The organism is Pseudomonas sp. GW821-FHT10C09 (assembly GCF_059415465.1).
Map to the genome: position 1 here is coordinate 1 of NZ_JBWKNG010000022.1, position 54,898 is coordinate 54,898.

Genomic DNA, 54,898 nt, shown 5'->3' on the forward strand with positions numbered 1-54,898 from the left:
CAAGGACGGTGAAGATCTCAAAGACCCGGTTTCCAGTGGACCGTAAGGCTGCTCCGCTTAAGTGAACAGCATTACGCATTGCGCGGGCCTTTTTTGTTGCGCGTCATTCTTGACACTGTCCGGTCAGCTTCTCTAGGATGTTGCCCATGCGCCGATTTAAACAGCTACTTGCGGGGCGCCAGGTAACTCATCCAGTTGCCGATAGAAGCTTGAAACAGGCTTCGAAATACCGCTAAAGCGCTGGTTCGGTGTTGCCTCTCACCTGCCATGCAGAATTTTGAGGCAGAGACACGACTTGATGAACGCACTTAGCCCCGTAGTACGTCCCGCGCCGATCACGGCACATCTCACCCAGCGCAATCCAAAAATCCTGCTTGGCGGTAAACATCAGCCGACGCTGCTGCGTTACCTCGATGGCTGGCCACGTCGTACCGGCGGGCCTGCAGCGTTCCTGATCCAGTTTGTCGAAGACGGCGAATCACTGGCTCGATTTGCCAGCGATAGTTTTGACCTTGCGGTGATTCAATCACCGAGCCTCGAAGACGCGCCGGAAGTGATCAAACAACTGACCCGCGTTGCCCGACAAGGCCTGATTACTCGCCGCTAAGGTTTACGGATACTCAATCGCCACGATGTACACGCATTGCTCACCGGTTGGCGTCTGGACCCGAACTTCGGCGTCCAGCGCCTTGCCGATCAGTGCGCGGGCGAGCGGTGAGTCGATGCTGATCAGCCCCAGCTTGAGGTCCAGTTCATCCGGGCCGACAATGCGATAGCGCGACTCTTTGCCGTCTTCGTCTTCAATCGTGACCCAGGCGCCAAAATAGACCTTGTTCGGATCGCTGGGCTTTTCGCTGACCACCTTCAACGCTTCCAGACGTTTGGTGAGAAAGCGCACACGGCTGTCGATTTCACGCAGCATTTTTTTGCCGTAGGTGTATTCCGCATTCTCGGAACGATCACCCTGCGCCGCGGCCTCGCTTACCGACTGCGTCACTTGCGGTCGCCGTACATGCCAAAGCTCATGAAACTCGGCCCGCATCCGCGCTTCACCTTCGGGGGTGATCAGCGCGGTGCCAGCGGGGCGGGGGGGACGATAACGGCTCATGGCTACTTCTTGTAATGGGCAAGGTTCGAGTCTATCAACCCTCACGCAACACTGTCAGGGGGCTGGCGTTCAACGCACGGCGCGTACCAAACACACCGGCGCCGCCAATCAGCACCGCACCGATCACCGGCAGCACCAGCAACCATGGATGCGGGTGCCACGGCAGGTCGAAGGCGTAGCGGTAAAGCACCAGGCTCACCAGTTCCGAGCCCAGGGCCGCCAACAAACCGCTGACGGCACCGAGCAAACCGAATTCGATCCGCCGGGCCTTCACCAGCAACTGCCGTTCGGCCCCCAGCGCGCGCAACAGGGCGCCTTGGCGAATGCGTTCATCGAGCGTCGCTTGCAGTCCGGAAAACAACACCGCCATCCCCGCCGCCAATACAAACAACAGCACATATTCCACCGCCAGCGTGACCTGGGCGAGGATGCTGCGCAGCTGTTCCAACAAGGCTTCGACTTGCAGAATGGTCACTGCCGGGAAACTGCGCGAGAGGTCGACAATCTGCTGATCGTGACCGGCCGCCAGATAGAAACTGGTCAGATAAGTCGCCGGCAAATCTTTCAAGGTGCCGGGCTGGAAGATCATGAAGAAGTTCGGCTGGAAGTTGTCCCAGTTGATCTCTCGCAGGCTGGTGACCTTCGCTTCACGATTGATCCCGCCCACGGTAAACACCAGGTGATCGCCGAGCTTGAGCTTCAGGCTTTCGGCCACTTTGCCTTCGACCGATACACCGGGAACCTCGTCGGGTGCCTGCTCGGTCCACCAGTTGCCTGCCGTGAGTTTGTTGCCCACCGGCAAGTCCGCTGCCCAGGTCAGGCTCAGGTCGCGCTGGATCGCTCGATCCCCTGCCGAATCCTTGCTGACGATGTCCTGCACCGGCTCGCCATTGATGCTGATCAGTCGACCCGGCACCACCGGGTAGAGCGGCGCGGATTGCGCCGACAGTTGAATCAGGCGATCCGTAAAGGCCTGTTTGTCCGCGGGCAGGATGTTCAGAGCAAAATAATTCGGCGCGTTTTTCGGCAACTGGTTCTGCCAGGTGTCCAGTAACTCGCCCCTCAGCAACGCGATCAATGCCATGGACAGCAGAATCAGGCCGAAGGCCAAGGCTTGTCCCGCTGCGGCCAGTGGGTGGCGCAGCAACTGGCCCAGTCCGAGGCGCCAGGGCAGCGAAGCGCGGGCCAGCAGCCGGCGCAGGCTGTTGAGCAGCAGCAAGAGCAAGCCCCCGAGCACCAGCGCGGCGATTACACCGCCGCCGAGCAGGGCGAAGGTCAGGACCAGATCGAGGCTCAGGCGCCACATGATCAGGCCGAGGGCGCCCAACGCAGCGCCATAGACCATCCAGGTGCTGGACGGAATCGGCAACATGTCCCGGCGCAGCACGCGCAAGGGTGGCACGCGACCGAGCGCGGCCAGCGGTGGCAGGGCAAATCCGGCCAGTGCCACCAGCCCGGTGCCGATCCCGGCGATGGCCGGCAGCAGGCCACCCGGCGGCACGTCGGTCGGCAGCAAATCATGCAGCAACGCAAACAGCCCAAGCTGTGCCAGCCAGCCGAGGAGGGCGCCGCTGAGGCTGGCGAGCAGCCCGAGTACCGTCAGCTGCAAACTGAACAGCACCATGGTTTCCCTGCGTGACAGGCCCAGGCACCGCAGCAGGGCGCTGGCATCGAATCGGCGTGTGGCGAAGCGCGTGGCCGACAGCGCTACCGCCACGCCGGACAACAGGACCGCTACCAGACTCGCCATGTTCAGGTAACGCTCGGCCTTGCCCAGCGCGCCGCCAATTTGTCGATTGCCGTCGCGGGCATCCTGCAGGCGCTGGTTGGCGGCCAGGCCAGGCTTGATCAGTTGGCGATAGGTTTCCAGCGCCTCGGCTTTGCCGCGCCAGAGTTCGCGGTAGCTGACCCGGCTTCCGGGTTGCACCACACCGGTGGCGGCCAGGTCGCTGAGGTTGATCAGCACCCGTGGCGTGAGGCTATAGAAGTTGCCGGCCCGGTCGGGTTCGTAGGTCAGGACGCGCGCCAGTTTCAGGGTTTTCATGCCGACGTCGATGCTGTCGCCGATCTTCAGATCCAGCGCTGTCAGCAGACGTGCCTCGACCCAGGCCTCGCCGGGTTTCGGTCCGCCACCGGGCTCTTCCTGCGCAAAGGGCGCCGGGGTGCTTTTCAGTTCGCCGCGCAGTGGGTAGACATCATCGGCCGCTTTGATGCTGGACAGTTGAATGCCGTTATCGGTGGCGATGACGCTGGAGAATTCCACCACTTGAGCGTGTTCAAGCCCCAGTTCGGTACCGCTTTTGATTTGTTCGGGTCGTGCCGGTGAGCTGCCTTCGAGCAACAGGTCGGCGCCGAGAAATTCGGTGGCGCGCAACATCATGGCGCCGTTCAGGCGGGCGCCGAAGTAGCCGATGGCGGTACTCGCTGCCACGGCCACCAGCAAGGCGAAGAACAGCACGCGCAATTCGCCGGCGCGGGCATCGCGCAGCAGTTGGCGGATGGCAAGACTGAACAGGCGCAACAGCGGCAGGCGTGCCATCAAGGCTCCAGAGGGGCGACCAACAGGCCGGCTTCAAGGCGGATCAGCCGCCGGCAACGATGTGCCAGGCGTTCGTCGTGGGTCACCAGTACCAGCGTCGTGCCGCGTTCCTGGTTGAGTTCGAACAACAGGTCGCTGATGCGCTCCCCGGTGTGGCTGTCGAGGTTGCCGGTGGGCTCGTCGGCGAACAGCACATCGGGTTCGGCGGCAAACGCCCGGGCAATCGCTACACGTTGCTGTTCACCCCCCGAGAGCTGGCGCGGTGAATGGGTCAGGCGCTGGCCCAGGCCGACCCGTTGCAGCAACTCGGTGGCACGTTCGCGGGCGTCTTTGCGGCCATCGAGTTCCAGCGGCAACATGACGTTTTCCAAAGCATTGAGGCTGTCGAGCAACTGAAAGGACTGGAACACAAAACCGACATGCTCGGCGCGAATGCGCGCGCGTTGATCTTCATCAAGCGTGCTCAACCCTTGCCCGGCGAGGGTGACTTCGCCGCTGCTGGGCAGGTCGAGCCCGGCGAGCAGGCCCAGGAGGGTGGATTTGCCGGAACCGGAGGCGCCGACGATGGCCAGGCTGTCGCCCTTGTTCAGTTCCAGGCTGAGTTCGTGCAGGATAGTCAGTTCACCTTCCGCGCTGGGAACCACTTTGCTGAGGTTCTTCGCGGTGAGAATGCTTGCGCCCATGGAGAATCCGATGCGTGTGTGGTTTTTGAGTGCTGGCCTGGCCTTGATGTGCATGGCCCAGAACGCAGCGGCGGGTACTGTCCTGATCGTTGGCGATAGTATCAGCGCGGGTTTCGGACTGGATACCCGGTTGGGGTGGGTCTCGCTGCTCGAGCAACGGCTCAAACACGAAGGTTTCGACGATAAAGTGGTCAACGCCTCCATCAGTGGCGACACCAGTGCCGGAGGCCAGGCGCGCCTGCCTGCGCTGCTTGCAGAGCATAAGCCGGAGCTCGTCATCCTCGAGTTGGGCGGCAATGACGGCCTGCGTGGAATGCCCCCGGCTAATTTGCAACAAAACCTTGCGTCGATGATCGACAGCTCCCGGGACAACGGCGCCAAGGTCCTGCTGTTGGGCATGCAACTGCCGCCCAATTACGGCGTTCGTTACACCGAGGCCTTTGCCAGGGTCTACAGCACGCTGGCCTCCGAGAAAAACATCGCGCTGGTGCCATTTTTTCTCGACGGTGTCGGCGGTCATCCGGACTTGATGCAGGCTGACGGCATACACCCGGCGGCCGGGGCTCAGGACAAGTTGCTGGATAATGTCTGGCCTACGCTAAAACCGCTGTTATGACCCTTTTCTAGGCGCAGGCTTTCGGCTAAGGTGGCGGCCCCCGATTTGGAGCCCCCGATGCCGCGTCCTGCCTGGTCACTTTTTGCCTACCAACTGATCGAGCCTGACGAACAGCTGGATCTGTTCGCCTGCCAGGAAGTGCGGGTGCATCTGGTTACCCGTCAACTGGAGCTGGGCGGCTCGGCAGACCGGACCCTGTGTGGCAGCCTGCTGCCGGCACAGCCGCGCTGGTCGAGTGTCGATCGTCGGGTTTTCCAGGACCAGCGCCTGTGCTCGCTGTGCCGGGCCATCCTGGAATCGCAAAAACGCGGCACCTCGCCGATCTGGCCAGAGCTGCGTTTCGAGCTCTGACGCCGAAAAGATAGCGTGCTATCGGCCAACTCCCCGAAATTCCAGGCGCCGGTGTACAATCGCGTTTTTATACCCTTGTCGATCATGCGAAGGACTTTCCGGATGTTGCCGCGTTTTCCTGCCGTCACCCGCTGCCTGTCTCTTGCCGCCCTTTGTATGGCCGGTCCAGCTGCAGCATTGGAGTTTCCCCTGCCACCGCCCGGTGAAGACATCATCGGCCAGGTGCAGGTGATCAAGGCCAAGTACGAAGATACCTTCGCCGACCTTGGTACCGCTTACGACCTGGGCTACACGGAAATGATCGCGGCCAACCCGGGTGTCGATGCGTGGTTGCCGGGCGCCGGTACTGAAGTCATTCTGCCGACCCGTTTCATCCTGCCACCGGGCCCGCGCGAAGGCATCGTGATCAACCTGGCTGAGTACCGCCTCTACTACTACCCCAAAGGCCAGAACGTGGTGTACACGTTCCCGCTGGGGATTGGTCGTGAGGGTTGGGGCTCACCGATCGCCCACACCACCATCACCGCGAAAACGCCGAACCCGACCTGGACCCCTCCAGCGTCGATCAAGGCCGAGCACGCCGCCGATGGTGATCCGCTGCCGAATGTGGTGCCAGCAGGCCCGGATAACCCTCTGGGGCCGTTCAAGTTCAGCCTGGGCACTCCGGGCTACCTGATTCATGGCTCGAACAAGAAATTCGGCATTGGCATGCGCACCAGCCACGGCTGCTTCCGCATGTTCAACAATAACGTGCTGGAAATGGCGAAAATGGTGCCGGTCGGCACATCGGTACGGATCATCAACGACCCGTACAAGTTTGGCGTGAGTGGCGGCAAGGTGTATCTCGAAGCGCATACCCCGCTGGATGACAATGGCAACCCGTCGGTGGTCGACAAGCACACCTCGGTGATCAACGCGATGCTCAAGCGTGAAGACATCACCAACAACCTGCGCATGAACTGGGATGTGGTGCGTGACGTGGTCGCCGCTGAAGATGGCCTGCCAGTGGAAATCGCGGTGCCGAATGGCACTGCGCCGATGGTGTCGAGTGCGCCGCTCGATCCGTTGCAGTAAGGCCTGAAAAAAACCCGCCGACGCACACCGCGTCGGCGGGTTTTTTATTGCCGGAAGGAAACATCAGGCAATAAAAAAGCCGACCCAAAAAATGGGTCGGCTTAATAACAATCCCGAGGGATTATTACTTGCGGCTAGCTTTGTCCAGCATGCGCAGAGCACGCTCGTTAGCTTCGTCAGCAGTCTGTTGTGCTTTTTGAGCAGCAGCCAGAGCTTCATCAGCTTTACGGTAAGCTTCGTCTGCACGAGCCTGGGAGCGAGCAGCTGCGTCTTCAGTAGCGGTCAGACGTGCTTCGGTTTCTTTCGATGCGCTGCTGCAACCGGTAGCCAGAACTGCGGCCAGAGCCAGAGCAGAGAATTTCAGAACGTTGTTCATCGTGTTCCCCTTCAAGGACTTTCTATTAAGTTAGCTGTCTCCTCAGAGTGAGGAAATAGCCGGCGTACATACTACTCATTACTACTCGTAAGTAAACTGACGTAAAGCAAGAAGCAAAAAAAATTGTAGGCGTTGATTCTTTTTCGAGCAACTTTTAACTGCATTGTTTAAAAAATATCCAGCTGCAAGGCCCGAGCCTGAGCGAGCCGCCAAAGAAAAGTTCCGCGCACTCACCGGGTTTTTTTTCAGTCTTGGCTAAAGTCTGGCTAGATGAACACGTCCATACTTCTGTTCGAAATTTGCGCAGAGGCTCTCATAATCTTTATCCATCTAGAGGTGACTTTAAGAGAACGGATTCGTCTCATGTCTCAATATCCGGCAATGTTCAGGCTACCGACCCGCAAAGACCGTTGGTCGAGCCGTCCCTGCGTACCCCGGAGCAGCACCCGCTGGCTGAGCATGATGACGAGCGCACCTTGAGCATTTTCGCCAATGGTGCCTACTATTTGATACGTGCTCGGTTGCGCGAGATCGGTGCTGTTCTTCTCGGTGTCCATTGGCACGGGGTGGCGTAGATGTTCCTTCGCCGGAAAAACATCGGTAAGGTAGGGGTCAGAATTCAAGACCCGCGAGGAGTAGTGATGAGCGAGGCGTTGTCCATCCACCATGACCAGGCTGGTCATCAGTTCGAGACCAATGTGGACGGTCATCGTGCCTACCTGACCTATATGGATCTGGGAAAACAGACCCTGGATATCTATCGCACCTTCGTGCCTAACGCTCTACGGGGACGCGGCATTGCTGCGGCATTGACCGAGAAGGCGTTGGAGTACGCTGATGAAATGGGTTACACCGTCATTCCATCGTGCTCCTACGTTGAGCGCTACATGGAGCGTCACCAGCGGCACGCCGCCAAGCTGTGACCAAAACGAACGCATAAAAAAACGCCAGGTTTAAGCCTGGCGTTTTTGTGTGCGCTAAACGGTGATCAGGTGCGATCGCGTTTGGGCAGCACATCCTTGAGCTTGGCATGCATGCTGCGCAAGGTGTTTTCGGTGGCGGACCAATCGATGCAGGCGTCGGTGATCGACACGCCGTATTGCAGGTCGGCGAGGTCTTTCGGGATGGCCTGGCAACCCCAGTTCAGGTGGCTCTCGACCATCAGGCCGATGATCGACTGGTTGCCTTCGAGGATCTGGTTGGCGACGTTCTCCATCACCAGCGGTTGCAGGGCCGGGTCCTTGTTGGAGTTGGCGTGGCTGCAATCGACCATGATGTTCGGCTTGATCTTCGCCTTGTTCAGCGCTTGCTCACAGAGCGCGACGCTGACCGAATCATAGTTCGGCTTGCCGTTGCCACCGCGCAGTACCACGTGGCCGTAGGCGTTGCCCTTGGTGGTGACGATCGACACGCCACCTTCCTGGTTGATGCCCAGGAAACGGTGCGGGCTGGAAACCGATTGCAGTGCGTTGATTGCCACGGTCAGGCCGCCGTCGGTGCCGTTCTTGAAGCCGACGGCCGAGGACAGGCCGGACGCCATTTCGCGGTGAGTCTGGGATTCGGTGGTGCGCGCGCCGATGGCCGACCAACTGATCAGGTCCTGCAGATACTGCGGGGAAATCGGGTCGAGGGCTTCGGTCGCGGTCGGCAGGCCCATTTCGGCCAGGTCCAGCAGCAACTGGCGTCCGATGTGCAAGCCGTCCTGGATCTTGAACGAGTCGTCCAGGTACGGGTCGTTGATCAAGCCTTTCCAGCCGACGGTGGTGCGTGGCTTCTCGAAATACACACGCATGACCAGATACAGGGTATCGGACACTTCCGCGGCGAGCGTCTTCAGGCGCTCGGCGTATTCGTGGGCAGCCTTGATGTCGTGGATCGAGCAAGGCCCGATGACGACGAACAGGCGGTGGTCGGTGCCATCCAGGATATTGCGAATGACTTCGCGGCCCTTGGTGACGGTGCGCAGGGCGGCGTCGCTCAGGGGGATGTCACGCTTGAGCTGATCAGGAGTGATCAGCGTCTCGTTGGAGGCGACGTTTAGGTCGTTGATCGGTAAATCAGCCATCGTTTACTCGTCAGGTCACGGGTGCCGGCCGCCAGCGAACCCGCGCGGCGGAGCACAGCAAATTAAGCGCGTCGGGGACCCGAACCTTAGCGCGTTAGGCGCCTGCTCGACAATGGGCACACACCTGTTTAATCCAGCACTGCCTGTGCAAATGCCTTGCGCACGGTGTCGTGGGAGAACTCGTCGGCATGCGCCTGGACCCATTCGAGGGCCAGCGCCTGAATACCCTGCAAGTCGTCGTGCGCGTCATGCAGGCGGCAATACCGTTCGATCTGGCACACTTGCTCGCCCATTCGGGCACTGAACAGCATCTGCTCGTCGACAAAAGCGATGCCCACCAGATAGCCACGTTTGCGCCGCAGACACCAGGCCACATAGCCCAGGTAGCGCAAATCGGGGTTCAGGGTCGGCATACGCACTTCCAGCGCCGTGCCGTGGCGCCAGGCCCGGTGATAATTGCAAGCCATGCCCCCGAGGCTGATAGTGTGCAAGCGCTGTCGCGAGATGCACTCATGTGTGAGCAACGTTAATTCGACGGGTACATCGTCAGGATGAGGAATAAAGCGTCCCATGAACACGGACTCCCTGTGTCGGCCATCTGACATTCTTTCCCCCAGTATAGTGGTCGAATTGGAACTGACCGATTTCGATGCCGACCAACGGCTGCTGGCGATGCCCGGCGTTTCGCTGGTGATTTTCACCAGTGTCGGCTGCGCCAGTTGCCGATTTGCCCGTGAACAATTGCCAAGGCTCGATCTGGCAGTCGATCGGCTGTGCTGGATCGATGCCGGGAACAATGGCGGGGTGGTCGAGCGCTATCAGGTTTTTCATTTGCCGGCGCTGTTTTTAGTGCGCGACGGTGAGTTCTTCGGGGCATTAAAATCGCGCCTGACCGGTACCGAACTCAATGAAGCGGTCGGACGGGCGCTGATGAAAACAGCAGAGGAGTTGCCATGATGGGGGCAGTTACAAAGCCGACAATCGGTGTGATCGGGACCGGCGCAATCGGCGGGTTCTACGGGATGATGCTGGCGCGTGCCGGCTTCGATGTGCACTTCTTGCTGCGCAGTGAATTTTCAGCGGTGGCCGAGCGCGGGTTGCGACTCGACAGTGCGGCGCACGGCGCACTGACGTTGAACCCGGTTCAGGCCTATTCATCCGCGCAAGACATGCCCGCCTGCGACTGGTTGCTGGTCGGCGCCAAAACCACCAGCAATGCCGACCTGGCCCCTGCCATCATTCAGGCGGCTGCTGCGAACGCCAAAGTGCTGGTGTTGCAGAATGGCCTGGACGTCGAAGACAGCCTGCGCGAGTTGCTTCCCGATTCTTTGCACCTGCTCGGCGGGCTGTGTTTTATCTGTGTCCATCGCACTGGTCCCGGGGAAATTACCCATCAGGCGCTCGGCGCCGTCAACATCGGCCATCACAGTGGTCCCGCGGCTGATGAAGCTGCGCGCATGGCGATTGTAGAAGAGGGCGCCGGACTGTTCCGCAGCGCCGGCATCGATTCCCAGGCCATGCCGAACCTGCAGCAGGCACGTTGGCAAAAACTGGTCTGGAATGTTCCCTACAACGGTCTGTCGGTTCTGTTGGGGGCCAGCACCACGCCATTGATGGCCGATGCTGACAGCCGGGAACTGATCAAGGCGTTGATGGCCGAAGTGGTGCAGGGCGCAATCGCCTGTGGTCACGACATTCCGGCCGGTTACGCCGACCATCTGTTCATGGTCACCGAAAAAATGCCGGACTATTGGCCGAGCATGTACCACGATTTCCTGCACAAGCGACCGCTGGAACTGGCGGCGATTTACGCGCGGCCCTTGGCAGCGGCCAAAGCGGCAGGGTGCGAATTGCCGCTGATCGAAGCCTTGCATCGCAGTTTGAGTTTTATCGATCGACGCAATACCTGAGTCGATCAATCCGGGGGGAAGGGCATGGCCAAGACTATCGACGACAAACTGGTGCTGGCGATTTCTTCGCGGGCACTGTTCGACCTGAGCGAAAGCCACAAGGTGTATCTGTCGAGCGGCGTCGAGGCTTACCGGCAATACCAGATCGAGCACGAGGATGAAATCCTCGAGCCCGGTGATGCCTTTCCGCTGGTGCAGAAACTCCTCAATCTCAATACTCTTCTCGGCCGCGCCCGGGTCGAGGTGATCCTGGTGTCGCGCAACAGCGCCGACACCGGGTTGCGGGTGTTTAACTCGATTCATCACTACGGCCTGGCGATTTCCCGCGCGGCGTTTGTCGGCGGGCGCAGTCCTTATCCGTATCTCAAGGCCTTTGGCTGTGACCTGTTTCTGTCGACGCATGCCGAAGACGTGCGCAGTGCACTGGAGGCCGGTTTCGCCGCGGCGACCATTCTGTCGGGTGGTGCCAGCCGCGCGGCCAGCGATGAATTGCGGATTGCCTTCGACGGCGATGCGGTGCTGTTTTCCGACGAGTCGGAGCGTGTCTATCAGTCGGGTGGCCTGGAAGCGTTTCAGGCCAGCGAACGTGAAGCCGCCCGTGAGCCATTGCGCGGAGGGCCGTTCAAAGGCTTCCTGGCGGCCCTCAATCTGTTGCAGCGTGAGTTTCCCGACGACGACTGTCCGATCCGCACCGCGTTGGTCACAGCGCGTTCTGCGCCGGCCCATGAGCGCGTGATCCGTACGTTGCGCGAATGGGACATTCGCCTGGACGAATCACTGTTTCTCGGTGGCCTGACCAAATCGGCGTTTCTTGAAGCGTTCGCCGCCGATGTGTTTTTCGACGATCAGGCCGGCCATTGCGAATTGGCCCGCGAAGTCGTCGCCACCGGTCATGTACCGCACGGCATAAGCAACGAGCAAAAGGTTTAAGCCCACCGTTCAACGCGTTACGCAGAGCGTCGTACTCGCCAAGGCACTGCTAAGCTGAATCAAATCTCCGCCATGTTGGCTTGCGAGGAGATCCTAATGATTCAGTCGATGCTGTATGCCACTGACCTTGGCCTATATGCACCGTTGGTGATGCAACATGCCTTGGCCCTGGCGCGGACATTCAATGCCGACTTGTATGTGGTCCACGCGGTTGAGCCCATGGGGCTGTTTGCCGAATCGGTGCTTCAAAGTTATCTCGATGAACAGGCCTTGAACGAGTTTCACAGTCAGGGCCTGAGTACCGTAATTGCCAATATCGAGCAGCGGGTGCTCGACAGTTTTCGCGAAGAGCTGGGGGATGAAGGGGAGCAGGATCTGGCGCGAATCCGCGCGGTGCGTGTCCTTCAGGGGGATCCGTCGCAGGTGATTCTCGACCAGGCGCAGAAACTCTCTGTGGATTTGCTGATCGTAGGTAGTCACAGCCATGGTGCTGGCGCAGAAACGCCCTTGGGCAGGACCGCAGCGCGTGTGTTGCAGCTGTCGCGGGTGCCGGTCTACCTGGTGCCGCTGGTAGAGCGTCGCCGCCAGGAAGATCGCTAGAACACAAATAGTGGCAATTTGACAAAAAAGTTCTAGATTTATTCTTCATGCCATTAATATAGTTATATACCGTCGCTGATGCCCGTGGCGTCTACCTGCTTTGAGGGATTCATATGAAGCTTCAACAATTGCGCTACATCTGGGAAGTGGCGCACCACGACCTCAACGTTTCCGCTACCGCCCAAAGCCTTTACACCTCGCAACCGGGTATCAGTAAACAGATCCGCCTGCTGGAAGACGAACTGGGCGTCGAGGTGTTCGCCCGCAGCGGCAAGCACCTGACCCGCGTCACCCCGGCCGGCGAGCGCATCATCACCACCGCCGGCGAAATCCTGCGCAAGGTTGAAAGCATCAAGCAGATCGCCCAGGAATTCTCCAACGAGAAAAAGGGCACCCTGTCGATCGCTACCACTCACACCCAGGCACGTTATGCGTTGCCTCCGGTGATCAGCACCTTCATCAAGCAATACCCGGACGTTGCCCTGCACATGCACCAGGGTTCGCCGATGCAGATCGCTGAAATGGCCGCTGACGGCACCGTGGATTTCGCCATTGCCACCGAAGCGCTGGAGTTGTTCGGCGACCTGGTGATGATGCCGTGCTACCGCTGGAACCGCTGCGTGGTCGTGCCACAAGGTCACCCATTGACCAAGCTGTCGAAGCTGACTCTCGAGGCCTTGGCCGAATACCCGATCGTAACGTACGTGTTCGGTTTTACCGGCCGCTCCAAGCTCGACGAAGCCTTCAGCCATCGCGGCCTGACGCCGAAAGTGGTGTTCACCGCCGCCGACGCCGACGTAATCAAGACTTACGTTCGCTTGGGGCTGGGCGTGGGCATCGTGGCGAAAATGGCGGTCGATGCCAAACTCGATAGCGATCTGGTCATGCTCGATGCGAGCGATCTGTTCGAATCGAGCATCACCAAAATCGGTTTCCGTCGTGGCACTTTCCTTCGTGGCTTCATGTGCGACTTCATCGAGAAGTTTGCCCCGCACCTGACCCGCGAAGTGATGGCCAAAGCCATTCAGTGCCACAACAAGCAGGAACTGGAAGAGCTGTTCGACGGCGTCGAACTGCCGGTCCATTAATCTCCCTTTCTATACCACCTCGGTGACAGAAAACTGTTGCCGAGCACCCGCCACCAGAATCTCCACTTCATCCCCTTCGAACTTGCCCAGCAGGCTTTTGCCCAGCGGCGAGCGGGGGGTGATGACGGTGATCATTTGCCCTACCAGGTCGACCTTCAGGCCAGCTGCATCGGGGGCCAGAAACAGCCATTGCTCACGACCCTTCTCGTCTTCCAGGCCGAGCAATGCCCCGACTTCAATGCCACGTTGATCGTCATAAGGGCGCAAGGCCAGGTTCTGGCACAGCGTCAGTGACTGGCGGATTTCCTCGACCCGTTTGGCCTGGCCGGCCGCCAGATAGGAAGCCTCCAGCCCGAGGGTGTCGTACTTGTTTTCGGCGATGTTTTCTTCGTGGGTCGCGGTTTCGTACGCGGTTTGCGCAGCACGTTCGGCGATGTCGCGATCGATCCGCAGCTTGTCGAGAATCAATTGGTGGACGGATTGTTTGTTCATGATCAGTCGCAGAATTGCAGGACATTGGCGCGGCTTTTTTCGCTCGGCGCGGTATGGTCCTGCTGCAACCAGAACTGGCATTTCGGATTGGACAGATTGCGACTGCTGCTACGGGCCTGATCCATGCGCACTTGTTGCTCGTCCTTGCGCAGGTTCTCTTCGTATTGCTCGAACAACGGGCTCTGCGGTGGAATATCCGGCCTCGGCTGTTCGACAACCGGCGGCTTGGCCAGTTGCTCCACCGCGGCGGCTACCGGTGCCAGTTGTTCTTTGAAAAACACCGCCGAGACGAGCCAGCAGGTCAGCGCGATGGCGAGAAATCCCAGCCACAAACCGAGGGCAACGCTGCCGGTCAATTGCAGGGCGCTGAGCTGGATTGGTAACGGGCGGCGCGGGTTGGGACGGTAGGGCATGGCTGCCTCCTGGCGGATGGTCGCGGGCGAATGGCGATTGTCGCACGAAGATTAATCGCCGTCGGCTCTTCTGCACGAGGTAATTTATGCGGACAATCGGTGCCTTTGCCAACGGGAATCTGGAATGCCTGAACTGCCTCAAGTGAAAAACCGCTGGCGCTGGGATATTTTTTGCACCGTGGTCGACAACTTTGGCGACATCGGCGTGACCTGGCGCCTGGCTCGACAACTGGTGGCCGACCATGGTCTGGAAGTGCGCTTGTGGGTCGATGACCTGCGCGCCTTCGAACGCCTGTGTCCCGAGATCGACACCCATGTCGCGCAGCAATGGCAGGCCGGTGTCGAAGTGCGCCAATGGCCGACCGAGTGGTTGGCCACCGAAGCGGCAGAGGTAGTCATCGCTGCATTCGCCTGCCAGTTGCCGAGTGCCTACATGGACGCCATGGCCGCGCGGGCAAAGCCGCCGCTGTGGATGAACCTCGATTACCTGAGCGCCGAGGACTGGGTGATCGGTTGCCACGGTTTGCCGTCGGTCAAATATAAAACGGTGCAGAAGTACTTCTTCTTTCCGGGATTCCAGCCGGGCACCGGCGGTCTGCTGCGTGAAAGTGGGCTACTTGAGCGCCGTCGGCAGTTTCAGCAAAGTCCCGAGGCTCAGCGAGCATTTCTTCAAGGGTTGGGCATCGAGCGTGCGCCGAATGCGCAATTGATCTCGTTGTTTGCCTACGAGAATGCCGGCTTGTCGAGTTGGTTGGATGTGCTGGCCGCCGATTCGACACCTACGCATTTGGTGGTGCCCGAAGGGCGGATTCTCGGCGATGTCGAACGCTGGCTCGGCGTTGAAGGATTAGTCGCGGGAGCCCTGCATGTTCGCGATGGCGTGACCGTCCAGGTGCTGCCGTTCGTCCGACAGGACCAGTACGATCACCTGCTCTGGTGCTGCGATTTCAACGCCGTGCGCGGTGAAGACTCCTTCGTCCGCGCCCAATGGGCGGGCCGGCCGATGCTCTGGCACATCTATCAGCAGGAGGAAGACATCCACCTGGACAAGCTCGATGCGTTCCTCGCGCTGTACACAAAAGGCCTGTCCGAGCCCGCCAGCCAAGCGATAAACGGTCTTTGGCACGCCTGGAATGCCGGTCATGATATGTCCGACCACTGGCGCACGGCCCGCAAACACTGGCCAGAGCTGCAAAAACACGCCGAGGCGTGGTGTCTGGAACAAGCCTTGCAGGCCGATCTTGCCGCGGCGCTGGTACAGTTTTATGTAAATTGGATATGATACGCGGCCTAGATTTTTGTAAATCCCATCCAAATTCGGATATTCGCAATGAAAACTGGTAAAGAACTGAAACCCGGTACCGTGATCCGTCTCGAAAACGATCCTTGGCTGGTTCAGAAAGCTGAATTCACCAAATCCGGTCGTAACAGCGCGATCATGAAGACCAAGCTGAAAAACCTGCTGACCGGTTACAAGACCGAGATCGTTTACAGCGCTGACGACAAACTGGACGACGTGATCCTCGACCGCAAAGAAGCGACCCTGTCCTTCATCAGCGGCGACACCTACACGTTCATGGACACCACTGACTACACCATGTACGAGCTGAACGCTGAAGACATCGAAGCCGTTCTGCCTTTCGTTGAAGAAGGCATGACCGATGTTTGCGAAGCGATCTTCTTCGAAGAGCGTCTGGTTTCCGTAGAACTGCCGACCACTATCGTGCGTGTAGTTGACTACACCGAAGGTTCGGCTCGCGGCGACACTTCTGGCAAGGTGATGAAGCCTGCCAAGCTGGCCAACGGTACTGAGCTGCAAGTTGCTGACTTCATCGAAATCGGTGACAAGATCGAGATCGATACCCGCGAAGGCGGTTCCTACAAAGGCCGTGCTAAATAAGCACTGCTTGAGTAATGAAAAAGCCCGACCATTGAGTCGGGCTTTTTTGTGCCTGCAATTTCAGCTTCAACGTTGCACCCTTGTGGGAGCGAGCAGGCTCGCTCCCACAAGGTTCTTACTTCAGGTGTTGCTTCAGTTCTTCAGAGGCTTGCAACATCGCCGAACGCACCGCAGGCACCTGGCTCACCACATTGAGCAAACCGTAGTCGTGGATCATGCCGTTGTAGCGAACCGACGTCACCGGCACCCCGGCCTCATCAAGTTTGCGAGCATAGGCTTCACCCTCATCGCGCAGAACGTCGGCGCCCGCCGTCTGCACCAGTGCCGGTGGCAAGCCTTTCAGCTGTGCGGTGGTTGCCCGCAGTGGCGAGGCGTAGATCTCGTTTCGCTGGTTGGCGTCCGTGGTGTAGTTGTCCCAGAACCACTTCATCGCGTTTTTGGTGAGGAAGTGCCCCTCGGCAAACTGGTTGTATGACGCCGTTTCGAAGTTCGCATCCGTCACCGGCCACAGCAGCACCTGGAACTTGATCGCCGGCGTGCCCTTGTCCTTGGCCATCAGCGCAACCACTGCCGCCATGTTGCCGCCGACGCTGTTGCCGGCTACGGCCAGGCGCTTGCTGTCGACGTTGATCTCTTTGCCGTGCTCGGCCACCCATTTCGTCGCGGCGTAAGCCTGGTTGATCGCTACCGGGTAATGCGCTTCCGGCGACGGGGTGTAATTGACGAACACCGCAACCGCCCCCGAGCCCGATACCAGGTCACGCACCAATCGTTCGTGGGTCGGGAAGTCGCCCAGCACCCAGCCACCGCCGTGAAAGAACATGAACACGGGCAACTCGCCCTTGACCCCGGCCGGCCGGACGATGGTCAGGCTGAGCGGTTGGCCGTCGACTTGAATGGTCTTCTGGCTGACATCGGCTTTTGGCAGCGTCAGTTTCACTCCGGCTTGCGCACCCACCAGTACGGCGCGGGCGTCTTTGGGGGAGAGTTGTTCCAACGGCTTGCCGGTGCCGGCATTCAGAACGTCGAGGAAGGCCTGGGTGTTGTGTTCAACACCGTCGCCTGCGAACGCGTTGCCGATGGACAGGGCGAGAAGGGTGCCGGTCAAGACTTTGCTGAAAGTGTTCATGTTCATTTCCTGTTCGGGCCTTGGGATCAGCGATTAGACGGTGACGTGCAGGCGCACATCGACGTTGCCACGGGTGGCGTTGGAGTACGGGCAGACCTGGTGGGCCGCGTCGACCAGGGCTTTTGCGTCGGCTTGTTCAAGACCTGGAAGGCTGATGTGCAGATCGATGTCCAGACCGAAACCGCCAGGGATTTGGCCGATGCCGACATGGGCGGTGATCGAGGCGTCGTTCGGGATGATGCGTTTGGTCTGGCTGGCAACGAATTTCAGGGCGCCGATGAAGCAGGCGGAGTAACCGGCTGCGAACAGTTGCTCAGGATTGGTCGCAGCGCCGCCCGCACCGCCGAGTTCTTTCGGGGTAGCGAGTTTGACGTCGAGGATGTTGTCGCTGGAAACAGCACGACCATCACGGCCGCCAGTGGAGGTTGCGATTGCGGTGTAGAGAGTTTGCATGGTGTGAGCCTCATTCGGGTTTGGGTGATTTGCGCTAAATGTTTGCGCGCTAAGTAAGTGCGAAGTGAATGTATCGCGCAAGTATTTAGCGCGCAATATAAATTTTCGAAAAAGTTTTGGGCGGAATTTGGGCGGGCGATGTGAAGGGCCGAGCTAGAGCGGTCGAGGTGGGGTTTTCAGGATTGAAATTTTTTTGAGGAGGGGCTGATCGAGGTTGGAAGGGGCACCACAATTCCAATGTGGGAGCGAGTCTGCTCGCGAAAGCAGGGTGTCAGTCGACATCAATGTTATATGTCACACCGCTTTCGCGAGCGGGCTCGCTCCCACAGGGGATCTATGGTGGCAGGAGGGTCAGAGGCTACCTTGCAAATTGCCGCGCAGCACTTGCAGCTCCGCTTGCAGCTTGTTCAGCCGTTCCACGGTCATCCCGCTGGCGCCGAGGATGCACTGCGGAATGCTCCGTGCCTTTTCCCGCAAGGCGCGGCCTTGATCGGTGAGTTCGACGATCACCACCCGTTCGTCTTCGCGGCTGCGGGTGCGGCTGAGCAGACCTTCGACCTCCAGGCGTTTGAGCAACGGGGTCAATGAGCCGGGATCGGTCAGCAGTCGCGTGCTGATTTCCCCGACGGTCAAACCATCGCGTTCCCACAGCACCATCATCGCCAGGTATTGCGGATAGGTCAGGCCCAGCGCTTGCAGCAGCGGTTTATAGACCTTGGTCATCAGCAGCGACGTCGAGTGCAGGGCGAAACAGGCCTGATTATCCAGCAGCAGTTGTTCGCAGGTATCCGGGGTGTCGCGTTCGGTGGTCATCTCAAAAGCCTTGATCGGTAATCTTCATGAATCTAGCGGGCGAATCTTTAATGCGCCAGATAATTCTGGACTAGTGGCGATCCAGCGTGTTTTGCAACGCCAGGTCCCACGGTGGGATAGGGCTGAAGCGGGTCTTGAGGTATTCCAGCAACAGCCGGCTGCGCGAGTTGGGCTGTTGCGCCAGTCGCAAGGCATAGATGCCGGCGCTCTCCGGTTTGGGCAGCCCGTTATCGCAGAACAGCGGCAGCAGTTCACCGCGCAGCAGGTATTCGCTGGCCAGCCAGGTCGGCAGATGGGCGATGCCCAGTCCGGCCAGGGCGCCACAGAGCAACGCCTCGGCATTGTTGGCGCTCATGCGGATCCGCGCCGGACGGTGCAACTGCATCTGCCCATCGCGTTCGAAGCGCCAGGCGAAGGGCGGGGCGAGGCCATCCCAATCGAGGCCGTCGTGATCGACTAATTGTGCCGGCTCGGTTGGCACACCGCGGCGTTGCAGATAGTCCGGGCTGGCGCAGGCAACGCGCACCAAGCTCGCCAGTGGTGTGGCCACCAGCCGGGTGTCGGCCATCTGCCCGGCGCGCAACACCAGATCGACCTTGCCCAGGTTCAAGCCCTGCATGTCGACGAAGCTGTCGATCAGGTGCAATTGAACGTCGAGGCCGGGGTATAGCATCAGGAAGTCGGCAATCACCGGGGCCAGATGCCGTCGCCCGAATGCCGCGGGCGCATCGATCCTGATCAAGCCTTCCGGCGCGCTGCTCAGGGACACCGCTTCGGCGCGGGCCAGCCGGAGTTCTGCGACGATTCGTCGGGCGCGCTCGGCAAAGGCCAGGCCCGCCGGGGTCGGCATCACTGCGTGTGTGCTGCGGGTGAACAACTGGCTGCCGACAGCTTTTTCCAGGCTGTCGATGCGCCGCGCCACGGCTGATGGGGTCAGGGGATGGCGGCGTGAGGCCGCAGAGAAGCTTCCGGATTCCAGTACATCAAGAAACAGCCCAAGCTGTTCGGTCAATTGATTAGGGTTCATGGTGATCACGGCTGTGCGAAGTTGGCACAGCCATTGTGCGTTGCTGTGCGTTTCCGCGCCATCGAGGACTGCGTAGCATGAACACCCTGTCAAAAGAGGAATCGCCCGTGATCGAGTTTGTGATGTATCTAGTGTTTGGCGCGGCCCTCGGCACGCTCGGCGGGTTGTTCGGCATCGGCGGCGGCTTGATCGCGATCCCGTTGCTGGGCGTGCTGTTCGGGCTAGATCAACAGATCGCCCAAGGCACCGCGCTGGTGATGGTCGTACCCAACGTCATGCTGGCGCTGTGGCGCTACCACCAGCGCAATCGCATCGAATTGCGCCACGCGTTGCCCTTGGCGACGATGGGCTTCTGTTTCGCGTGGATCGGTTCGATCTGGGCGGTCGGCATCGATGCGCAAACCATGCGGATCGGATTTGTCGCGTTCCTGGTGGCGCTGTCGGCCTACAACCTGCTCAGAATGTTCATCGCCAACACTCCCGCCTCGGCGCAGATGCATTACGGCTGGCCATGGCTGGGTGTACTCGGCGCGGCTTCCGGGGCCATGGGCGGCTTGTTTGGTGTAGGCGGGGCGGTGGTGGCGACGCCGGTGTTGACCAGCGTGTTCGGCACCAGCCAGGTGGTGGCCCAAGGCTTGTCGCTGGCGCTGGCGTTACCCAGCACCGGCGTCACCTTGGTGACCTACGCGGCGCACCATCAGGTGGACTGGTTGATTGGCGTGCCATTGGCCATCGGCGGGTTGATGAGCATCAGTTGGGGCGTAAAGATCGCCCACGCACTGCCGGAGCGACTGCTGCGCGGGTTGTTCTGCGGTTTTCTGGTGCTCAGCGCGGTGATGCTCGCGTTTAAAGTTTGAAGCCTTCGACGATGTGCTCGGCCAGGCACTCGGTGATCGGCGACGGGTTGTGCAGATTGCGCACGAGCATGATGCAGGCCTCCGGTAATTGCGGCAGGTCTTCGGCCTCACCGAGGATGCGCATGTCCGGGGTAATCAGGCTTTCCAGTTGCGCGGTCACCGCCAGCCCGGCACTGACCACGGCCATCAACGCCGACAGGCTCGAACTGTTGTAGGCAATCCGGTAATCACGGCCCATGGCATCCAGCGCATTACACGCCCACAGCCGGCAGAAACAATCACTGTTGAACATCGCCAGAGGCAGCGGCGTCTGCTCATGGGCGCTGAAACATTGCGCCTCGGCCCAGACGAAACGTTCCTTGCGCAGCAACTGGCCAATCTCGGTGCCGGGCTCGCGAGTGACGATTGACAGGTCCAGATCCTGGCGTTGCAGCAATTGTTTTGATGATTCGCAGTGAACCTCAATCTGGATCAGCGGATAGCTCTTGGCGAAACGCGACAAAATCCCCGGCAAAAAACGCATCACGTAATCGTCCGGCGTCCCGATGCGCACGGTGCCGACCATGTGCGGCTCACGCAGTGTGTTGAATACTTCGCTGTGCAGCTTGAGGATGCGCCGCGCATACCCCAGCAAAACCTGGCCTTCGGCGGTCAGTTTGACCTGGCGTCCATCGCGTTCGAACAGTTGGCGCTGCAACACGTCCTCTTCCAGACGTTTCATCTGCATGCTCACCGCCGACTGCGTGCGATTGACCAATTCACCGGCGCGGGTGAAACCGCCCTGGTCGGCGATGGCGACAAAGGTACGCAGGACATCCGTATCGATACTGGGGAAAGCCGACATCCATCAATCTCCGAGATGGTTACCATCAGAAACATTCGTTGGATTGATCTTATCGCTGAGGCGAGACTTGAGCCATCCCCAACGGAGGACAACAAGATGAAAGGTCATAACGAGGTTGTAACGGAACAAAAATTCTCAAGCCACGTGGTATCGGATCTGCTGCACAAGTTTAGTCGCTGGTACGAACTTCATCGCGAGCGCGAGCTGCTGGCGAGCCTGAGCGATGAAGCACTGAAGGACATCGGCATGAGTCGCGCCGACGTCGAACATGAATCGGTCAGGCCGTTCTGGGATGATCCGATGCATAAATGATGAGGCCATTGCTACACAAACCCCTCTCTGGTGAGGTAGGTTGCGAGCAGACACGGAGGTATTCATGCCCGCGACGCTGTCCTTTTCCAACAAGCAAGCTCGACGTCTGGCACTGGCTGCCCAAGGGTTCAACGGGCGCCAGCCGCCAGCGGCGATCAAACCGGTTCAACTCAACCGAGTGATCGAACGGCTGGGCATTCTGCAGATCGATTCGGTCAATGCGTTGGTGCGTTCGCACTACCTTCCCTTGTTTTCCCGCCTCGGTAATTACCCCTCCGACTTGCTCGATCAGGCGGCCTGGAGTCAGGGCCGACGTCGAACGTTGTTTGAATATTGGGGGCACGAAGCCTCGTTACTGCCGTTGTCGATGTATCCCCTGATGCGTTGGCGCATGCAGCGCGCTACGCGCGGCAAAGATATTTACCAGCAACTGGCGCGTTTCGGGCGTGAACAACAGGACACCATTCGCAGGGTGCTGGCCTCGGTCGAAGAACTCGGCGCGCTGGGTGCCGGAAGCTTGTCGACCCGTGAGGAACGGGCCGGGCCGTGGTGGGACTGGAGCGCGGAAAAGCATGCGCTGGAATGGTTGTTTGCCGCCGGTGAAGTAACGGTGGCGGGGCGTCGTGGGTTTGAACGACTTTATGATTTGCCGGAGCGGGTGATTCCTTCGGCGATTTTGCAGCAGCCGGAGCTGAGTGAGGCCGAGGCTCAGCGCGGGCTGTTATTGCATGCGGTGACGGCGCTGGGTGTCGGCACGGAAAAGGATTTGCGGGACTATTTTCGCTTGAACCCGGCAGACAGTCGTCCGCGTCTGGCGGAACTGGTCGAGGCTGGTGAGTTGCGGACCTGCGAAGTGCAAGGCTGGCGGCAACCGGCGTATTGCCTGCCCGAGCCGAAAGTGCCGCGCAAGGTCGAGGCCAGTGCATTGCTTTCACCGTTTGATTCGCTGATCTGGGAACGCAGTCGCACCGAGCGGTTGTTTGATTTCCGCTATCGGCTGGAGATTTACACGCCGCAGGACAAACGGGTCTACGGGTATTACGTGTTGCCGTTTTTGCACAACGAAAGGATTGCCGCGCGGGTAGATCTGCGGGCGGAGCGGGCGCTGGGGCGGCTGGCGGTACACGCGGTGCACGAGGAAGAGCCGGGGCTGGATGATGAAGGGATGCAGGCTTTGGCGGTCAATCTGCGGCGGATGGCGGACTGGTTGGGGCTTGAGCGGGTGCAGTTGAATTGTCAGCGGGTGGGTGCTGCTCGGTTGCGGGTGGCATTGGCACAGCTTGATGGTGTTTGATCTGGCCCCTTCGCGAGCAGGCTCGCTCCCACATTGGATCACCTGAACCTTGTGGGAGCGAGCCTGCTCGCGAATGAAGAGACGCGGTTTAGCGCCGAACTTGCTTCAGTGTCTCGGCAATAAGAAACGCCAATTCCAGCGACTGATCAGCATTCATCCGCGGATCACAATGGGTGTGATACCGGTCCGACAACCCGTCCTCAGTAATCGGCCGCGCCCCACCAATACATTCGGTCACGTTCTGCCCGGTCATCTCGATATGGATACCACCGGCATAACTGCCTTCCGCCTGGTGAACCTGGAAGAACTGCTTCACCTCGCCGAGGATCTGCGCGAAGTCGCGGGTCTTGTAGCCGCTGCTCGCCTTGATGGTGTTGCCGTGCATCGGGTCGGAACTCCACAGCACCTGCTTGCCTTCGCGCTGCACCGCGCGGATCAGTGCCGGCAAATGATCGCCGACCTTGTTCGCGCCCATCCGCGCGATCAGGTTCAGGCGGCCCGGGTCGTTGTCCGGGTTCAACACGTCGATCAGGCGGATCAGGTCTTCAGGGTTCATGCTCGGGCCGACTTTGACCCCGATCGGGTTATTCACCCCGCGCAGGAATTCGACGTGCGCGCCGTCGAGCTGACGGGTGCGGTCGCCGATCCAGAGCATGTGCGCCGAGCAATCGTAGTAATCGTTGGTCAGGCTGTCGCGCCGCACGAAGGCTTCTTCGTAATTGAGCAGCAGCGCTTCGTGGGCGGTGAAGAAACTGGTTTCGCGCAATTGCGGCGAAGTGTCCATGCCGCAGGCGCGCATGAACGCCAGGGTTTCATCGATGCGGTCGGCCAGGTGGCTGTATTTTTCCGCCAGCGCCGAGTTGGCGATGAAGTCCAGGTTCCACTTGTGCACTTGATGCAGGTCGGCAAACCCGCCCTGGGCGAATGCGCGCAGCAAGTTCAGGGTGGCGGTGGACTGGTGGTAAGACTGAAGCAGACGTTCCGGGTCCGGCACGCGGCTTTTCTCGTCGAAACCGATGCCGTTGACGATGTCACCTCGGTAGGCGGGCAGGGTCACGCCGTCGATGGTTTCGTCATTGGCGGAGCGCGGCTTGGCGAACTGGCCGGCCATGCGCCCGACCTTGACCACCGGGCAGCCGGCGGCGAAGGTCATGACGATGGCCATTTGCAGCAGGACTTTGAACGTGTCGCGGATTTTCGCGGCGGAGAACTCGGCAAAGCTCTCGGCGCAATCGCCGCCCTGCAACAGGAACGCGCGCCCCTGGGTCACTTCGGCAAACTGACGGCGCAACTCCCGGGCCTCACCGGCAAACACCAGCGGCGGATAACTGGCCAGGGTTTGCTCGACCTGCTGCAAATGCGCGGCGTCGGGGTATTGAGGTTGTTGCTGGATCGGCAGGGCGCGCCAGCTGTCAGGGCTCCAGGGTTGGCTCATCACGTTCTCTAGTGTTTTACGCTCGGACGGTCATGTTATCAGCAATTAGTGCGTGACCTGTTCCCGTCGCTTCGCGGACAATCGCGCCTTTGCCGCGCCCCCTCGCGGTTTTCTTGCGCTGCTGTTTATCACAGGTCGGCGCGGCAGCAATCAGGAGACGAAATGACTGAGGAGCGCGTCGAGCATCTGCTCGCCGAGGTACAGGATGAGTTCGGCGTGATACGCGTGCTGGAAGTCGCCGACTACCGTTTTCTGGAATTCGGCGATGCCATTGAGCAGAGCTGTGTTTTCACCGCTGATCCGAGCTGGCTCGAGTACGACTACACCCGGGCGATGCTGATCGGTGCGCTGTGCCACGAACAGCCTGAAAGCGCGCTGTTTCTAGGGCTTGGCGCGGGCACGTTGACCCAGGCTTGCCTGAAGTTCCTGCCACTGGAAGATGTCGAAGCGATTGAACTGCGCCCGGACGTACCGCGCCTGGCCATTGAGTACCTGGGGCTGGATGATGATCCTCGGCTGTATATCCGGGTGGGTGATGCGCTGGAGTTGCTCGACACCGCTGAGCCGGCGGACCTGATTTTCGTCGACCTTTACACCGATGTCGGTCCGGGTGTCGGGCATCTGGCGTGGAGCTTTCTGGAAAACTGTCAGAAACGCTTGAATCCGGGTGGCTGGCTGGTGATCAACCAATGGGCTACCGATGATGGCAAACCGTTGGGCGCGGCGTTGTTGCGCGGGCTTTATCACCGACATTACTGGGAACTGCCGGTGAAGGAGGGCAATGTGATTTTGATCGTGCCTTCAGAGCTGGATCAGGAACTGGACATGGGCGGTTTGATCGCCCGGGCTGAAGGGCTGGCGCCGCGATTGGGGTATTCGTTGCAGTCGCTGATCAAGGCGATTCGCCCGGCGACTTGATGTGTTGTGCGGGCGGGCCCCTTCGCGAGCAGGCTCGCTCCCACCTTTGAAATGCATTCCCCTGTGGGAGCGAGCCTGCTCGCGAAGGGGCCATCAAAGCCAGCACAGATCTCAAAGCCCTTTGAAGATACCGGGCCGCTTCTCGACCATCGACCGCACTCCCTCTTTGGCATCCTCACTCGCCAATAACTTCTTCACCAGCGGCGGCAACCCCTGCGCCGCGGCAGTTTCCCCTTCATAACGCGCCTGCCGCGCCGACATCAACGTCGCCTGCACCCCCAGCGGCGCCTGTCGGGCAATTCGTTCCGCCAATTCAATCGCCCGTGGCAGCAGATCCTCGCTGGCCATGACTTCCTGTACCAGGCCCAGATGCAACGCGTCATGCGCATCGAACTCATCGCCGGTGAGCAGCCAGCGCATGGCATTGCCCCAGCCGGCGACCTGATGCAGACGCAATGTCGCGCCGCCAAACGGGAAGATCCCACGCTGCACTTCTTTCTGGGCAAAGCGGGTGTTGCTGGCGCACAGGTTGATGTCAGCGGCCAGCATCAACTCGATGCCGATGGTCAGGCAGTAGCCTTGCGCGGCCACAATCACCGGTTTGCTGACGCGGGGGCCGGCAAAAACCCCCCACGGATCGCAGCCGCCCGGCGGGGCCTGCCAGCCTTCGGCCAACGCCGCGCTGGCACTGACCAGATCGAGCCCGGCGGTGAAATGCTCGCCATGGCCGAACACCACCGCGACCCGCGCCTCGCTGTCGGCCTCGAATTCGCCGTAGGCCAGGCTCAGTTCGTTGAGCAGTTCAAGGTCGAAGGCGTTGCGCTTGGCCACCCGATCCAGGCCGATCATCAGGACATGACCGTGTCGTTCGCGGGTGACGCGACTGCAAGCGGGCTGATTCATGGAACAATTCCTCGGGCGGGAAGGTTGTGTCAGACCGCAGGTCTGCCTGTTGACGATGAACCGTTTTAGCGCCATCACCAGCAGGGCCGGGCCTTTGAAAAATAGACCGTCTCAGGATTATCCGCAAAGCCTGTGACACAACGGTGTATCCGTCAGTTTTCCGACAAATAATGCTCCCTTTTTGGGCGAATTCCGGTATAGTGCGCGCCGGCCTTTAACCGGGCCGCGTTTAGGTAGCGCAATTCCCCGAAGTCAGCTTCGGCTGCACGTCCGCACAGCGGACTCTCCCTTGACGAATCTTTTTCATTCATTCGTTTTCGCAAATCCCCGCCGACAAAGCAGCCAGGGCGACTCTTGAGTCTTACACGGCATGCGCAGCTTTGGAGCATGGGTCTTTGCGGATGCACTTAGAGGCAGACCCATGACCCAGGAAACCGGCGGCTTCGCCGCTTTTAATCTTAATCCGAATATCCTTGCAGCCGTCATTGCGACCGGCTACGAAGAGCCTTCGGCTATTCAGCAGCAATCGATCCCGATCATCATGGCCGGCCACGACATGATTGGCCAAGCGCAAACCGGTACCGGTAAAACCGCCGCTTTCGCCCTGCCAATCCTGCATCGCATCGATCCTGCAAAGCGCGAGCCGCAAGCCCTGATCCTGGCGCCAACCCGTGAGTTGGCGCTGCAAGTAGCAACCGCTTTCGAAACCTACGCCAAGCAAATGCCGGGCGTTACCGTTGTGGCCGTTTACGGCGGCGCCCCTATGGGTCCACAACTGAAAGCAATCCGTAATGGCGCACAGATCGTTGTCGCCACGCCGGGCCGTCTGTGCGACCACCTGCGTCGTGACGAAAAAGTCCTGGCTACCGTGAACCACCTGGTTCTCGACGAAGCGGACGAAATGCTCAAACTGGGTTTCATGGACGACCTCGAAGTCATCTTCAAGGCACTCCCTGCAACCCGTCAGACCGTATTGTTCTCGGCCACCCTGCCGCAGTCGATCCGTGCCATTGCCGAACGCCATCTGCGCGATCCGCAACACGTGAAGATCCAGACCAAGACTCAGACCGTTACCGCGATCGAACAGGCTCACCTGTTGGTTCACGCTGACCAGAAGACCTCGGCTGTATTGAGCCTGCTGGAAGTGGAAGATTTCGACGCCCTGATCATGTTCGTGCGCACCAAGCAAGCGACCCTGGACCTGGCCAGTGCCCTGGAAGCCAAAGGCTACAAAGCCGCTGCGCTGAACGGTGACATTGCTCAGAACCAACGTGAGCGCGTGATCGAATCCCTCAAGGATGGCCGTCTGGACATCGTTGTGGCGACCGACGTTGCCGCTCGTGGTCTGGACGTTCCGCGCATCACTCACGTGTTCAACGTTGACATGCCGTACGACCCAGAGTCCTACGTTCACCGTATCGGCCGTACCGGCCGTGCCGGTCGCGAAGGTCGTGCACTGCTGCTGGTGACTCCACGTGAGCGCCGCATGCTGCAAGTGATCGAGCGTGTAACCGGTCAAAAGGTTGCCGAAGTTCGCCTGCCGGACGCTCAGGCTGTTCTCGATGCCCGCATCAAGAAACTGACCAACAGCCTGTCGCCGCTGGTAGCTGATGCCGAGTCGACCCACGGTGATCTGCTGGATCGCCTGACTGCCGACATCGGTTGCACTCCACGTGCACTGGCCGCTGCTCTGCTGCGCAAGGCAACCAACGCTCAGGCGTTGACCCTGGCTGCCATCGAGAAAGAACGTCCACTGGTGCCGAACAACGCACCGCGTGGCGATCGTCCAGAGCGTACCGGTGATCGTCCGGACCGTGGTGATCGCGAGCGTCGTGCTCCGGTTCCATTGGCTGAAGGTCGTGCTCGTTGCCGTACCGCGCTGGGTGCGCGTGACGGTATCGCTGCCAAGAACCTGCTGGGCGCTATCCTGAATGAAGGCGGTTTGGCTCGTGAAGCCATCGGCCGCATCCAGGTACGTGACAGCTTCAGCCTCGTCGAGCTGCCGGAAGATGGTCTGGAGAAGTTGCTGACCAAACTGAAGGACACTCGCGTTGCCGGTAAGCAGTTGAAGCTGCGTCGCTATCGCGAAGATTGATCCGCACTTGAGCTGATTGATCGCACATAAAAAATCCCCGACTGGTTCGGGGATTTTTTTTGCCTGCTTTTATGCCTGGCTTGGAGACTGAGGTGGCCTCATTCGCGAGCAGGCTCGCTCCCACAGGGGATCTTTGTATTACACAGATATTGTGTTCACTGAAGATCCCTGTGGGAGCGAGCCTGCTCGCGAAGGACGCGACTCGGTCTACCGGTCAGCCAAAACGATAAATGTCCATGCCCAACGCGCCCATGGTGAAACCCTGATGCGCAATGCTGAACTCGCCTCCGGCCCCGCGAGCAAAGTACAAAGGCAACAGATGCTCATCGCCAGGGTGATTGCGCACGGCATTGGGCGCTTGCTGACGATAATCGTGCAGCGCCGCTTCATCGTCGGCCGCGAGTTTCTCGATCATCCAGTCGCGGAAGGATTTGGCCCACGGCTCGACGCTTTCCGGGCCCGCATGCCAATCCAGTTCACGCAGGTTGTGCGTGATGCTGCCAGAGCCGATCAACAGTACGCCTTGCTGGCGCAGGCTGGTCAAGGCATGGCCGACGCGGGTTTGCAGAGCAGGGCCGCCACGCGTGGGCAGCGAGACTTGCACAATAGGGATATCGGCTTGCGGATACATCAACGTCAAAGGCACCCAGACACCGTGGTCGAACGGGCGCTTGGCATCAATGCGTGCTGGCAGATCGGCAGCCTTCAGTAATTCGACAACCTGCGTCGCCAATTGGGGATTGCCGGGTGCCGGGTACTGAACGTCGAACAACGCCTGAGGAAAGCCGCCGAAGTCGTGCCAGGTTTCCGGCTGGGGATTGCCGCTGACCAGCAGCTCATTGCTTTCCCAGTGCGCGGATACAATCACGATGGCTTTCGGTTTCGGCAATTCGGCGGCCAATCGAGCGAGCGCCGGCCCGCTGGCCCCCGGTTCCAGTGCCAACATGGGCGAGCCATGGGATATGTACAGGCTGGGGAACATGAAAGAGCTCCTGAGGGGTAAGATGGCGTCATCTTCAGTCAGATCATTGATCTAAATCTAATATAAGTTTTAGGGTCTTTTGATCGAATTTTCGGGATTAATTATGCAGCCGGAGTTTTGGCACAAGCGGTGGACGACGAATCAGATCGGCTTTCACCTGCCGGAAGTGAATCCTTATCTGCAACGGTACTGGCCGCAGCTGGCACTGGAAGAGGGCTCGCGCGTACTGGTGCCGCTATGCGGGAAGAGCCTGGATCTGCTGTGGCTGGCAAAGTGCGGTCACGAGGTGTTGGGCGTCGAGCTGTCGGAAAAAGCGGTAGAAGACTTTTTCCACGAGCATCAATTTGATCCGGACGTCAGCGACCAAGGTCCCTTCACGGTCTATCGAGCGGGCTCGATCGAGATCTGGTGTGGGGATTTCTTCGCGTTGACGGCCGGTGATGTTGCCGATTGCAGCGCGCTGTACGACCGCGCTGCACTGATAGCCTTGCCGCCGAAGATGCGCGAGCAATACGCCGAGCACTTGAAGCGGATTTTGCCGAAGGAGTCGCTGGGGGTGCTGATTACCCTGGACTACGACCAGGCGCAAATGGAAGGCCCACCGTTTGCTGTGCTGGATGATGAGGTGCAGCGGTTGTTTGGTAGCTCGTGGTCGCTGAAGATTCTGGAAGATCAGGATGTTCTGAGTTCGAGCGGGAAATTCCTCGAGGCGGGCGTTACTCGGCTTGAAGAGCGGGTGTATCGGGTTTCCAGCCATTAAGGTGTGTTGAGTTTGCTGCCCCCTTCGCGAGCAGGCTCGCTCCCACAATGGATCTTGGGTGAACACAAATTGTGCAATCACAGACGATCTGTGGGAGCGAGCCTGCTCGCGAAGGGGTACTAATGAGCACCGCATCAACCCGGTAAATAAAAAAGGCCCGCATCACTGCGGGCCTTTTTTTGCTGCTGAACAATCAGCGCTGAAGTCGATGCAGCGCGTTGATACGCTCTTCCAGCGGCGGGTGGCTCATGAACATCCGGGCGAACCCTTGCTTGATGCCACCGTTGATGCCAAAGGCGTTCAAGGTGTCCGGCATGTGTACCGGCAGGCCTTGTTCGGCGCGCAGGCGTTGCAGGGCGCCGATCATCGCGGCAGTACCGGCCAGGCGTGCCCCGGCTTCGTCGGCACGGAATTCACGCTTGCGCGAGAACCACATGACGATGGAGCTGGCCAGAATGCCCAGGACCAGTTCGGCGAAGATGGTTGCCACGTAGTAGGCAATCCCCTGGCCTTCTTCGTTCTTGAAGATCACCTTGTCGACGAAGTTGCCGATGATCCGCGCGAAGAACATCACGAAGGTGTTCACCACGCCCTGAATCAGCGCCAGGGTGACCATGTCGCCATTGGCCACGTGGCCAATTTCGTGGGCCAGCACGGCTTTCACTTCATCGGGCGAGAAACGCTCCAGCAAGCCCTGGCTGACCGCGACCAGTGCGTCGTTCTTGTTCCAGCCCGTGGCGAACGCGTTCGCCTCGTAGGCCGGGAAAATCCCGACTTCAGGCATCTTGATCCCGGCTTCTCGGGACAATTGCTCGACGGTTTGCAGCAGCCATTGCTCGTGACGGGTGCGTGGCTGGGTGATGATCTGGGTGCTGGTGCTCATCTTCGCCATCCATTTGGAGATGAACAGCGAGAACAGCGAACCGGCAAAACCAAAGACCGCACAGAAAATCAGCAGCTGATTGAGGTTCAGATCAACCCCGTTGGCCGCCATGAACCCGTTGAAGCCGAAAAGGCTCAGGGTGATGCTGGCAATCAGCACGACCGCCAGGTTAGTGGCCAAAAACAGCAGGATGCGCATCATGGTTGTAGAAATCTCCTCGTGCTAAAGATGTAGCTTACTGCGGGGTATATAAGGTGCTGCACCGGGCTATTCAACCGGGTGACTATTTCAAACTGTGTCCTACGGCAACAGTCTAGCCGCTTGAAGGCCTTTTCCGACGCAGGCATGGGAAATGTTTGACAGGCAAAGCGTGGCTCAGGCCCCGTGGTTGTTAGACGCGAGCACCCAACCAGTGACCAGGCATGACTTGAAGCAAGGATGTGCGGCAGGGCGCAGAGATGTGTTGCTGAATTAATCACCGCGCGACTTTCGCAAAAAGTCGCACGGTGACAGACCCTTTACTGACGGTAGGACTTGAGGAAGCTGCCGATCCGCCCGATGGCCATCTCCAGGTCATCCACGCGCGGCAGGGTCACCACGCGGAAGTGGTCCGGCCAAGGCCAGTTGAAGGCTGTGCCCTGAACCACCAGCAGCTTCTCGGAGAGCAGCAGGTCGAGCACGAACTTCTCGTCGTTATGGATCGGGCAGACTTTCGGGTCGATCCGCGGGAACGCATACAGCGCGCCCATCGGCTTGACGCAGGTGACGCCCGGAATGTCGTTGAGCAGTTCCCAGGTGCGATTGCGCTGTTCCAGCAAGCGGCCCTGCGGCAGCACCAGGTCATTGATGCTCTGATAGCCGCCCAGCGCGGTCTGGATCGCGTGCTGGCTCGGCACGTTCGCACACAGGCGCATGTTGGCCAGCATGTCGATGCCTTCGATGTAGCTCTGCGCGTGATGTTTCGGGCCGGAGATGGCGATCCAGCCGGAACGGAAACCGGCCACGCGATAAGACTTGGACAGACCATTGAAGGTCAGGCACAGCAGGTCCGGGGCCAGGGACGCGGTGCAAATGTGCACGGCGTCGTCGTACAGAATCTTGTCGTAGATTTCATCCGAGAACACCACCAGGTTGTGCTGGCGCGCCAGTTCGAGCATGCCCAGCAGCACTTCCCTGGAATACACCGCACCGGTCGGGTTGTTCGGGTTGATGATCACCAGCGCCTTGGTGTTCGGCGTGATCTTGGCCTTGATGTCGGCCAGGTCCGGCCACCAGTTGGCCTGTTCGTCGCACAGGTAATGCACCGGGTTGCCGCCGGACAGGCTGACCGCGGCCGTCCACAGCGGATAGTCCGGGGCCGGCACCAGCACTTCGTCGCCGTTGTTGAGCAGGGCCTGCATCGACATCACGATCAACTCGGAAACGCCGTTGCCCAGGTAGATGTCTTCGATGCCGACGCCTTCAACCTGCTTCTGCTGGTAGTACTGCATCACCGCTTTGCGCGCGCTGAACAGGCCTTTGGAATCGCTATAGCCCTGGGCGGTCGGCAGGTTGCGGATCACGTCCTGGAGGATTTCGTCCGGCGCTTCGAAACCAAAAGGCGCCGGGTTGCCGATGTTCAGCTTGAGGATGCGATGACCTTCCTCTTCCAGGCGTTTGGCGTGCTTGAGCACTGGGCCGCGAATGTCGTAGCAGACGTTGGCGAGCTTGTTCGATTTGCTGACCTGCATGGCGATGTGTTCCCGAAAATGAACGATCCAGGCGGTGTATGAACTACCGTACTGGGAATCCTGCGTATTCACACAGGCCTGACGCCTTGAGATGCAGCACCCATAAATCCGTTTGAATGCGCGTGGTCTGGCTGCCAGACTGGCGTTTGACGAGGCGCAATCATACGTGCCGCCCGATCCGTGGAAAAGGTACAGATCGGGCTTTTTCAGTTGCCGAGGTGTGAAGATGGAAAAGTTGGAAAAAACCCTGGAAGAATGGAAGGCAATGCTCGATCCGGAGCAGTACAACGTGTGCCGCCTCAAGGGCACCGAACGGCCGTTTTCCGGTAAATACAACGGCACCAAGACAGACGGCGTTTATCACTGCATCTGCTGCAACGAGCCGCTGTTCGACTCCAAGACCAAATTTGACTCCGGCTGCGGCTGGCCGAGCTTCTTCGCGCCGATCGGCGACAGCGCCATGGTCGAGATCCGTGACGTCAGCCACGGCATGATCCGCACCGAAGTGGTCTGTGCCCAATGCGATGCACACCTGGGGCACGTGTTCCCGGACGGTCCGCCGCCGACCGGCCTGCGTTATTGCATCAACTCGGTGTGCCTGGATCTGGTGCCGCGCGAATAATGTGAGCGCTGTAGGAGCACGGCTTGTCGTGCTTCCATTGATTTATTAAATTGCACACAATTCAATTGCTCGCTATGTTTAACGTCTTCTTTCATCAAGAGTGCAAGTCATGACCGACAACCTGCTGAGCATCCCGTGCACCACCATCAAGGGTGAGCAAAAGACCCTGGCCGATTACGCCGGCAAGGCCGTACTCGTGGTCAATACCGCCAGCAAGTGCGGCTTCACTCCGCAATACAAAGGTCTGGAAGAATTGTGGCAAACCTACAAGGACCAGGGCCTGGTGGTGCTCGGCTTCCCGTGCAACCAGTTCGGCAAGCAGGAACCCGGCAATGAAGGCGCGATTTCCGAATTCTGCGAATTGAATTTCGGTGTCAGCTTCCCGCTGTTCAAGAAGATCGAAGTCAACGGTGACGGCGCGCATCCATTGTTCGTTCAACTGAAAAAACGCGCCCCGGGTCTACTGGGCTCGCAGGGCATCAAGTGGAACTTCACCAAGTTCCTGATCGGCAAGGACGGTCAGTTGGTCAAGCGCTTTGCCCCGGCGACCAAACCGCAGGACCTGAGCCGCGAGATCGAAGCCCTGCTCAAATGAACAGCCTGTCAGTCGATTCGCTGAAGCTCGACAGTCAGCTCTGCTTCAAGCTGTACGCCGCTTCCCGGGCGGTGATTCGTGCCTACAAGCCGATGCTCGACCAACTCGGCCTGACCTATCCGCAATACCTGGCCATGCTGGTGTTGTGGGAATGGCAGGAGGCGGCCCCAGAGCAACCGACCGTCAAGGCGCTGGGCGAACGCCTGGCGCTGGATTCCGGCACCCTGACGCCGTTGCTCAAGCGACTTGAGCAATTGCAACTGGTGCAGCGTCAGCGGTCGGCTCGCGATGAGCGTGAGGTGCACCTGAGTCTGTCAGCTGCCGGCAAGGCGCTGCGTGATCAGGTTGGCCCGCTCAAGGCGCGCCTGTTGTGCGACAGCGGGGTGGATCTGGATCGCCTGAGTGATCTGCGTAATGGTCTCGATCATTTGCTGGGGCAGATCAAGGCACTGTCGTAGTCGGAACCCAAAGATCAAGCAGCGCGGCCAGTTCTTCGCGGCGGAAGGGTTTGGCCAGGTAGTCGCTCATGCCCGCCGCACGGCAGCGTTCGCGTTCCTCGGACATGGCGTTGGCGGTCAGCGCGACGATCGGCAGTTGCGGCCAGCGTCCGCTGCGACGGATTTGCCGACTGGCTTCGTAGCCGTCCATCACTGGCATGTTGCAGTCCATCAACACCAGGTCGAAGTCGCTTTGCTCCAGTTGATCCAGTGCTTCGGCCCCGTGAGCGGCGACGATGACCTCGCAGCCGAGTTTGCCGAGCATGCCCTTGGCGACCAGCTGATTGACCGGGTTGTCCTCCACCAGCAATACCCGTCCGCGCCGCTGGTGGGGAAGGGCTTCGATCCGCGCGCCATTGATCATCGTGGTTTCGGGCTGCAAGACCCGCCGCAAAGTCTGATACAGCGCATTGCGCGCCAGCGGTCGTGCCTGTTGCTGCAAAGGGGCGAGGGCGCTCGCCTGTTCGCTCGGCATGAAGTTGCCATAAGCGGTTACCAGCAGAATCGGCGCGTCAAGCGTGGGGCGTAGGCCGAACAGGCATTCGGGGCAGTCGGTGATCAATACGTCAGGTTCAAGCCCGAGTAGCGAGTCATCGATGGAGCGCTGCTGATAGTCGAGTCCCCACGCCGGCAGCAGGGTTTTCAGCAGCTCGGCCAGGCCGCTGCTGGCAGCGGTGATGGCAATGATCTTGCCGGACAGCGGTGCCGGGGATACGGCGCGAGTATGAGCGGGCAGCGGCAGGTCGGCGCAGAACTGACTGCCAAAACCGGCTTCCGAGCTGATCGTCAGGCGTCCCTGCATGGCTTCGCAGAGGTTGTAGGTCAGGGCCAGGCCCAGCCCCGTACCGCCGAACTGCCGGGTAATACCGGCGCCGGCCTGGGTAAATGGCTGGAAGATCTTGACCTGGGCATCGTGGGCGATCCCGATGCCGGTATCGCAGACTTCGATTCTGACGCCCTCTTCGAAGGCAGACAGACGCAAATCGACCCGACCGAAGCGGGTGAACTTGAGCGCATTGGATAACAGGTTACTGACGATCTGCCGCACCCGCGTCGGGTCCCCCAGCACCAGCGCCGGAAATTGCGGATCGATCAGGCACGTCAACTCCACGCTCGGCGCCGCATTCTGCGACAGCAGGTTGGCGGTGTCTTCGACCAGCGCGCCAAGGTCGAACGGAATGTGTTCGAGTTCCAGTTGGCCGGCATCGAATTTCGACAGGTCGAGAATATCGTTGAGCAGTTCAACCAGCACTTTGCCCGAGTCATGGGCGATCGACAGTTGTTGCTGTTGTTCGGCCGTGAGCGGGCCGTCCAGCGACAACGCGATCATCCCCAACAGACCGTTGAGGGGCGTGCGGATTTCATGGCTCATGTTGGCCAGAAAGACCGAACGTGCTTCAGCCATCTCGATGGCCGTGGTGCGCGCGACTTCCAGCTCCTGATTGGATTGGCTGAGCCTGGCATTGATCGCCTTGAGTTCCGCCGTGCGTGCCGAAACGATGTTTTCCAGTTGGCTGAGGTAGTCGGTCAGACGGTTTTCGGCGTTGCGTCGTTGCTGGATTTCGGTGGCGATGTTTTCGAATTGCTGGTTGGCGACTTTGACCAGCACACCGATTTCATCGTTTTCATGCCCCGCCGGGTATTCCAGCCAGGTTGGCTCCGCGCTGCGCGGATCACGGCCACTGAGTTCGCGGATGACCCGCACCAGGGGCTTGGTCAGCATCACGTAGAACAGCGCCAGCAGAATGCCTGTCAGGATCAGGCTTCGGGCGAAGCCGTTGAGCAGTGTCACTTCGGCCCGGCGCAGGAAGCGGCTGCCGAAGGCGTAGGTGTCGACTTCCAGTTGCAAGGTCCCGAGCGATTCGTTGGGCAGGTGATCGAGAAACAGACGGTCTTCGAACTGCCGATTGGCGCCGAACAGGAAGTCGCTGATCACTCGATAGCCACTTTGCGCGCTCGGGCGTTTGACGCTGGCCAGCACGGTATTGTTGTTGTCGGTGAGTGTCGCGCTGAGGATTGCCGGTGAGCGCACCAGGCCCATGGTCAGTTCCTGGGCGAGTTCGGCGTCGATGTTGTAGGCGATGCGCGAGGCGGGGTTGTGGCTGATTTCCAGCAAAGACAGTATTTCGCGGTTGATGGAGGCGTCTTCGCTGGCATAATCGATACCTATTTGCAGCAGGCTGAGCAGCGTGCCCAGAATGAAACCGACCAGCACAGTAAGCCTGGCTTGCTTGTATGACAGCCGGTGGGTGAATTTGATGTCCATGGGGTGTTGAACCACTTCCGTTTCCTTTCGCTGCTCAAGCATAGTCGATCATGCATGGATTCCGATGTTCTCGCGAACCCCTGAGCAGGGGATGAACCGGGCACTGAACGCTGTGTATTCGTCGCTGTATCGCCATCATCACTGTGAACGTGCCCGAGGAGAAGACGTGGACGCCCGATTGAATGCTTTTCTTGAACGCGCCGATGCTGTTTTGGCCCGTATCGAGCCGCTGCTGCCCGCACCTCGGCAAGCCATCGACTGGAACCAATGCCTGGCCGCGCGCTGGCAACGCGAGGGGCGCAGCGGTTTTCTGCTGCCGCTGCACGTCAGCCTCGACATGCGCCTGTCCGACCTGATCGGCGTCGACCGGCAACTGGAGCAACTGGGGCGAAATACCCAACAGTTCCTCGACGGCATGCCGGCCAACCACGCGTTGCTCTGGGGCTCGCGCGGCACCGGTAAATCGTCGCTGGTGCGGGCCTTGCTGGCCGAACACGCCCAGGCCGGTTTGCGCCTGATCGAGATCGAGCGCGATCACCTGGCGGACCTGCCGCGCGTGGTCGAGCAAATCGCCAAGTTGCCGCAGCGCTTTGTGCTGTTCTGCGATGACCTGTCGTTCGAGGCGGGCGAGGGCGATTATCGCGTACTCAAGAGCGTGCTCGACGGCTCCCTCGAACAAGCGCCGGACAACGTTCTGCTGTACGCCACGTCCAACCGTCGTCACCTGGTGCCGGAAAAGGAAAGCGATAACGAAAACTGGAAACGCGTCGACGGTGAACTGCACCCAAGCGAAGCGGTGGAAGACAAGATCGCGCTGTCGGACCGCTTCGGCCTGTGGCTGTCGTTTTATCCGTTTACTCAGGAGCATTTCCTCAACGTCGTCGAACACTGGATCGGTCAACTGGCCGGCAAGGCCGGTCTTGAATGGCAGCGTGACGAAGAGCTGGACATCCTCGCGGTGCGTTGGGCCGGCGGCCGAGGCAATCGCAATGGACGTTGCGCTTATCAATTTGCCCGCTATTGGGTCGGGCTCAAGCTGTTGGAGCACAAAGCATGATTGATTTACAGAAGAGCGGCCAAGGGCTGGATGGTTACGGCATGTTGTGGGCGCAGCTGGAATCGTTGCTGGCGGACGAGCGTGATTTCATTGCCAATGCGGCACAATTCTCGGCCTTCCTGTTCAACCAGCTCGATGATTTGAACTGGGCCGGTTTCTACCTCAATCGCAATGAAGAGCTGGTGCTCGGTCCGTTCCAGGGGCAAATCGCCTGCGTGCGGATTCCGTTTGGTCGCGGTGTGTGCGGGACGGCCGCGTCGACCTTGCAGACTCAATTGGTTGAAGACGTGCACGCCTTTCCCGGGCATATCGCGTGCGACAGCGCATCGAACAGCGAACTGGTTGTGCCGCTGGTCAAGGACGGTCGACTGATCGGTGTGCTGGACCTCGATAGCCCGAAACTGGCACGGTTTACCGCTGAGGATCAAGCCGGTATCGAGCGCCTGGCGGCGATTTTCCTGCGCCTGACCGATTGCTGATCAGGCACTCAAGCCTGCCTTGACCAGCAGGCTTGCCGGGTCGACGGGGTCAATTTGCTGCGGATCGAGGAATCGTTCGGCGTACTGCAGATAAATGCGCGCCTGGACGAACAACCCGAACAGCTCCGGGTCGATGTGGGCGTCACGGCACATATTGGCCATGATGCCCAAGGCTTCGCTCAAGGTTTTGGCCTTCTTGTACGGGCGATCGGCAGCGGTCAGCGCTTCGAAAATATCGGCAATCGCCATCATCCGTGCCGGCAGGCTCATCTCTTCGCGCTTCAACTGTTTGGGATAACCGGTGCCGTCCATTTTTTCGTGATGGCCGCCGGCAATCTCCGCGACGTTATTGAGGTGACTGGGGAAGGGCAGATGGCTGAGCATCCGGATCGTCTGCACCATGTGGTGATTGATGATGTAGCGCTCCTCGCGAGTCAGCGTGCCTCGGGTGATGCTCAGGTTGTAGAGTTCGCCCCGATTGTATTTGTAGTGCGGTACATCAAGCTTGAAACCCCATGGATTGTCAGCCGGTATCAGCTCGCTTTCGGCGCGTTCAAATAAGTGTTCGGGTTTGTCCGCCAGCAACGGCTCGCTGACCGGCAGCGTCGGGGGCGGTGTGCGAGCCTGGCGGCGATTCTCTTCCCATGAAACCCCAAGTCGGTCATCCAGCGTACGGGTCCAGGTGCGTTGAGCAATGCCGCGCAAGCGTTGCAGGTCGGCTTCGGCCATGGCCTCGCCGCCCAGATTGCAGTGGGCAATGAACGCGAAATCATCGTCCAGTCCCGCCAGGTTGGCGTTACGCAACTCGGCCAGGTGATGTTCGTCTCCGCCGTGGGCGATGGCCTGCCAGTAATTGATCCAGGTATCACGCTTGAGCACTTCGAAACGCGTGCGGATTTCGTGGATGCGGTCGTTCAGGGTTTCGAGCTTGGTGGCTTTGTCGACCACATACTCCGGGGTGGTGACTTTGCCGCAATCGTGCAGCCACGCCGCGATGTGCAGGGCTTCCCATTCATCTTCCGTGGGGTGATAACCGCTGAAGGCCGGCTCCTGACTAGCCGCGGCAGCCTCGGCGAGCATCAGCGTCAATTCCGGCACTCGCTGACAATGCCCGCCGGTGTAAGGGCTTTTTGCATCGATCGCGCCAGCCAGCAATTGAATGAAGGAATCCAGCAGTTGTTTCTGCCGGGCTTGCAAACGCTGGCTTTCAATACTCACCGCCGCCGCGCCAGACACCGCCTGGAGAAACGCGATGCGGTCCGGACGCAGCTTTTCCAGATCGCTCTGTGCGCCGCTGTCGGCGAGCAAGAGGACCAGCAGGCCGACGGTTTCGTTATGCCGATTGTGCAGCCGGATACCGATCAGGTGAACCCGTGGGCACTCCAGCGCCTGCAGCACCTTTTGCAGATCGACTGCGTTTTCGAAGCCCAGGCTGGTGACCACATTGTCGGCGCGGGACAACTGCTGCATCCACTGAGGGCTCCGTGAATCCTGGAGCTCGTAGCCTTGAATACCAAACGCTGGCAACACCTGAGACGTCTCGTTGATCACCAGGCCATGGGGCTCCATGCGGTCGCCGTCCTGCTCGCGCAGGTAAATCAGGCCCGCCTGGGCCTGCCCGATCTTCACGGTTTCGAACAGCACCCGTTGCAGCAACGGGGCGAAACGGGTCTCGGCGCTGAGGCTGTCAGATATCTGGAAAAAGCTCGCCAGGGTGTCCTTCATGCGCGTCATCGACACGCCCAGTTGGTCGACTTCCAGCACGGGCGAGCGTCGGCTGATGGGAAAGTTGAAGTCGAAACTGCGGATCGCATCGGCTTCCTGCACCAGTGCGCGCAAGGGTTTGACCAGAATTCTGGAGGTGAGCCACCCCAGCGGCAGGCACAACAACAAGGTTGCCAGCGTGATCAACGCCCCTTGCCAGCGCATGCGATAGGCATCGACCAGTAATTCATCTTCGGGCACCAACAGCGCGAGCTGCAATCCTTGCGGCCCGCCTTCCTGCATGCTGCTGCGGGCCACAATCCATTCACGCCCGGCGGCGTCCAGTCGATTGCCCTCGGGCGGATGGGTGAGCAGGGCGCCGAGCGCCGGATTCAGATCGGCCGCCTTGATCAGGCGTGCGGTCTGGTCGTCGACGATCAGACGGCTGCTGTCGGGATAGGCAACAGCATTGCCATCGGCATCGAACAGCACGATTTCGGTATGGGGAGTCACCACATGTTTGGCCAGCGTCGCCGACAGTTCGGCGAGTGTAAGGTCGGCGCCTATCACTGCGTTTTCGCCGCTGCGCCGCGCCAGCGTCGTCCCGACATGGTGAGTGGAGAAAAACACATAGGGTTCGGTGGTGATCTGGCCCTCATCGCTGCGAGCACTGGTAAACCAGGCGCGAGTACGCGGATCGTAGGTTTCTTCAGGGTTATCCTGGCGGCTGACGAGCGCCAGGTTCTGATCAAAAAACAACGACTGGGACCTCGCCTTCGCGACGCCGGAAAGGTGTTCGATGCTCCAGACCTGATAGGCCGCCGTGTCCGGGGCATTGGTGAGCGTTCTCAGGGCGGGGGTGCGCAGGGGGCGCACCATGAAAAAGTCGCCATTGCCGTATCCCAGGTACAGCGAGGCCAGGTTGGGGTTGTCTTTGAGCGACTGGCTAAAGGGTTTCAGCAGCGCGAGCCGTTGCTCCAGCGCGAGCGCCTCGGTCGCCGGGTTGTCCGCCAGCAAGCTCAGCAGGTGGCGAATCGGTTCATAAGTGCCCTGAAGGTCCAGCCGGACATCCTGTTCGATGCGATTGAACAGTTTTTCACTGCTGGACAGGATGATCTGCGTGGTTTGGCGGTAATTGAAAATGCCCAGCACCACGCCCGTGAGCAGCAGCAGGAAGGTAAACATCACGCTGATATGGACGTGCAGCGGAAACCTGCGTTGATCGGGGCGCAGTGGGTTGGACATTACTGGTCTCTCCGTGATGGTTAACACACTGCTCAGCGTCCAAGCATAGTTAAGGCTCCACCATCCTGCTTCTGTCGTTGTGCCCTATTTGTTGTTGCAAGGCGTGCTCCAGTTCGAGCATGGCGCGCTCGATGGCTTGAGTGCAGCCGGCTACGTTTTCGGGGTGGAACACTTCACGGCAGACGCTTTCGAGCGCCTCGCAGCTGTCGATCAATCGGCCCGCCTGGACGATGCGTGCCGCCCCCTTGATTTTGTGAGCGATGTCGAGGAATGACTGACGGTCTTGGCACTGTGACAAATCCAGCAATTCCTGGCGGTCCAGACGATTGCTGTTCAGTACTTCGAGCAGCAGGCGTTGATCCAGCTTTGGATTGCCGCCGGTGAGCAGCTGCAGCCCTTCGAGGCTGAACGCAGGGGGACGGGCAACCGGCTTGACGCGTTCAATCCACAGTCTCAAGGCTGCCAGGCTGAGGGGCTTGAACAGGCAGTCGTCCATCCCGGCGTCTTTGCAGCGTTGTACTTCTTGCGGCTGTGCGTTGGCGGTGAAGCCCAGCAGGGTGCACGCCGCGCCCGACTGTTGCTGTTCGTGTTGGCGAATCAGCCGGGCCAGTTCATAGCCATTCATGACCGGCATGTTGCAATCGACAATCACCAGATCGAACAGCCCGTGTTTCCATGCCTTGAACCCGGTTTCGCCATCGGTTTCAGCGCGGTGGTGGTGCCCCAAAAACTCCAGTTGCTGGCACATGAGCAAGCGATTGGCCGGGTGATCGTCGACCACCAGGACGTTCAATGGCGTTGAGGTCGGTTGAACCGGTGCTTCGGCGATTTTCGGCAGCAGTTCTGGCGGTAATGTCGCCAGGTGCAGGGTTATCTCGACCTGCGTACCGGCACCGACCTGACTGCGCAATTGCAGGCTGCCGCCCATCATCTCGCACAGGGTTCGGCTGATCACCAGGCCCAGCCCGGCGCCTCCCCGGGTCGACTGCGCGCTGTGGCTCGCCTGGGCGAATGGCTCGAACAAACGCTGTTGATCCTGCTCGCTGATGCCGATTCCGCTGTCCTGAACCTGCACGCGCAACATGACCCGGTCGGGCTCGTCCGTGGCTTGCCACTCCAGCACAATCTGCACCTGACCCTGTTCGGTAAACTTGATGGCGTTGCTGACCAGGTTGGACAGCACCTGCTTGAAGCGCATCGGGTCCAGCAGCACATCGTTTGGCAGTTGGGCTGGGCTCAAGTCCAGCAAAAGGCGCAGGTTTTTCTGCCGGGCGAGGCCGTCGAAGATCCTCACCACCGACGCTACTGTTTCACCGAGGTTGACGCGTTCCGGGTTCAGGCTCAGGTGCCCTGATTCGATGCGCGCGATATCAAGAATGTCCCCGATCAGTTCCAGCAGGTCTTTCGCCGAGTTGTACGCGACGTCGATGGCGGGTCGGTCGGGATGAGCCGGTTCGATACGTTTGAGCGTCAGCTCCAGCATGCCGATGATTGCATTCATCGGGGTGCGGATCTCATGGCTCATGGTCGCCAGGAAAGTGCTTTTGGCTCTGTTCGCTTCATCGGCGCGTTCTTTGGCTGCCCGAAGGTCATCGAACAGTTGTCGCCGCTCGCTGATATCAATCCAGCCGCCAATGATGCCCTGCACTTCACCGCTCGAGTCCCGGTAGGGCAGTACCCAGTGATAAATCGTCAACTGGCGACTGCCAATTTGTAATGTGCGGTCGAGAATCAGCGGTGTGCCTTCGTTTACCACGCGCTGATAGTCAGCCTCAAACTCCCGCGCCTCGAACGCATTGCTCAGCTTGCCTTGAATGACGCTTTTGCCGATCACGTCGTCGTACTTTGCGCTGAAGGCCTCCAGATAACTGTCGTTGCAGCTTTGCAGCAACCCCTGGCGGTCACGCACGTAGATTGGATGCGGCGTGCCATTGACCAGTGAGTGCATGAACTCAAGTTGGTCATTCAGCGCGAGTTCGGCCGCCTGACGCTGTTTGATCTGGCGACGCATGTAAGCGTTCCAGGCAACAGACATCAGCAGTAGCACGCCAACACCCAGCACCACTTGATAGAACACCCGGTGGTAGTTGCGCCAGGTGTTTTGCGACGTCGAGGAGTAACCCCGCCAGCGACTGTTGATAATGCCTAATTCTTGCGGGGTGATGCTCAGCAATGCCTTGTCGAGGATCGCGCTCAGCTCTTGGGCATCGCGCCCGGTCGCCAGCGAGAACGCCGCCTGTTGCGTGCCAACGGTTGAACTGATCTGAAGCGTCTGCTCGAAGACTCTGGACGAGACGAAGTAGTTGGCGATCACCAGCGAGGTTACGGAGCCTTCAGCCTTGCCCTCCGCCACCAGTTGCACCGCGCTGAAGGTGTCCGGGGCTTCGATCAAAGTGACGTTCGGGAACTCGTGACGCAGGTAATCCACCATCGGATTACCTTGGGCAATCGTCAGGCGTTTACCCGAAAATTGGGTGAGGTCGTTCGGACTGCCGGCCACTTTGCGGGTCAGCAGGACGAAGGAGTTTTCCAGGTAAGGACGGGTGAAGTTGAGCAGGGTTTCACGGTGTGTACTGGGCAGCAGGGCGGCAATCAGGTCGGCCTGATGCTGACCGATGCGCTCGATCATCTCGTCATCACTTCGGCTGCGATGAATCTCGAAGCGCAAACCGGTGCGCAACCTGATCAGTTCGAGCAGATCGGCAGCGACACCTCGAAAGTTGCCGTCGTTATCGAAAAATGTCAGCGGCGCAAACGCCTCATTGACCACCACGCGAACCACCGGATGTTGCGCCAGCCAGCGTTCTTCACGAGTGGTAAGTTGCAGTTTGTGATCGGTGAGAAGGATGTCACTGCCTGCACTCCAGCGTTTGGCGATTTCTTCTCGCGCATTGGTGGGCGTGGCATTCAGTATTGTGTTGATGATTCCAAGCAGTTCCGGGTTGTTCCGGTGCACGGCAAAGCTGAAGCCGTGAACTTCGTGTTTACCGAAATTGGCCATCCGGACGTTGTTCAGATAACCCTTGTTGATCAGGTAATGGGTCGAAATGGTATCACCGAGAAAGACGTCCGCCTGGTCGAACGCGACCGCGTTAATTGCATTCTGGTAAGACGGGTAGGCCGTGATAATCGCCTTTGGATATAGGGCTTTGACTTCATCCATCGGTAAATAGTGGTACACCATGCTCAACCGCAATCCTGCCAGTCCATCGGACAGGGACCGGGTTTCTCCTTCTCGTGTCACCAGAACCGGTTGATCCGCGGCGTAAGGTGTCGACAGCACAATGTCGGCGTTGCGTGCCTCAAATCCGTTGGCGCTGCCGAGCATATCGACCTCACCGTTTTGCAGCGCCTCGATGGCGTCTTCCCGGGATGCGTAGCGCTGAACCTTGACTGGCAGGCCGGTCACCTTGCCAAGGATGCCCGCGTAATCTGCGGTGAAGCCTTCATAGTCGCTGCCGCTGCTGGTCAGGTCGAAAGGCGGGTAATCGGGGGCTGAGCTGCCCAGAATCAGTTCGCGTTTGTTTTTGATCCATTGTCGCTGTGATTTATCCAGTTGTACTTCCATGTGCCCGACCATTGAGCGACTGAGCAAGGTGTAATGCTCGCTGGCGGAGTGTGTCGCAGACACTGAGGTGCTCAGGCATAAGCCGGCGGTGATCAGTATCAGATAATCCTTTAAACGACTGGGCATCCGGTCTCTCACACTAAGGCGTTGCGTTTTGCCATATCGATAAGTTCAACCAGTGATTTGGCTTTGAGTTTCTGCATCAAACGCTTTTTATAGGTGCTGACGGTCTTGTTGCTGAGGAACATGCCCTTGGCAATTTCCTTGTTGGTACGGCCCTGTGCAAACAGTTGCAATACCATCAATTCCCGGTCGTTGACTGACTTGAAGAGTTCCAGGTCTGCGTACCGCGAATCATCGCTACGGACGGGGTTCAGCGCCTGGCTGGGGAAATAGTTGTAGCCTGAAAGCACCGCTTTGATTGCACTGACCAGTTCACTGAGGTCTTCCTGTTTGCAGACATACCCCGACGCGCCGGACTGCATGCAGCGAATACCGAACAAGGTCGGGCACTGGGCCGTTAAAACCAGGGTTTTTAACGGAGTACACATGGCATTGAAACGGGAAAGAACTTCCAGCCCATCCAGTTTGGGAATGCTGATGTCGAGAATGACCAGGTCTGGCATGCATTCGCGGACCATCTGCATGGCGTCGACCCCGTTATCAGTTTCGCCGACGACTTTATAACCCTCATGTTCGAGCAACATTCGGACGGCAAGACGGATAACGGGGTGATCGTCGACAATAAAAACGGAGTTCATAATCAGATCCCATGCGAGCTCAAATAAAGCGCGCACCTTAGCTCAGATAGTTGTAGGGGCGCATGAACTGACAGGTCGATAGCAGTGATATAGGACAAATCCTACAATTGAAGAAGAATAGGACTACGTTCCAGTTCGGTTTTGAATGAGGAACAATGGAAGTGTTGTATGTATTAAGTTGATGGTTGAATGATTGGTTTTAGGGGGAGGTCAGGGTCGATAAGTTAATAAAGCCTGATTGTTTCGACGGTTTATCAAGTAATCAGGTAACGGTAGATCTTGTTGAACCGACAGTTTTCAAGTTTTTCAAGTTCGTCAGACTACCTTGACGTAGTGCTTGCTCATTCCAGCATCCGACCCGCGTTCAGACAATCTGAACAGCGGGTCGAGGCGGGGGGCATCAGCGGCTTGAACGACCGGTCATTTCCAGGGCCATTTCACTGGCGTAGCTGTCAGTCATGCCGGCAATAAAGTCGATCATGCGCAGGAATGAAGTGTGCAAAGGCCCGCGAGGATCGGGTGCATTGTTGCCCAACAAGTCGAGGATGCGCCGACTTTTGAACGACGGCGTTCGACCGTTGTGCTGTTCCAGTGCCGCGCCGCAGAATGCGTTCAGTAGAATCTCCAGCGTGGTGTAGGCGCCGATTTCATGCAGTGTCTTGCGCTTGTCCTGGAAGATTTTTTTCCTGGCCATGTCTTTGGCGTTCAGGACACAGCGCTTGGCCGGGCCATGCATGTGCTCCACCAGGTCGCCAGGCAGTGTACCGGCCAGCAGGGCGTCCTGTTGTTCGACGAAGGCCCGGGCCGCGGCATTGGTCAGGTGTTCGATGGCTTTGCCCCGCAGGATGGCGAGTTTACGTCGGCGCGAATCCAGCGGGCCCAGTTGGCGATAGGTTTCCGGCAGATCGTCGCCCACCAGGTTGAGCAGTAACGATTCGACTTCGGCGTACTCCAGCAACTCCATTTCCAGACCGTCTTCCAGGTCGATCAGCGCGTAGCAGATGTCATCGGCGGCTTCCATCAGGTACACCAATGGATGACGTGCCCAGCGCTGCTCCTCCAGTTGTGGCAGGCCGAGTTTATGAGCGATCTGCTCCAGCAACGGCAGTTCGCTCTGATAACAGCCAAACTTGTGCTTCTTGTAGCCCAGCGAGTCAGCGTGCTTCGCCGTCCAGGGATACTTCAGGTAAGTACCCAGCGTGGCGTACGTCAGCCGCGTGCCTCCATCGAACTGGTGGTACTCCAATTGAGTGAGTACCCGGAAGCCTTGGGCATTGCCTTCGAAATTCAGGAAGTCATTACGTTCGACTTCACTCATGTCATCCAGCCAGCCACGGCCTGCTGCCTGTTGGAACCAGTGGCGGATGGCATCTTCGCCGGAATGGCCGAAGGGTGGATTGCCGATATCGTGGGCCAGGCAAGCCGACTGCACGACCATCCCCAGGTCACTCGGTTCGCACCAGTCCGGCAAGGCGCTGCGGATGGTTTCACCGACACGCATACCCAACGAGCGGCCGACGCAACTGACCTCCAGCGAGTGGGTCAGGCGCGTGTGAATGTGATCGTTGCTGGTGACCGGATGGACTTGGGTCTTGCGTCCCAGCCGGCGAAAGGCACCTGAGAAAATAATTCGGTCATGGTCTTTATGGAAAGGACTGCGGCCGAGTTCTTCCGGGCTGTGCAGCGGTTTTCCGAGGCGTTCGCGGGTAAGCAAGGTTTGCCAATCCAAGGCTGGTCTCTCCGTCAGGTGACTGATGCCTTAGCCTAGAGCCCGGCGGCGTCGATGTCGATGAGCAGCAGTCGCTCGCCATTGTCGAAAAATTGCCCGGCGGTGAGGCAATACTGGTTGCTGGTGGCGTCGCGGTAGGTGTTGGAAAGCGTAAGCCGACGCTCGTCCCAACCCTCTGCCAGCAAGTGATAGAAATACGGACGCCATGACCAGTTGTGACCCAGGTAGCGGCTGTCCGATTCCCAGGCGTTGTTTCGCCATTCAAGGTTGGGCGTCAGTTGCGTGCCGTGGCGATCGCATTGATAGAAACGCAACAACCAGGGGAATGCGTCCAGGTGGGGCAGGGTGCTGAGCGGTGCGTGGGCCTGGGCCCATGTCTGCAACAGGCTCATCAGCTCGCCGAGTTGCTGGCGCATGACCATCAGCCGCCCACGCTCTGCGAGTTTTTGTTGGACATAACGTTGGCGCAGTTGCGCGAAGCGCTCGACAAAAGCGTCAGCGGCGAAGAAGTCGGCCTGTGCCTTGGCAAACAGAAAACCCTGCACGTACCGCGAGCCGCACTCCAGGGCAAAACTCAATTGAGCTTCAGTTTCCACGCCTTCGGCGATGATCCAGCAACCGGTTTTCTCGGCCATCTGTGCCAGCGCCTTCACCACATCGCTGCTCGGACCACCCAATGCCGCCGCCTGGAACAAGCGCATGTCGAGCTTGAGGATGTCCGGTTGCAGGGCCAGTACGCGATCGAGTTGAGAATAACCGGCACCGAAATCATCAATGGCGATTCGTGCGCCTGCTTCTCGATAGCGAGCCACGACGTCCGCCAGGCGCTGAATGTCGCCGCCCAGTTCGGTGATCTCGAAGACGATGCGTTGCGGGTCGACATTGTGCCTGCACAGTTGTTTGAGGCTTGGCAGCGCTTGATCCGGGCGCAGGCGATTGATCCAGCGCGGGGAAATATTCAGGCTGAGAAACCAGTCCGAAGGCGCCTCATGCAAGCGACTCAGCGCGTTGTCGCGGATCTGCCGATCAAGACGCCGCAACGCGATGGCCGGTGTCCTAGGGTCGGCGAACAGCGGGCCTACCGAGGCCAGTTGACCATTGGCCTGTCGCAGTCTGCCCAATGCCTCGACGCCGGCGATACGGCCGGTGGCGGTATCGATGAAGGGTTGAAAGCAGGCGAGCGGTTGCCCGTCGATCACGAGGCCTCCTTGGTTAGATTCTTGTTTTGGATTACGCCTGTTGACCGGATAGGCACACAGGATTGAACCCCTCGATGGAGAGGTTCATCCCGGTGGTATTGCAAGAATGCAGCCAGATAGTGGCTATTTAGTCTTTGCGCGAATTGCTTTGCAGCACCAGCTTGATCAAGGGCCCCAGGCTGGTGCCCAGACGAACCAGGCGAGTCAGGCTGCTGGCGCCGCCGTTGCGGGTACTTTTGCCGGTCAGAAAGCCGAGCAAGGTGACGGCCGCCACGCCCCAGAGCGGGGCATGCTTGATGCCAAAACCGTCCTGCAGGTCTTGCTTCATTCCGCGAATCCGCTGCAAGGGCTGCAGCAGTTCCCGGGACTCGAGGCGAATTTCCTGGCGGTGCATTTCCATGCGCAGGCGAATCAGCGCCTTGCGCATTTCCGCGCGCGAGCTGTTATTGGGCAGTTGAGGCAGGCTCATGGCAGCAGGCGCTCCCGATCGTTGGCCAATTCTTCCAGGGTGCCATGGAAGGGCGAGGACTCATCGAAGACCGCTGCTTTCAAACGCAATCCGCAGAAGATCGCGGCAAGGGTATAGAACACGCAGAGCCCGATGATGGCGGCCAGGCGATAGGTGTCCCAAAACACAATCAACACCAGGGTCGACAATCCCACCAGCAACAACAATGCAAAGACCAGCGCCAGGCCCGCAAACAGCAGCAGGCTTACGGTGCGTGCCTTTTGTTCCTGCAACTCGATGCCGAACAGTTCGACATGGCTGTGCAACAGTCCGAGAAACGCGGCACCCAGGCGCCGCGATGAAGCGCTTGTGCCCGTCGCCGACGAGCTGGATTCGCCGATAGACATATCAGCGCCGAGTAGCCAGCAGGCCAATAAGGAAGCCTACCCCGGCGGCGATCCCGACCGATTGCCATGGGTTGGCCTGCACATAATCTTCGGTGGCGGTGACGGCAGCCTGGCCACGTTCGCGTAACGAGTCTTCGGTCAGCTTCAGGGTTTCCCGGGCACGCAACAGACTGTCGTGGATCTGGGTGCGCAGTTCATCCGCCTGATCGCCGGCCAGGGTCGCGGTGTGCTCCAGCAACCGTTCGGTGTCGCTGACCAGGGTCTGAAAATCGTTCATCAGGATTTCTTGAGCAGTCTTTGCCTTGATGCTGGCCATGGGTAGATCTCCGTAAGTGGCTTCTGATGGGTTCGAGTATGAGCCTTGCGCGAAGGTTCAGTACAAATGACTGGTACAACTTTTGCTGTGTCGTGGTGCGTTTGCCGGCGCCGATGCGCTGTTGCCGGGCATGATTTCAGGAAAACCTCGACTCAAACAATAAAAACTCGCGCGACGATTTCGCGCTGATGCGCCAAAGCGGTTCATGGGGATCAGTGATTCGATCCGGATAAGCCGCAACTTGGTGCGTCAGCAGCCTGCGCGAACTGCTTTGGTGCTTTTTTAGCCTTAAGGTCTGCCATTCCATGGAAAATCTGCAAAGCGCTGTGGACAGTCTGGTCCATAGCTCCAATACATTGTTCATCCTCATTGGCGCCGTCATGGTGTTGGCCATGCACGCCGGTTTCGCCTTTCTTGAGGTTGGCACGGTTCGGCAAAAGAACCAGGTCAACGCCTTGTCGAAGATTCTCAGCGACTTCGCCATTTCGACCTTGGCCTACTTCTTTATAGGCTATTGGATTTCCTACGGGGTGACGTTTCTGCAACCGGCAGCGGTGATCAATGCCGACCACGGTTATGGGCTGGTGAAATTCTTTTTCCTGCTGACCTTCGCCGCCGCCATCCCGGCGATCATTTCCGGCGGTATTGCCGAACGTGCAAGGTTTGTCCCGCAGTTGTGCGCGACCGCGCTGATCGTGGCGTTCATCTATCCCTTTTTCGAAGGGATGATCTGGAACGGCAATTATGGTTTGCAAGCCTGGTTGCTGGCGCGATTCGGCGCCAGCTTCCATGACTTTGCCGGTTCCGTGGTGGTGCATGCCATGGGCGGCTGGTTGGCCCTCGCGGCGGTGTTGTTGCTCGGGCCGCGACAAGGACGCTATCGCGACGGTCGCCTGGTGGCGTTTGCACCGTCGAGCATTCCCTTCCTCGCCTTGGGCTCGTGGATCCTGATTGTCGGCTGGTTTGGCTTCAACGTCATGAGCGCCCAGACCCTGCAAGGCGTGAGCGGACTGGTGGCAGTGAACTCGCTGATGGCCATGGTCGGCGGCACCGTGGCGGCGCTGATCGTCGGGCGCAATGACCCAGGCTTTCTGCACAACGGCCCCTTGGCCGGGCTTGTGGCCATTTGCGCCGGCTCCGACCTGATGCACCCGGTGGGCGCGTTGGTGACCGGCGCCATCGCCGGGGCACTGTTTGTCTGGTGCTTTACCGCGGCGCAGGGCAAATGGCATATCGACGATGTGTTGGGTGTGTGGCCTTTGCACGGTCTGTGTGGCGTCTGGGGCGGTATCGCGTGCGGCATTTTTGGCCAGACTGCCTTGGGTGGCTTGGGCGGGGTGAGTCTGATCAGCCAGTTGATCGGCACCTCGCTGGGGGTGCTCGTGGCGCTGGCCGGTGGCTTTGCGGTGTACGGAACGATCAAGGCGTTCCATGGACTGCGCTTGAGCCAGGAAGAGGAGTACTACGGCGCGGATTTGTCGGTGCACAAGATCGGCGCCGTCAGTCAGGACTGAATCACTTTTCTGCATCTTCGGCTCCTGGATAAAAGTCATGAAGCATCCGGTAGCGATCATGCCGGATCTGATCGGCCCGCTCCTGTACCTGATGCGCGGGCAGTCCCAGCATGATCAGTGCATGGGAGGCGAGCATCAGGCTGGACTCCAGCAACTCGGGTACGACTTCGTTGGCGCCGGCTTCTTTCAGTTCGGCCAGTTGGCTGTCGTCGCGGGTACGAACCAGAATAGGAACCTTGGCACTGATCCGGCGAGCTTCCTTGAGGATCTCCAGCGCGACGTCAGGCTGATCCACGGCGATCACCAGCAACCTGGCGCGAGCCAGTCCGACGGCCTGCAGTAATTCACCTCGACGCGAGTCTCCATAGTGCACGCTGCTTTCGCTGACGGCCGCTTCCTCGACCCGGACCGGGTCGTGATCCAGCGCAATGTAAGGTTGTTGCTGATGACTCAGGCAGCGGCCGATGGACTGGCCGACGCGCCCGTAACCACAAATGACCACATGCTTGTCCAGATCCGCATTGAGCGCGCTGATCTCTTCAAGTTGTGCCTCCTTGTTGGATTTGCGATGCAGGCGCTTTGCGATAGACGGGGCTGCGCGCAGCATCAGTGGCGTGACCAGCATCGAACAGAATGTCGCGGCCAGCAACAGGCCGCCGAGTTGCGCGGGCATCAGGTCGCTTTGCTGCATCTGCGCCATCAGTGCAAAGCAGAACTCACCTCCCTGGGCCAGTGCCAGGCCACTGCGCCAGGCAGTTTCGCCATCGCTGCCGCGCCATTTGACCAGCAACGCCACCACGGTGCCCTTGATCAGCAGTAATCCCAAGGTCAGGCCAAGGATCAGCAGCGTGTGGCTGGCAAACAGATTCAAGTCGATCAGCATGCCGATGGTGACGAAGAACAACCCAAGCAGAATGTCGCGAAACGGGCGGATATCGGCCTCGACCTGATGCCGGTAATGACTTTCGCCCAGCAGCATGCCAGCCAGAAACGCGCCGAGGGCAGGTGAAAGACCCAGCAAGTGAGTCAGCCAGGCTGTCAGCAGGACAATCACCAGCGCCAGCAGTACGAACAGTTCGGCGGAACGGGCGGCGGCCACTTCATGGAACAGTCTTGGTAACAACCAGCGACTGGCCAATAGCAACCCGCCAAACAACACCACGGTTTTTATCAGTGTCAGTGGCAGCGCCCAATACCAGGCCTGATCACTGTTGCCGGCGAACACGGGCACCAGTGTCAGCAGCAAGACGGCCACTACGTCCTGAAACAGCAATACGGCGATGGCATTCTGGCCATGGCTGCTGAAAATTTCGCCAAGGCTGGTCAGCTCCTTGCTGACGATTGCAGTGGACGACAGCGCCAGCCCGGCGCCCAGCAACAGCGCAGGGGTGACCGGCATCCCGAACATCATCAGCAAAACACCCAGTAATAGTCCGCACGCCAGCACTTGCAAACTGCCAAGACCGAACACCACATGACGCAGTGCGATCATTTTCGTCAGGGAAAACTCAAGACCGAGGGAGAACAGCAGGAACACCACGCCTAACTCGGCAAGGTGTGGCAACCCTTCGCTCTCATTCACCCAGTTGAAGGCGGTCGGGCCGATCATCAGCCCCACGCACAGGTAGCCCAGCACCGGGGGCAATCGCAGACGCTGGAACAACGCAATGACCACTAGAGAGGAGACGAGAATAATCAAGAGATTGGCAAACACAAAAAACTCCGCTGACCGACGCTGGCTACTCAAGCGTAGAAGCAAAAAAAACGTGAGCATTGCTTAAATGGCACAAACGACGCCTGATTTGCGTCAGGGTTATTCCGCCATCATGGCGATTCATGTTGCCGGGCAGAAAATTCGACGGCTCGACGGCTTTTCGGGGCAGGCCTAGAATAGTTACTTAATTTTTTTCGGTTGAGTGCTCATGCCTCCTGAATGTCAGCTGTTCGGCACCCTGGGGTGCCATCTTTGTGAAGTGGCCGAAGCCGAGCTGATGCCGTTGGTTGAACACGGTCTGCTGGTCGAGCTGGTAGATATTGCTGACGATGAAACCTGGTTCGCAGCCTACAGTCTGCGCATTCCGGTCTTGCGACGAGTCGATACCGGGGCAGAGCTGGGTTGGCCGTTCAGTGCCGACGAGGTGGTGGCGTTCTTGCGTTAAGCGGTTTTTGTGCTGGCGATGGTCCCGTCTGTCGAACTTTACGATTGATCCCCTTGGCTTAACCGATGCTCTTCGGATACTGTATGCGCATACAGTTATTCGTAGTGCTGCCTTGCTGTCCCGGATTATCGGGTGTGAGCAGTCAGTTCCGGGCGTGAGAGGGATGAATCGTGGTCAATGTCGAACAATTGAAAAACAGTGTGAACCGGATGTCGGTCGATGTTGTGCGCGAGGCTGTCCTCGAATTGCGTCTGGACGGTCTGGTGACGGAAGGAAAAACACCTTTTAACAAGCTGCACTTCAACACCTGTTTTGCCGAGATCGAAGCGCTGTTCCAGCGTGCGGGTTACCACCGACAGCTTGATGTCGTGGGCTATCAGGGGTTGTTGTACGCACTTTACGACCCGGCTCGCTGGGAAGCCGTCGACGTGTTGCGCTGGCTCAAGGAGTTCACCGAAGCAGCGGCACGCACGCAGATTCCGGCATGAGGATTCTCTGCTAGGTTCGCCCCGGCCACTGTTGGATAATGCCGCCCTGTATTGAGGGTCAGAGCTTTCGTATGTCCACTTCTTCTTTTTCTGCCGCACACAACCAGGCCAGCACACTCTACTTGCCGCCGGGTTCGTGGCTGACCGTTATCGATTGCCTGTGCGAACATTTCAGCGCTATCGGTCGTGAACAATGGCTGGACAGGGTGGCCCGCGGTCGCGTGCTCGACGGGCACGGGATGCCGATCGCGCTGGATCTGCCGTACAAGGAAGGCCTGCGAATTCATTATTTTCGTGAGGTTGCGGACGAAAAGCCGATCCCGGTGGTCGAGTCGATCCTCTATGCCGATGAGCATCTGGTGGTCGCTGACAAACCGCATTTTTTGCCGGTGACTCCGGCAGGCGAATACGTTGAACAGACGTTGCTGAGAAGATTGATCCGTCGCCTGGATAACCCACACCTGGTGCCGTTGCATCGCATTGACCGGCATACCGCGGGGCTTGTGCTGTTTTCCGCCAACCCACAGAGCCGTTCAGCGTATCAGTCGTTGTTTCCGACACGGCAGATTGAAAAGTACTACGAGGCAATCGCCCCTGCATTGCCTGATCTGACCTTTCCATTGGTGCATAAAAGCCGGCTCATCGATGGCGAGCCGTTTTTCCGCATGCAGGAAGGTCCAGGTATCAGCAATACCGAGACAGCCGTCGAGGTTCGGGAAAAGAACGGGGACCTCTGGCGGTATGCGCTTTACCCGGTGACGGGCAAGAAACATCAATTGCGGGTGCACATGACTGCGCTGGGCGCCAGTATCTGTAACGACCCGTTTTACCCGCAGGTGCTCAAGGACGTTGAAGATGACTATGCCAATCCGCTGAAACTGCTCGCGCAGGGATTGCGGTTTGTCGATCCGGTCACCGGCCAGGAAAGAGCGTTTGAAAGTACCATCACCTTGCAGTGGTGAAAAAATCCCGGCCACGAAAAAGCCCGCATCAAGCGGGCTTTGTCATGTCTGGCAGGTGCAGTAAAGATTACAACTCTTTAACGGTACGAACCTGATCCTTGTTGATGCGGGTTTCCTTGCCATCCAGCTGTTCGAATTCGTAGAAGCCCGATTTCTCATCGTACTTTGGCGAGTCGACTGCCTGGATTTCGCGACCGTCATTCAAGGTGATCACTGTCGGTGATGCGCAGCCCGCCAAGGTCGCGAGGCCCGCTGCGAGCATGAGAGTGGCGAGGGTCCGATGGGTCATGAGTGTATCTCCG

General features: G+C 59.2%; 57 protein-coding genes. 27 read left to right on the plus strand and 30 right to left on the minus strand.

Going from position 1 to position 54,898, the window contains the following annotated elements:
• Positions 1-298: 298 nt before the first annotated feature.
• Positions 299-607 (plus strand): hypothetical protein, encoded by a 309-nt coding sequence (locus AC07N8_RS21840; protein ID WP_027925699.1) that lies wholly within the window; start codon positions 299-301, stop codon positions 605-607.
• Between the two features lie 3 nt (positions 608-610).
• Here AC07N8_RS21840 and greB read toward each other — a convergent pair whose 3' ends face one another.
• From greB to AC07N8_RS21855, 3 genes are read right to left on the minus strand one after another with little or no spacing between them, the layout of a single operon-like run.
• The gene (gene greB, locus AC07N8_RS21845; protein ID WP_123432654.1) at positions 611-1,108 is read right to left on the minus strand and encodes a transcription elongation factor GreB; all 498 of its coding nucleotides are present in this window, start codon (positions 1,106-1,108) and stop codon (positions 611-613) included.
• 34 nt (positions 1,109-1,142) lie between these two features.
• On the minus strand, positions 1,143-3,647 hold the full coding sequence (locus tag AC07N8_RS21850) for an ABC transporter permease (protein ID WP_493145839.1): 2,505 nt from the start codon (positions 3,645-3,647) through the stop codon (positions 1,143-1,145).
• A complete protein-coding gene (locus AC07N8_RS21855; RefSeq protein WP_007943616.1) occupies positions 3,647-4,330 on the minus strand; it encodes an ABC transporter ATP-binding protein in 684 nt (227 codons plus the stop codon). The genes AC07N8_RS21850 and AC07N8_RS21855 overlap by 1 nt, the downstream gene beginning before the upstream one ends.
• Before the next feature lie 10 nt (positions 4,331-4,340).
• On the opposite strand from AC07N8_RS21855, the gene AC07N8_RS21860 reads away from it, so the two are divergent.
• The 3 genes from AC07N8_RS21860 to AC07N8_RS21870 all read left to right on the plus strand — a co-directional run bounded on the left by AC07N8_RS21860 (position 4,341) and on the right by AC07N8_RS21870 (position 6,371).
• Positions 4,341-4,946 carry an arylesterase gene (locus AC07N8_RS21860; protein WP_493145840.1) on the plus strand — a complete coding sequence of 202 codons (606 nt, stop codon included), beginning with the start codon at positions 4,341-4,343 and terminating at the stop codon, positions 4,944-4,946.
• A 57-nt stretch (positions 4,947-5,003) separates the two neighbouring features.
• Positions 5,004-5,297, plus strand: coding sequence for a hypothetical protein (locus AC07N8_RS21865; RefSeq protein WP_003226812.1), 294 nt, complete (start codon positions 5,004-5,006; stop codon positions 5,295-5,297).
• Between the two features lie 102 nt (positions 5,298-5,399).
• Positions 5,400-6,371 carry a L,D-transpeptidase family protein gene (locus AC07N8_RS21870; protein WP_483841264.1) on the plus strand — a complete coding sequence of 324 codons (972 nt, stop codon included), beginning with the start codon at positions 5,400-5,402 and terminating at the stop codon, positions 6,369-6,371.
• A gap of 124 nt (positions 6,372-6,495) precedes the next feature.
• On the opposite strand, the gene oprI is transcribed toward AC07N8_RS21870, so the two are convergent.
• Positions 6,496-6,747: an outer membrane lipoprotei OprI gene (oprI, locus tag AC07N8_RS21875; protein ID WP_003199355.1), complete on the minus strand. Its 252-nt coding sequence runs from the start codon at positions 6,745-6,747 to the stop codon at positions 6,496-6,498.
• A 368-nt stretch (positions 6,748-7,115) separates the two neighbouring features.
• Positions 7,116-7,457, minus strand: coding sequence for a hypothetical protein (locus AC07N8_RS21880; RefSeq protein ID WP_483841464.1), 342 nt, complete (start codon positions 7,455-7,457; stop codon positions 7,116-7,118).
• Here AC07N8_RS21880 and AC07N8_RS21885 point away from each other — a divergent pair.
• Positions 7,389-7,670 (plus strand): GNAT family N-acetyltransferase, encoded by a 282-nt coding sequence (locus AC07N8_RS21885; RefSeq protein WP_027925705.1) that lies wholly within the window; start codon positions 7,389-7,391, stop codon positions 7,668-7,670. The two genes, AC07N8_RS21880 and AC07N8_RS21885, sit on opposite strands and share 69 nt — an antisense overlap.
• A 65-nt stretch (positions 7,671-7,735) precedes the next feature.
• On the opposite strand, the gene AC07N8_RS21890 is transcribed toward AC07N8_RS21885, so the two are convergent.
• Both AC07N8_RS21890 and AC07N8_RS21895 read right to left on the minus strand, forming a co-directional pair.
• Positions 7,736-8,812, minus strand: a complete 1,077-nt coding sequence (locus AC07N8_RS21890) for a 3-deoxy-7-phosphoheptulonate synthase (RefSeq protein WP_123432647.1) — start codon at positions 8,810-8,812, stop codon at positions 7,736-7,738.
• A 128-nt stretch (positions 8,813-8,940) separates the two neighbouring features.
• Positions 8,941-9,384 carry a PilZ domain-containing protein gene (locus tag AC07N8_RS21895; protein WP_140670892.1) on the minus strand — a complete coding sequence of 148 codons (444 nt, stop codon included), beginning with the start codon at positions 9,382-9,384 and terminating at the stop codon, positions 8,941-8,943.
• On the opposite strand from AC07N8_RS21895, the gene AC07N8_RS21900 reads away from it, so the two are divergent.
• From AC07N8_RS21900 to cysB, 5 genes are all read left to right on the plus strand, one after another.
• Entirely contained in the window at positions 9,383-9,769 is a 387-nt protein-coding gene (locus tag AC07N8_RS21900; RefSeq protein WP_483841263.1) for a thioredoxin family protein, read from the plus strand. The genes AC07N8_RS21895 and AC07N8_RS21900 overlap by 2 nt on opposite strands.
• The gene (locus tag AC07N8_RS21905) at positions 9,766-10,722 is read left to right on the plus strand and encodes a putative 2-dehydropantoate 2-reductase (RefSeq protein ID WP_493145841.1); all 957 of its coding nucleotides are present in this window, start codon (positions 9,766-9,768) and stop codon (positions 10,720-10,722) included. Before AC07N8_RS21900 ends, AC07N8_RS21905 begins: the two co-directional genes overlap by 4 nt.
• Positions 10,723-10,746: 24 nt before the next feature.
• Positions 10,747-11,652 (plus strand): 5'-nucleotidase, encoded by a 906-nt coding sequence (locus AC07N8_RS21910; protein WP_123432643.1) that lies wholly within the window; start codon positions 10,747-10,749, stop codon positions 11,650-11,652.
• Positions 11,653-11,748: 96 nt separating this feature from the next.
• The gene (locus tag AC07N8_RS21915) at positions 11,749-12,252 is read left to right on the plus strand and encodes a universal stress protein (RefSeq protein ID WP_123432642.1); all 504 of its coding nucleotides are present in this window, start codon (positions 11,749-11,751) and stop codon (positions 12,250-12,252) included.
• 113 nt (positions 12,253-12,365) lie between these two features.
• Complete coding sequence (gene cysB / locus AC07N8_RS21920) at positions 12,366-13,340, plus strand: HTH-type transcriptional regulator CysB (protein ID WP_027925712.1); 975 nt, start codon at positions 12,366-12,368, stop codon at positions 13,338-13,340.
• A 9-nt stretch (positions 13,341-13,349) separates the two neighbouring features.
• On the opposite strand, the gene AC07N8_RS21925 is transcribed toward cysB, so the two are convergent.
• Positions 13,350-13,832, minus strand: coding sequence for a GreA/GreB family elongation factor (locus AC07N8_RS21925; RefSeq protein WP_493145842.1), 483 nt, complete (start codon positions 13,830-13,832; stop codon positions 13,350-13,352).
• A 2-nt stretch (positions 13,833-13,834) separates the two neighbouring features.
• Positions 13,835-14,245, minus strand: a complete 411-nt coding sequence (locus AC07N8_RS21930) for a hypothetical protein (RefSeq protein WP_483841260.1) — start codon at positions 14,243-14,245, stop codon at positions 13,835-13,837.
• 124 nt (positions 14,246-14,369) lie between these two features.
• Here AC07N8_RS21930 and earP point away from each other — a divergent pair, with 124 nt between their 5' ends.
• Both earP and AC07N8_RS21940 read left to right on the plus strand, forming a co-directional pair.
• A complete protein-coding gene (gene earP, locus AC07N8_RS21935; RefSeq protein WP_493145843.1) occupies positions 14,370-15,527 on the plus strand; it encodes an elongation factor P maturation arginine rhamnosyltransferase EarP in 1,158 nt (385 codons plus the stop codon).
• Between the two features lie 48 nt (positions 15,528-15,575).
• Positions 15,576-16,145, plus strand: coding sequence for an elongation factor P (locus AC07N8_RS21940; protein ID WP_007908599.1), 570 nt, complete (start codon positions 15,576-15,578; stop codon positions 16,143-16,145).
• A 115-nt stretch (positions 16,146-16,260) separates the two neighbouring features.
• Here AC07N8_RS21940 and AC07N8_RS21945 read toward each other — a convergent pair whose 3' ends face one another.
• From AC07N8_RS21945 to AC07N8_RS21960, 4 genes are all read right to left on the minus strand, one after another.
• The gene (locus tag AC07N8_RS21945) at positions 16,261-17,274 is read right to left on the minus strand and encodes an alpha/beta hydrolase (protein WP_483841258.1); all 1,014 of its coding nucleotides are present in this window, start codon (positions 17,272-17,274) and stop codon (positions 16,261-16,263) included.
• Between the two features lie 33 nt (positions 17,275-17,307).
• The gene (locus tag AC07N8_RS21950) at positions 17,308-17,727 is read right to left on the minus strand and encodes an organic hydroperoxide resistance protein (RefSeq protein ID WP_493145844.1); all 420 of its coding nucleotides are present in this window, start codon (positions 17,725-17,727) and stop codon (positions 17,308-17,310) included.
• A 351-nt stretch (positions 17,728-18,078) separates the two neighbouring features.
• Positions 18,079-18,540: a MarR family winged helix-turn-helix transcriptional regulator gene (locus AC07N8_RS21955; RefSeq protein ID WP_493145845.1), complete on the minus strand. Its 462-nt coding sequence runs from the start codon at positions 18,538-18,540 to the stop codon at positions 18,079-18,081.
• Positions 18,541-18,610: 70 nt separating this feature from the next.
• Positions 18,611-19,567 carry a LysR substrate-binding domain-containing protein gene (locus AC07N8_RS21960; protein WP_483841255.1) on the minus strand — a complete coding sequence of 319 codons (957 nt, stop codon included), beginning with the start codon at positions 19,565-19,567 and terminating at the stop codon, positions 18,611-18,613.
• 107 nt (positions 19,568-19,674) lie between these two features.
• Here AC07N8_RS21960 and AC07N8_RS21965 point away from each other — a divergent pair, with 107 nt between their 5' ends.
• Positions 19,675-20,424: a sulfite exporter TauE/SafE family protein gene (locus AC07N8_RS21965; RefSeq protein ID WP_483841454.1), complete on the plus strand. Its 750-nt coding sequence runs from the start codon at positions 19,675-19,677 to the stop codon at positions 20,422-20,424.
• Here the strand turns inward: AC07N8_RS21965 and AC07N8_RS21970 are convergent.
• Complete coding sequence (locus AC07N8_RS21970) at positions 20,414-21,268, minus strand: LysR substrate-binding domain-containing protein (protein ID WP_027925721.1); 855 nt, start codon at positions 21,266-21,268, stop codon at positions 20,414-20,416. The two genes, AC07N8_RS21965 and AC07N8_RS21970, sit on opposite strands and share 11 nt — an antisense overlap.
• A 96-nt stretch (positions 21,269-21,364) precedes the next feature.
• Here AC07N8_RS21970 and AC07N8_RS21975 point away from each other — a divergent pair, with 96 nt between their 5' ends.
• The gene (locus tag AC07N8_RS21975) at positions 21,365-21,580 is read left to right on the plus strand and encodes a DUF1127 domain-containing protein (protein ID WP_483841254.1); all 216 of its coding nucleotides are present in this window, start codon (positions 21,365-21,367) and stop codon (positions 21,578-21,580) included.
• A 64-nt stretch (positions 21,581-21,644) separates the two neighbouring features.
• Entirely contained in the window at positions 21,645-22,874 is a 1,230-nt protein-coding gene (locus AC07N8_RS21980) for a winged helix-turn-helix domain-containing protein (protein WP_493145846.1), read from the plus strand.
• Positions 22,875-22,962: 88 nt separating this feature from the next.
• On the opposite strand, the gene AC07N8_RS21985 is transcribed toward AC07N8_RS21980, so the two are convergent.
• Positions 22,963-24,309, minus strand: coding sequence for a class II 3-deoxy-7-phosphoheptulonate synthase (locus AC07N8_RS21985; protein WP_123432632.1), 1,347 nt, complete (start codon positions 24,307-24,309; stop codon positions 22,963-22,965).
• Between the two features lie 162 nt (positions 24,310-24,471).
• On the opposite strand from AC07N8_RS21985, the gene AC07N8_RS21990 reads away from it, so the two are divergent.
• A complete protein-coding gene (locus tag AC07N8_RS21990) occupies positions 24,472-25,227 on the plus strand; it encodes a spermidine synthase (protein ID WP_493145847.1) in 756 nt (251 codons plus the stop codon).
• 111 nt (positions 25,228-25,338) lie between these two features.
• Here the strand turns inward: AC07N8_RS21990 and AC07N8_RS21995 are convergent, their stop codons facing one another.
• Positions 25,339-26,130 (minus strand): crotonase/enoyl-CoA hydratase family protein, encoded by a 792-nt coding sequence (locus AC07N8_RS21995; protein WP_483841252.1) that lies wholly within the window; start codon positions 26,128-26,130, stop codon positions 25,339-25,341.
• A 421-nt stretch (positions 26,131-26,551) separates the two neighbouring features.
• On the opposite strand from AC07N8_RS21995, the gene AC07N8_RS22000 reads away from it, so the two are divergent.
• Positions 26,552-28,225, plus strand: coding sequence for a DEAD/DEAH box helicase (locus AC07N8_RS22000; RefSeq protein ID WP_007943712.1), 1,674 nt, complete (start codon positions 26,552-26,554; stop codon positions 28,223-28,225).
• 214 nt (positions 28,226-28,439) lie between these two features.
• On the opposite strand, the gene AC07N8_RS22005 is transcribed toward AC07N8_RS22000, so the two are convergent.
• Entirely contained in the window at positions 28,440-29,207 is a 768-nt protein-coding gene (locus AC07N8_RS22005) for a DODA-type extradiol aromatic ring-opening family dioxygenase (protein WP_483841251.1), read from the minus strand.
• 103 nt (positions 29,208-29,310) lie between these two features.
• On the opposite strand from AC07N8_RS22005, the gene AC07N8_RS22010 reads away from it, so the two are divergent.
• Complete coding sequence (locus AC07N8_RS22010; protein WP_493145884.1) at positions 29,311-29,967, plus strand: thiopurine S-methyltransferase; 657 nt, start codon at positions 29,311-29,313, stop codon at positions 29,965-29,967.
• A gap of 193 nt (positions 29,968-30,160) precedes the next feature.
• Here AC07N8_RS22010 and htpX read toward each other — a convergent pair whose 3' ends face one another.
• A complete protein-coding gene (htpX, locus tag AC07N8_RS22015; protein ID WP_027925729.1) occupies positions 30,161-31,051 on the minus strand; it encodes a protease HtpX in 891 nt (296 codons plus the stop codon).
• 317 nt (positions 31,052-31,368) lie between these two features.
• Complete coding sequence (locus tag AC07N8_RS22020) at positions 31,369-32,580, minus strand: pyridoxal phosphate-dependent aminotransferase (RefSeq protein WP_140670926.1); 1,212 nt, start codon at positions 32,578-32,580, stop codon at positions 31,369-31,371.
• A gap of 226 nt (positions 32,581-32,806) precedes the next feature.
• Between AC07N8_RS22020 and msrB the strand changes: the two genes are divergently transcribed.
• From msrB to AC07N8_RS22035, 3 genes are all read left to right on the plus strand, one after another.
• Positions 32,807-33,202, plus strand: coding sequence for a peptide-methionine (R)-S-oxide reductase MsrB (gene msrB / locus AC07N8_RS22025; RefSeq protein WP_493145848.1), 396 nt, complete (start codon positions 32,807-32,809; stop codon positions 33,200-33,202).
• A gap of 109 nt (positions 33,203-33,311) precedes the next feature.
• Complete coding sequence (locus AC07N8_RS22030) at positions 33,312-33,797, plus strand: glutathione peroxidase (RefSeq protein WP_483841250.1); 486 nt, start codon at positions 33,312-33,314, stop codon at positions 33,795-33,797.
• Positions 33,794-34,255: a MarR family winged helix-turn-helix transcriptional regulator gene (locus AC07N8_RS22035; RefSeq protein WP_483841249.1), complete on the plus strand. Its 462-nt coding sequence runs from the start codon at positions 33,794-33,796 to the stop codon at positions 34,253-34,255. The genes AC07N8_RS22030 and AC07N8_RS22035 overlap by 4 nt, the downstream gene beginning before the upstream one ends.
• Here the strand turns inward: AC07N8_RS22035 and AC07N8_RS22040 are convergent.
• The gene (locus tag AC07N8_RS22040; protein WP_483841452.1) at positions 34,239-36,560 is read right to left on the minus strand and encodes a hybrid sensor histidine kinase/response regulator; all 2,322 of its coding nucleotides are present in this window, start codon (positions 36,558-36,560) and stop codon (positions 34,239-34,241) included. The two genes, AC07N8_RS22035 and AC07N8_RS22040, sit on opposite strands and share 17 nt — an antisense overlap.
• A gap of 166 nt (positions 36,561-36,726) precedes the next feature.
• On the opposite strand from AC07N8_RS22040, the gene AC07N8_RS22045 reads away from it, so the two are divergent.
• Positions 36,727-37,617: an ATP-binding protein gene (locus tag AC07N8_RS22045; protein WP_123432624.1), complete on the plus strand. Its 891-nt coding sequence runs from the start codon at positions 36,727-36,729 to the stop codon at positions 37,615-37,617.
• Positions 37,614-38,096 (plus strand): GAF domain-containing protein, encoded by a 483-nt coding sequence (locus AC07N8_RS22050; RefSeq protein ID WP_027925736.1) that lies wholly within the window; start codon positions 37,614-37,616, stop codon positions 38,094-38,096. Before AC07N8_RS22045 ends, AC07N8_RS22050 begins: the two co-directional genes overlap by 4 nt.
• Here AC07N8_RS22050 and AC07N8_RS22055 read toward each other — a convergent pair whose 3' ends face one another.
• The 8 genes from AC07N8_RS22055 to AC07N8_RS22090 form a co-directional block, all read right to left on the minus strand.
• Positions 38,097-41,045, minus strand: coding sequence for an HD domain-containing phosphohydrolase (locus AC07N8_RS22055; protein ID WP_493145849.1), 2,949 nt, complete (start codon positions 41,043-41,045; stop codon positions 38,097-38,099).
• Between the two features lie 49 nt (positions 41,046-41,094).
• Positions 41,095-44,739, minus strand: a complete 3,645-nt coding sequence (locus AC07N8_RS22060; RefSeq protein ID WP_493145850.1) for a transporter substrate-binding domain-containing protein — start codon at positions 44,737-44,739, stop codon at positions 41,095-41,097.
• Between the two features lie 8 nt (positions 44,740-44,747).
• Complete coding sequence (locus AC07N8_RS22065; protein ID WP_046032396.1) at positions 44,748-45,374, minus strand: response regulator transcription factor; 627 nt, start codon at positions 45,372-45,374, stop codon at positions 44,748-44,750.
• Between the two features lie 400 nt (positions 45,375-45,774).
• A complete protein-coding gene (locus AC07N8_RS22070; RefSeq protein WP_027925740.1) occupies positions 45,775-47,103 on the minus strand; it encodes a deoxyguanosinetriphosphate triphosphohydrolase in 1,329 nt (442 codons plus the stop codon).
• A 35-nt stretch (positions 47,104-47,138) separates the two neighbouring features.
• Positions 47,139-48,302 (minus strand): EAL domain-containing protein, encoded by a 1,164-nt coding sequence (locus tag AC07N8_RS22075; protein ID WP_493145851.1) that lies wholly within the window; start codon positions 48,300-48,302, stop codon positions 47,139-47,141.
• 127 nt (positions 48,303-48,429) lie between these two features.
• Positions 48,430-48,771, minus strand: coding sequence for a hypothetical protein (locus tag AC07N8_RS22080; RefSeq protein WP_123432618.1), 342 nt, complete (start codon positions 48,769-48,771; stop codon positions 48,430-48,432).
• Entirely contained in the window at positions 48,768-49,157 is a 390-nt protein-coding gene (locus AC07N8_RS22085) for a phage holin family protein (protein ID WP_123432617.1), read from the minus strand. The genes AC07N8_RS22080 and AC07N8_RS22085 overlap by 4 nt, the downstream gene beginning before the upstream one ends.
• 1 nt (position 49,158) lies before the next feature.
• On the minus strand, positions 49,159-49,473 hold the full coding sequence (locus AC07N8_RS22090) for an ElaB/YgaM/YqjD family protein (protein WP_493145852.1): 315 nt from the start codon (positions 49,471-49,473) through the stop codon (positions 49,159-49,161).
• Between the two features lie 305 nt (positions 49,474-49,778).
• Between AC07N8_RS22090 and AC07N8_RS22095 the strand changes: the two genes are divergently transcribed.
• Entirely contained in the window at positions 49,779-50,987 is a 1,209-nt protein-coding gene (locus AC07N8_RS22095) for an ammonium transporter (protein WP_493145853.1), read from the plus strand.
• A gap of 1 nt (position 50,988) precedes the next feature.
• Here the strand turns inward: AC07N8_RS22095 and AC07N8_RS22100 are convergent, their stop codons facing one another.
• Positions 50,989-52,701: a cation:proton antiporter gene (locus AC07N8_RS22100; protein WP_483841244.1), complete on the minus strand. Its 1,713-nt coding sequence runs from the start codon at positions 52,699-52,701 to the stop codon at positions 50,989-50,991.
• Positions 52,702-52,909: 208 nt separating this feature from the next.
• On the opposite strand from AC07N8_RS22100, the gene AC07N8_RS22105 reads away from it, so the two are divergent.
• The 3 genes from AC07N8_RS22105 to AC07N8_RS22115 all read left to right on the plus strand — a co-directional run bounded on the left by AC07N8_RS22105 (position 52,910) and on the right by AC07N8_RS22115 (position 54,596).
• A complete protein-coding gene (locus AC07N8_RS22105; protein WP_027925746.1) occupies positions 52,910-53,146 on the plus strand; it encodes a glutaredoxin family protein in 237 nt (78 codons plus the stop codon).
• A gap of 170 nt (positions 53,147-53,316) precedes the next feature.
• Positions 53,317-53,634, plus strand: coding sequence for a transcriptional regulator (locus AC07N8_RS22110; RefSeq protein ID WP_027925747.1), 318 nt, complete (start codon positions 53,317-53,319; stop codon positions 53,632-53,634).
• Between the two features lie 71 nt (positions 53,635-53,705).
• Positions 53,706-54,596: a pseudouridine synthase gene (locus AC07N8_RS22115; RefSeq protein WP_493145854.1), complete on the plus strand. Its 891-nt coding sequence runs from the start codon at positions 53,706-53,708 to the stop codon at positions 54,594-54,596.
• Positions 54,597-54,663: 67 nt separating this feature from the next.
• On the opposite strand, the gene AC07N8_RS22120 is transcribed toward AC07N8_RS22115, so the two are convergent.
• Positions 54,664-54,885: a YgdI/YgdR family lipoprotein gene (locus AC07N8_RS22120; RefSeq protein ID WP_027925749.1), complete on the minus strand. Its 222-nt coding sequence runs from the start codon at positions 54,883-54,885 to the stop codon at positions 54,664-54,666.
• Positions 54,886-54,898 lie beyond the last annotated feature (13 nt).

Excerpts from the sequence above, each read along its gene's own strand:
- AC07N8_RS21840 (WP_027925699.1), top strand. The coding sequence starts at position 299 with ATGAACGCACTTAGCCCCGTAGTACGTCCCGCGCCGATCACGGCACAT.
- greB (WP_123432654.1), bottom strand. The coding sequence starts at position 1,108 with ATGAGCCGTTATCGTCCCCCCCGCCCCGCTGGCACCGCGCTGATCACC.
- AC07N8_RS21850 (WP_493145839.1), bottom strand. The coding sequence starts at position 3,647 with ATGGCACGCCTGCCGCTGTTGCGCCTGTTCAGTCTTGCCATCCGCCAA.
- AC07N8_RS21855 (WP_007943616.1), bottom strand. The coding sequence starts at position 4,330 with ATGGGCGCAAGCATTCTCACCGCGAAGAACCTCAGCAAAGTGGTTCCC.
- AC07N8_RS21860 (WP_493145840.1), top strand. The coding sequence starts at position 4,341 with ATGCGTGTGTGGTTTTTGAGTGCTGGCCTGGCCTTGATGTGCATGGCC.
- AC07N8_RS21865 (WP_003226812.1), top strand. The coding sequence starts at position 5,004 with ATGCCGCGTCCTGCCTGGTCACTTTTTGCCTACCAACTGATCGAGCCT.
- AC07N8_RS21870 (WP_483841264.1), top strand. The coding sequence starts at position 5,400 with ATGTTGCCGCGTTTTCCTGCCGTCACCCGCTGCCTGTCTCTTGCCGCC.
- oprI (WP_003199355.1), bottom strand. The coding sequence starts at position 6,747 with ATGAACAACGTTCTGAAATTCTCTGCTCTGGCTCTGGCCGCAGTTCTG.
- AC07N8_RS21885 (WP_027925705.1), top strand. The coding sequence starts at position 7,389 with ATGAGCGAGGCGTTGTCCATCCACCATGACCAGGCTGGTCATCAGTTC.
- AC07N8_RS21880 (WP_483841464.1), bottom strand. The coding sequence starts at position 7,457 with ATGACCGTCCACATTGGTCTCGAACTGATGACCAGCCTGGTCATGGTG.
- AC07N8_RS21890 (WP_123432647.1), bottom strand. The coding sequence starts at position 8,812 with ATGGCTGATTTACCGATCAACGACCTAAACGTCGCCTCCAACGAGACG.
- AC07N8_RS21900 (WP_483841263.1), top strand. The coding sequence starts at position 9,383 with ATGAACACGGACTCCCTGTGTCGGCCATCTGACATTCTTTCCCCCAGT.
- AC07N8_RS21895 (WP_140670892.1), bottom strand. The coding sequence starts at position 9,384 with ATGGGACGCTTTATTCCTCATCCTGACGATGTACCCGTCGAATTAACG.
- AC07N8_RS21905 (WP_493145841.1), top strand. The coding sequence starts at position 9,766 with ATGATGGGGGCAGTTACAAAGCCGACAATCGGTGTGATCGGGACCGGC.
- AC07N8_RS21910 (WP_123432643.1), top strand. The coding sequence starts at position 10,747 with ATGGCCAAGACTATCGACGACAAACTGGTGCTGGCGATTTCTTCGCGG.
- AC07N8_RS21915 (WP_123432642.1), top strand. The coding sequence starts at position 11,749 with ATGATTCAGTCGATGCTGTATGCCACTGACCTTGGCCTATATGCACCG.
- cysB (WP_027925712.1), top strand. The coding sequence starts at position 12,366 with ATGAAGCTTCAACAATTGCGCTACATCTGGGAAGTGGCGCACCACGAC.
- AC07N8_RS21925 (WP_493145842.1), bottom strand. The coding sequence starts at position 13,832 with ATGAACAAACAATCCGTCCACCAATTGATTCTCGACAAGCTGCGGATC.
- AC07N8_RS21930 (WP_483841260.1), bottom strand. The coding sequence starts at position 14,245 with ATGCCCTACCGTCCCAACCCGCGCCGCCCGTTACCAATCCAGCTCAGC.
- earP (WP_493145843.1), top strand. The coding sequence starts at position 14,370 with ATGCCTGAACTGCCTCAAGTGAAAAACCGCTGGCGCTGGGATATTTTT.
- AC07N8_RS21940 (WP_007908599.1), top strand. The coding sequence starts at position 15,576 with ATGAAAACTGGTAAAGAACTGAAACCCGGTACCGTGATCCGTCTCGAA.
- AC07N8_RS21945 (WP_483841258.1), bottom strand. The coding sequence starts at position 17,274 with ATGAACACTTTCAGCAAAGTCTTGACCGGCACCCTTCTCGCCCTGTCC.
- AC07N8_RS21950 (WP_493145844.1), bottom strand. The coding sequence starts at position 17,727 with ATGCAAACTCTCTACACCGCAATCGCAACCTCCACTGGCGGCCGTGAT.
- AC07N8_RS21955 (WP_493145845.1), bottom strand. The coding sequence starts at position 18,540 with ATGACCACCGAACGCGACACCCCGGATACCTGCGAACAACTGCTGCTG.
- AC07N8_RS21960 (WP_483841255.1), bottom strand. The coding sequence starts at position 19,567 with ATGAACCCTAATCAATTGACCGAACAGCTTGGGCTGTTTCTTGATGTA.
- AC07N8_RS21970 (WP_027925721.1), bottom strand. The coding sequence starts at position 21,268 with ATGTCGGCTTTCCCCAGTATCGATACGGATGTCCTGCGTACCTTTGTC.
- AC07N8_RS21975 (WP_483841254.1), top strand. The coding sequence starts at position 21,365 with ATGAAAGGTCATAACGAGGTTGTAACGGAACAAAAATTCTCAAGCCAC.
- AC07N8_RS21980 (WP_493145846.1), top strand. The coding sequence starts at position 21,645 with ATGCCCGCGACGCTGTCCTTTTCCAACAAGCAAGCTCGACGTCTGGCA.
- AC07N8_RS21985 (WP_123432632.1), bottom strand. The coding sequence starts at position 24,309 with ATGAGCCAACCCTGGAGCCCTGACAGCTGGCGCGCCCTGCCGATCCAG.
- AC07N8_RS21990 (WP_493145847.1), top strand. The coding sequence starts at position 24,472 with ATGACTGAGGAGCGCGTCGAGCATCTGCTCGCCGAGGTACAGGATGAG.
- AC07N8_RS21995 (WP_483841252.1), bottom strand. The coding sequence starts at position 26,130 with ATGAATCAGCCCGCTTGCAGTCGCGTCACCCGCGAACGACACGGTCAT.
- AC07N8_RS22000 (WP_007943712.1), top strand. The coding sequence starts at position 26,552 with ATGACCCAGGAAACCGGCGGCTTCGCCGCTTTTAATCTTAATCCGAAT.
- AC07N8_RS22005 (WP_483841251.1), bottom strand. The coding sequence starts at position 29,207 with ATGTTCCCCAGCCTGTACATATCCCATGGCTCGCCCATGTTGGCACTG.
- AC07N8_RS22010 (WP_493145884.1), top strand. The coding sequence starts at position 29,311 with ATGCAGCCGGAGTTTTGGCACAAGCGGTGGACGACGAATCAGATCGGC.
- htpX (WP_027925729.1), bottom strand. The coding sequence starts at position 31,051 with ATGATGCGCATCCTGCTGTTTTTGGCCACTAACCTGGCGGTCGTGCTG.
- AC07N8_RS22020 (WP_140670926.1), bottom strand. The coding sequence starts at position 32,580 with ATGCAGGTCAGCAAATCGAACAAGCTCGCCAACGTCTGCTACGACATT.
- msrB (WP_493145848.1), top strand. The coding sequence starts at position 32,807 with ATGGAAAAGTTGGAAAAAACCCTGGAAGAATGGAAGGCAATGCTCGAT.
- AC07N8_RS22030 (WP_483841250.1), top strand. The coding sequence starts at position 33,312 with ATGACCGACAACCTGCTGAGCATCCCGTGCACCACCATCAAGGGTGAG.
- AC07N8_RS22035 (WP_483841249.1), top strand. The coding sequence starts at position 33,794 with ATGAACAGCCTGTCAGTCGATTCGCTGAAGCTCGACAGTCAGCTCTGC.
- AC07N8_RS22040 (WP_483841452.1), bottom strand. The coding sequence starts at position 36,560 with ATGGACATCAAATTCACCCACCGGCTGTCATACAAGCAAGCCAGGCTT.
- AC07N8_RS22050 (WP_027925736.1), top strand. The coding sequence starts at position 37,614 with ATGATTGATTTACAGAAGAGCGGCCAAGGGCTGGATGGTTACGGCATG.
- AC07N8_RS22055 (WP_493145849.1), bottom strand. The coding sequence starts at position 41,045 with ATGTCCAACCCACTGCGCCCCGATCAACGCAGGTTTCCGCTGCACGTC.
- AC07N8_RS22060 (WP_493145850.1), bottom strand. The coding sequence starts at position 44,739 with ATGCCCAGTCGTTTAAAGGATTATCTGATACTGATCACCGCCGGCTTA.
- AC07N8_RS22065 (WP_046032396.1), bottom strand. The coding sequence starts at position 45,374 with ATGAACTCCGTTTTTATTGTCGACGATCACCCCGTTATCCGTCTTGCC.
- AC07N8_RS22080 (WP_123432618.1), bottom strand. The coding sequence starts at position 48,771 with ATGAGCCTGCCTCAACTGCCCAATAACAGCTCGCGCGCGGAAATGCGC.
- AC07N8_RS22085 (WP_123432617.1), bottom strand. The coding sequence starts at position 49,157 with ATGTCTATCGGCGAATCCAGCTCGTCGGCGACGGGCACAAGCGCTTCA.
- AC07N8_RS22090 (WP_493145852.1), bottom strand. The coding sequence starts at position 49,473 with ATGGCCAGCATCAAGGCAAAGACTGCTCAAGAAATCCTGATGAACGAT.
- AC07N8_RS22095 (WP_493145853.1), top strand. The coding sequence starts at position 49,779 with ATGGAAAATCTGCAAAGCGCTGTGGACAGTCTGGTCCATAGCTCCAAT.
- AC07N8_RS22105 (WP_027925746.1), top strand. The coding sequence starts at position 52,910 with ATGCCTCCTGAATGTCAGCTGTTCGGCACCCTGGGGTGCCATCTTTGT.
- AC07N8_RS22115 (WP_493145854.1), top strand. The coding sequence starts at position 53,706 with ATGTCCACTTCTTCTTTTTCTGCCGCACACAACCAGGCCAGCACACTC.
- AC07N8_RS22120 (WP_027925749.1), bottom strand. The coding sequence starts at position 54,885 with ATGACCCATCGGACCCTCGCCACTCTCATGCTCGCAGCGGGCCTCGCG.